The sequence below is a fragment of the Nocardioides luti genome (assembly GCF_014212315.1).
GTDB classification, from domain to species: domain Bacteria; phylum Actinomycetota; class Actinomycetes; order Propionibacteriales; family Nocardioidaceae; genus Nocardioides; species Nocardioides luti.
Window position 1 is genome coordinate 1,462,418 of record NZ_JACKXE010000001.1, and the last position, 55,703, is coordinate 1,518,120.

General features: G+C 73.3%; 53 protein-coding genes (2 of these 53 running past the window's edge). 19 read left to right on the forward strand and 34 right to left on the reverse strand.

The annotated features are described in order from the left end of the window. Together H5V45_RS07050 and H5V45_RS07055 are read left to right on the forward strand one after the other, a co-directional pair. Window positions 1-240, forward strand: the 3' portion of a protein-coding gene (locus tag H5V45_RS07050) for an ATP-dependent DNA ligase (protein WP_185252276.1). 894 nt of this gene lie to the left of the window's left edge; the window shows 240 of its 1,134 coding nt (coding positions 895-1,134); the start codon falls outside the window, past its left edge; the stop codon is at window positions 238-240. After that, window positions 233-778, forward strand: coding sequence for a hypothetical protein (locus tag H5V45_RS07055; protein ID WP_185252277.1), 546 nt, complete (start codon window positions 233-235; stop codon window positions 776-778). The genes H5V45_RS07050 and H5V45_RS07055 overlap by 8 nt, the downstream gene beginning before the upstream one ends. A 273-nt stretch (window positions 779-1,051) precedes the next feature. Here the strand turns inward: H5V45_RS07055 and H5V45_RS07060 are convergent, their stop codons facing one another. The 4 genes from H5V45_RS07060 to H5V45_RS07075 form a co-directional block, all read right to left on the reverse strand. Continuing rightward, entirely contained in the window at window positions 1,052-2,131 is a 1,080-nt protein-coding gene (locus H5V45_RS07060) for a DNA polymerase domain-containing protein (RefSeq protein ID WP_185252278.1), read from the reverse strand. Between the two features lie 35 nt (window positions 2,132-2,166). Further along, entirely contained in the window at window positions 2,167-2,517 is a 351-nt protein-coding gene (locus H5V45_RS07065; protein ID WP_185252279.1) for a hypothetical protein, read from the reverse strand. After that, window positions 2,514-3,728, reverse strand: a complete 1,215-nt coding sequence (locus tag H5V45_RS07070) for a fatty acid desaturase family protein (RefSeq protein WP_185252280.1) — start codon at window positions 3,726-3,728, stop codon at window positions 2,514-2,516. The genes H5V45_RS07065 and H5V45_RS07070 overlap by 4 nt, the downstream gene beginning before the upstream one ends. Before the next feature lie 70 nt (window positions 3,729-3,798). After that, a complete protein-coding gene (locus H5V45_RS07075) occupies window positions 3,799-4,878 on the reverse strand; it encodes a ferredoxin reductase (protein ID WP_185252281.1) in 1,080 nt (359 codons plus the stop codon). Between the two features lie 221 nt (window positions 4,879-5,099). Here H5V45_RS07075 and msrB point away from each other — a divergent pair, with 221 nt between their 5' ends. After that, a complete protein-coding gene (gene msrB, locus H5V45_RS07080) occupies window positions 5,100-5,522 on the forward strand; it encodes a peptide-methionine (R)-S-oxide reductase MsrB (protein WP_185252282.1) in 423 nt (140 codons plus the stop codon). An 11-nt stretch (window positions 5,523-5,533) separates the two neighbouring features. Here the strand turns inward: msrB and H5V45_RS07085 are convergent, their stop codons facing one another. From H5V45_RS07085 to H5V45_RS07130, 10 genes are all read right to left on the reverse strand, one after another. Further along, entirely contained in the window at window positions 5,534-6,214 is a 681-nt protein-coding gene (locus H5V45_RS07085; RefSeq protein WP_185252283.1) for a hypothetical protein, read from the reverse strand. A gap of 40 nt (window positions 6,215-6,254) precedes the next feature. Continuing rightward, window positions 6,255-7,172 carry a hypothetical protein gene (locus H5V45_RS07090; RefSeq protein WP_185252284.1) on the reverse strand — a complete coding sequence of 306 codons (918 nt, stop codon included), beginning with the start codon at window positions 7,170-7,172 and terminating at the stop codon, window positions 6,255-6,257. Window positions 7,173-7,220: 48 nt separating this feature from the next. Beyond that, the gene (gene hemQ / locus H5V45_RS07095; protein WP_185252285.1) at window positions 7,221-7,925 is read right to left on the reverse strand and encodes a hydrogen peroxide-dependent heme synthase; all 705 of its coding nucleotides are present in this window, start codon (window positions 7,923-7,925) and stop codon (window positions 7,221-7,223) included. Continuing rightward, complete coding sequence (locus tag H5V45_RS07100) at window positions 7,922-9,322, reverse strand: FAD-dependent oxidoreductase (RefSeq protein WP_185252286.1); 1,401 nt, start codon at window positions 9,320-9,322, stop codon at window positions 7,922-7,924. The genes hemQ and H5V45_RS07100 overlap by 4 nt, the downstream gene beginning before the upstream one ends. Before the next feature lie 100 nt (window positions 9,323-9,422). Continuing rightward, window positions 9,423-9,932 (reverse strand): flavin reductase family protein, encoded by a 510-nt coding sequence (locus tag H5V45_RS07105; RefSeq protein WP_185252287.1) that lies wholly within the window; start codon window positions 9,930-9,932, stop codon window positions 9,423-9,425. Next, window positions 9,929-10,456 carry an NAD(P)H-dependent oxidoreductase gene (locus H5V45_RS07110; RefSeq protein WP_185252288.1) on the reverse strand — a complete coding sequence of 176 codons (528 nt, stop codon included), beginning with the start codon at window positions 10,454-10,456 and terminating at the stop codon, window positions 9,929-9,931. The genes H5V45_RS07105 and H5V45_RS07110 overlap by 4 nt, the downstream gene beginning before the upstream one ends. After that, entirely contained in the window at window positions 10,453-11,610 is a 1,158-nt protein-coding gene (locus H5V45_RS07115; RefSeq protein WP_185252289.1) for an LLM class flavin-dependent oxidoreductase, read from the reverse strand. The genes H5V45_RS07110 and H5V45_RS07115 overlap by 4 nt, the downstream gene beginning before the upstream one ends. A 204-nt stretch (window positions 11,611-11,814) precedes the next feature. Further along, the gene (locus H5V45_RS07120; RefSeq protein WP_185252290.1) at window positions 11,815-13,047 is read right to left on the reverse strand and encodes an SfnB family sulfur acquisition oxidoreductase; all 1,233 of its coding nucleotides are present in this window, start codon (window positions 13,045-13,047) and stop codon (window positions 11,815-11,817) included. Then, window positions 13,047-14,168, reverse strand: coding sequence for a dimethylsulfone monooxygenase SfnG (gene sfnG / locus H5V45_RS07125; protein WP_185252291.1), 1,122 nt, complete (start codon window positions 14,166-14,168; stop codon window positions 13,047-13,049). The genes H5V45_RS07120 and sfnG overlap by 1 nt, the downstream gene beginning before the upstream one ends. 177 nt (window positions 14,169-14,345) lie before the next feature. After that, window positions 14,346-15,632 (reverse strand): acyl-CoA dehydrogenase family protein, encoded by a 1,287-nt coding sequence (locus H5V45_RS07130; protein ID WP_185252292.1) that lies wholly within the window; start codon window positions 15,630-15,632, stop codon window positions 14,346-14,348. Window positions 15,633-15,730: 98 nt separating this feature from the next. Between H5V45_RS07130 and H5V45_RS07135 the strand changes: the two genes are divergently transcribed. After that, entirely contained in the window at window positions 15,731-16,645 is a 915-nt protein-coding gene (locus tag H5V45_RS07135; protein ID WP_185252293.1) for a LysR substrate-binding domain-containing protein, read from the forward strand. 38 nt (window positions 16,646-16,683) lie between these two features. Next, window positions 16,684-17,673, forward strand: a complete 990-nt coding sequence (locus H5V45_RS07140; protein ID WP_185252294.1) for a DUF4349 domain-containing protein — start codon at window positions 16,684-16,686, stop codon at window positions 17,671-17,673. Window positions 17,674-17,743: 70 nt separating this feature from the next. On the opposite strand, the gene hemE is transcribed toward H5V45_RS07140, so the two are convergent. After that, window positions 17,744-18,793, reverse strand: a complete 1,050-nt coding sequence (gene hemE / locus H5V45_RS07145) for a uroporphyrinogen decarboxylase (RefSeq protein ID WP_425491426.1) — start codon at window positions 18,791-18,793, stop codon at window positions 17,744-17,746. Window positions 18,794-18,863: 70 nt separating this feature from the next. On the opposite strand from hemE, the gene H5V45_RS07150 reads away from it, so the two are divergent. Both H5V45_RS07150 and H5V45_RS07155 read left to right on the forward strand, forming a co-directional pair. Further along, window positions 18,864-19,502, forward strand: coding sequence for a DUF3000 domain-containing protein (locus tag H5V45_RS07150; RefSeq protein WP_185252295.1), 639 nt, complete (start codon window positions 18,864-18,866; stop codon window positions 19,500-19,502). Between the two features lie 2 nt (window positions 19,503-19,504). Continuing rightward, window positions 19,505-20,845: a ribonuclease D gene (locus H5V45_RS07155; RefSeq protein ID WP_185252296.1), complete on the forward strand. Its 1,341-nt coding sequence runs from the start codon at window positions 19,505-19,507 to the stop codon at window positions 20,843-20,845. A 3-nt stretch (window positions 20,846-20,848) separates the two neighbouring features. Here the strand turns inward: H5V45_RS07155 and H5V45_RS07160 are convergent, their stop codons facing one another. Continuing rightward, window positions 20,849-22,252, reverse strand: coding sequence for an extracellular solute-binding protein (locus H5V45_RS07160; protein WP_185252297.1), 1,404 nt, complete (start codon window positions 22,250-22,252; stop codon window positions 20,849-20,851). A 125-nt stretch (window positions 22,253-22,377) separates the two neighbouring features. Here H5V45_RS07160 and H5V45_RS07165 point away from each other — a divergent pair, with 125 nt between their 5' ends. After that, window positions 22,378-23,229: a hypothetical protein gene (locus H5V45_RS07165; protein ID WP_185252298.1), complete on the forward strand. Its 852-nt coding sequence runs from the start codon at window positions 22,378-22,380 to the stop codon at window positions 23,227-23,229. A gap of 9 nt (window positions 23,230-23,238) precedes the next feature. Here H5V45_RS07165 and H5V45_RS07170 read toward each other — a convergent pair whose 3' ends face one another. From H5V45_RS07170 to H5V45_RS07205, 7 genes are all read right to left on the reverse strand, one after another. Continuing rightward, the gene (locus H5V45_RS07170) at window positions 23,239-24,108 is read right to left on the reverse strand and encodes an aldo/keto reductase (RefSeq protein ID WP_185252299.1); all 870 of its coding nucleotides are present in this window, start codon (window positions 24,106-24,108) and stop codon (window positions 23,239-23,241) included. 16 nt (window positions 24,109-24,124) lie between these two features. Further along, complete coding sequence (locus tag H5V45_RS07175; protein WP_343061462.1) at window positions 24,125-24,613, reverse strand: type II toxin-antitoxin system PemK/MazF family toxin; 489 nt, start codon at window positions 24,611-24,613, stop codon at window positions 24,125-24,127. Window positions 24,614-24,782: 169 nt separating this feature from the next. Next, a complete protein-coding gene (locus H5V45_RS07180) occupies window positions 24,783-25,379 on the reverse strand; it encodes a hypothetical protein (RefSeq protein ID WP_343061463.1) in 597 nt (198 codons plus the stop codon). Between the two features lie 50 nt (window positions 25,380-25,429). Beyond that, a complete protein-coding gene (hrpA, locus tag H5V45_RS21515) occupies window positions 25,430-29,473 on the reverse strand; it encodes an ATP-dependent RNA helicase HrpA (RefSeq protein ID WP_221633942.1) in 4,044 nt (1,347 codons plus the stop codon). Window positions 29,474-29,516: 43 nt separating this feature from the next. Further along, window positions 29,517-30,818, reverse strand: a complete 1,302-nt coding sequence (locus tag H5V45_RS07195) for a hypothetical protein (protein ID WP_185252300.1) — start codon at window positions 30,816-30,818, stop codon at window positions 29,517-29,519. After that, the gene (locus H5V45_RS07200; RefSeq protein ID WP_185252301.1) at window positions 30,815-31,333 is read right to left on the reverse strand and encodes a SigE family RNA polymerase sigma factor; all 519 of its coding nucleotides are present in this window, start codon (window positions 31,331-31,333) and stop codon (window positions 30,815-30,817) included. Before H5V45_RS07200 ends, H5V45_RS07195 begins: the two co-directional genes overlap by 4 nt. Before the next feature lie 148 nt (window positions 31,334-31,481). Next, the gene (locus H5V45_RS07205; RefSeq protein ID WP_185252302.1) at window positions 31,482-31,994 is read right to left on the reverse strand and encodes a hypothetical protein; all 513 of its coding nucleotides are present in this window, start codon (window positions 31,992-31,994) and stop codon (window positions 31,482-31,484) included. 118 nt (window positions 31,995-32,112) lie between these two features. Between H5V45_RS07205 and H5V45_RS07210 the strand changes: the two genes are divergently transcribed. From H5V45_RS07210 to H5V45_RS07220, 3 genes are all read left to right on the forward strand, one after another. Next, complete coding sequence (locus H5V45_RS07210; protein ID WP_281385819.1) at window positions 32,113-32,823, forward strand: response regulator transcription factor; 711 nt, start codon at window positions 32,113-32,115, stop codon at window positions 32,821-32,823. Between the two features lie 3 nt (window positions 32,824-32,826). Further along, window positions 32,827-34,254 carry a sensor histidine kinase gene (locus H5V45_RS07215; RefSeq protein WP_185252303.1) on the forward strand — a complete coding sequence of 476 codons (1,428 nt, stop codon included), beginning with the start codon at window positions 32,827-32,829 and terminating at the stop codon, window positions 34,252-34,254. A gap of 79 nt (window positions 34,255-34,333) precedes the next feature. Then, window positions 34,334-36,472: a mannosyltransferase YkcB-related protein gene (locus H5V45_RS07220; protein ID WP_185252304.1), complete on the forward strand. Its 2,139-nt coding sequence runs from the start codon at window positions 34,334-34,336 to the stop codon at window positions 36,470-36,472. 111 nt (window positions 36,473-36,583) lie between these two features. Here the strand turns inward: H5V45_RS07220 and H5V45_RS07225 are convergent, their stop codons facing one another. Further along, window positions 36,584-37,198, reverse strand: coding sequence for a TetR/AcrR family transcriptional regulator (locus H5V45_RS07225; protein ID WP_185252305.1), 615 nt, complete (start codon window positions 37,196-37,198; stop codon window positions 36,584-36,586). A gap of 40 nt (window positions 37,199-37,238) precedes the next feature. On the opposite strand from H5V45_RS07225, the gene H5V45_RS07230 reads away from it, so the two are divergent. The 3 genes from H5V45_RS07230 to H5V45_RS07240 all read left to right on the forward strand — a co-directional run bounded on the left by H5V45_RS07230 (window position 37,239) and on the right by H5V45_RS07240 (window position 40,256). Continuing rightward, window positions 37,239-38,750, forward strand: coding sequence for a flavin-containing monooxygenase (locus H5V45_RS07230; RefSeq protein WP_185252306.1), 1,512 nt, complete (start codon window positions 37,239-37,241; stop codon window positions 38,748-38,750). Continuing rightward, on the forward strand, window positions 38,747-39,589 hold the full coding sequence (locus H5V45_RS07235; protein WP_185252307.1) for an SDR family NAD(P)-dependent oxidoreductase: 843 nt from the start codon (window positions 38,747-38,749) through the stop codon (window positions 39,587-39,589). Before H5V45_RS07230 ends, H5V45_RS07235 begins: the two co-directional genes overlap by 4 nt. Before the next feature lie 136 nt (window positions 39,590-39,725). After that, window positions 39,726-40,256: a ribonuclease FAU-1 family protein gene (locus tag H5V45_RS07240; RefSeq protein WP_185252308.1), complete on the forward strand. Its 531-nt coding sequence runs from the start codon at window positions 39,726-39,728 to the stop codon at window positions 40,254-40,256. A gap of 6 nt (window positions 40,257-40,262) precedes the next feature. On the opposite strand, the gene H5V45_RS07245 is transcribed toward H5V45_RS07240, so the two are convergent. The 4 genes from H5V45_RS07245 to H5V45_RS07260 form a co-directional block, all read right to left on the reverse strand. Continuing rightward, the gene (locus H5V45_RS07245; protein WP_185252309.1) at window positions 40,263-41,624 is read right to left on the reverse strand and encodes a threonine/serine exporter family protein; all 1,362 of its coding nucleotides are present in this window, start codon (window positions 41,622-41,624) and stop codon (window positions 40,263-40,265) included. Between the two features lie 97 nt (window positions 41,625-41,721). Further along, the gene (locus H5V45_RS07250) at window positions 41,722-42,813 is read right to left on the reverse strand and encodes a DNA polymerase IV (protein WP_185252310.1); all 1,092 of its coding nucleotides are present in this window, start codon (window positions 42,811-42,813) and stop codon (window positions 41,722-41,724) included. Between the two features lie 35 nt (window positions 42,814-42,848). Beyond that, on the reverse strand, window positions 42,849-43,949 hold the full coding sequence (locus H5V45_RS07255; protein ID WP_185252311.1) for an FUSC family protein: 1,101 nt from the start codon (window positions 43,947-43,949) through the stop codon (window positions 42,849-42,851). Between the two features lie 40 nt (window positions 43,950-43,989). Beyond that, window positions 43,990-44,352: a hypothetical protein gene (locus tag H5V45_RS07260; protein ID WP_185252312.1), complete on the reverse strand. Its 363-nt coding sequence runs from the start codon at window positions 44,350-44,352 to the stop codon at window positions 43,990-43,992. Between the two features lie 176 nt (window positions 44,353-44,528). On the opposite strand from H5V45_RS07260, the gene H5V45_RS07265 reads away from it, so the two are divergent. Further along, window positions 44,529-45,935, forward strand: coding sequence for a wax ester/triacylglycerol synthase family O-acyltransferase (locus H5V45_RS07265; protein ID WP_185252313.1), 1,407 nt, complete (start codon window positions 44,529-44,531; stop codon window positions 45,933-45,935). A gap of 24 nt (window positions 45,936-45,959) precedes the next feature. On the opposite strand, the gene H5V45_RS07270 is transcribed toward H5V45_RS07265, so the two are convergent. After that, entirely contained in the window at window positions 45,960-46,784 is an 825-nt protein-coding gene (locus H5V45_RS07270) for an oxidoreductase (RefSeq protein WP_185252314.1), read from the reverse strand. 11 nt (window positions 46,785-46,795) lie between these two features. After that, complete coding sequence (locus H5V45_RS07275; RefSeq protein WP_221633943.1) at window positions 46,796-47,707, reverse strand: EamA family transporter; 912 nt, start codon at window positions 47,705-47,707, stop codon at window positions 46,796-46,798. Window positions 47,708-47,789: 82 nt separating this feature from the next. Here H5V45_RS07275 and H5V45_RS07280 point away from each other — a divergent pair, with 82 nt between their 5' ends. Then, window positions 47,790-48,698, forward strand: coding sequence for a LysR family transcriptional regulator (locus tag H5V45_RS07280; protein ID WP_185252315.1), 909 nt, complete (start codon window positions 47,790-47,792; stop codon window positions 48,696-48,698). On the opposite strand, the gene H5V45_RS07285 is transcribed toward H5V45_RS07280, so the two are convergent. Next, entirely contained in the window at window positions 48,676-49,149 is a 474-nt protein-coding gene (locus H5V45_RS07285) for a GNAT family N-acetyltransferase (protein WP_185252316.1), read from the reverse strand. The two genes, H5V45_RS07280 and H5V45_RS07285, sit on opposite strands and share 23 nt — an antisense overlap. Continuing rightward, window positions 49,143-50,342 (reverse strand): DNA methyltransferase, encoded by a 1,200-nt coding sequence (locus H5V45_RS07290; protein ID WP_185252317.1) that lies wholly within the window; start codon window positions 50,340-50,342, stop codon window positions 49,143-49,145. Before H5V45_RS07290 ends, H5V45_RS07285 begins: the two co-directional genes overlap by 7 nt. 97 nt (window positions 50,343-50,439) lie before the next feature. Here H5V45_RS07290 and H5V45_RS07295 point away from each other — a divergent pair, with 97 nt between their 5' ends. Beyond that, the gene (locus H5V45_RS07295) at window positions 50,440-51,996 is read left to right on the forward strand and encodes an alpha/beta fold hydrolase (protein WP_221633944.1); all 1,557 of its coding nucleotides are present in this window, start codon (window positions 50,440-50,442) and stop codon (window positions 51,994-51,996) included. Window positions 51,997-52,015: 19 nt separating this feature from the next. Further along, a complete protein-coding gene (locus tag H5V45_RS21820) occupies window positions 52,016-53,245 on the forward strand; it encodes a phosphodiester glycosidase family protein (RefSeq protein ID WP_185252318.1) in 1,230 nt (409 codons plus the stop codon). A 27-nt stretch (window positions 53,246-53,272) separates the two neighbouring features. On the opposite strand, the gene H5V45_RS07305 is transcribed toward H5V45_RS21820, so the two are convergent. Further along, window positions 53,273-53,809, reverse strand: a complete 537-nt coding sequence (locus H5V45_RS07305; RefSeq protein ID WP_185252319.1) for a hypothetical protein — start codon at window positions 53,807-53,809, stop codon at window positions 53,273-53,275. Window positions 53,810-53,866: 57 nt separating this feature from the next. On the opposite strand from H5V45_RS07305, the gene H5V45_RS07310 reads away from it, so the two are divergent. Beyond that, window positions 53,867-54,433 carry a uracil-DNA glycosylase family protein gene (locus H5V45_RS07310; RefSeq protein ID WP_185252320.1) on the forward strand — a complete coding sequence of 189 codons (567 nt, stop codon included), beginning with the start codon at window positions 53,867-53,869 and terminating at the stop codon, window positions 54,431-54,433. A 100-nt stretch (window positions 54,434-54,533) separates the two neighbouring features. On the opposite strand, the gene glgC is transcribed toward H5V45_RS07310, so the two are convergent. Next, window positions 54,534-55,703: the 3' portion of a glucose-1-phosphate adenylyltransferase gene (gene glgC / locus H5V45_RS07315; RefSeq protein WP_185252321.1), read on the reverse strand. The gene runs 78 nt beyond the window's last position; 1,170 of the gene's 1,248 nt are visible here — the last part of the coding sequence; its start codon lies off the right edge, out of view — the gene reads right to left on this strand; the stop codon is at window positions 54,534-54,536.

Below are 55,703 nucleotides of genomic sequence, written 5' to 3' on the forward strand. Positions count from 1 at the left end.
TGGAGCGCCGGCAAGGACCTGTCCTTCACGCCGCTGCGCCCGGACCTGGTGATCGAGGTGAAGTACGACCACATGGAGGGCCGCCGCTTCCGCCACACCGCTCACTTCAAGCGCTGGCGCCCGGACCGCGACGCCACCTCGTGCGGCTACGAGCAGTTGGAGGAGCCGGTGAGCTACGACCTCGGTAGGATCCTGGGTGTCGAGGCTTTCTCGGCGAGGGAGGGCGATCACGATGAGTGAGACGACGTACGACGTGGTGCTGCTCGTGGAGCAGGCCCTGACCGCGGCCGACGCGGCCCAGGTCCGTTCACTGCACGACGGGATCGAGGAGCCCGTGGTCTACCACGTGCTCCTGCCCCTGGAGGACGCCGCGGCGCGGATCGAGTCCGCGATGGGGTCGCTCTCCTCGGGCGAGGTGCTCGCGACGCCGGCGATGGGGATGAGCGACGTCGACCTCGACGCGGTGCGCCAGGACTGCCAGGAGCGCTCGGACGCCGACCTCGCCGCCACGCTCGCGGCCCTGCGCGGCGCCGGCGCCACAGCCGAGGGCCGGGTCGTCGGCGAGCCGCCGATCGACGCGCTCGCCGCCGAGGTCACCCGGGTCGACGCCCGCGAGGCGATCATCCTGACCCGCTCGCACGTGGTCGCCGAGTTCTTCCACGTCGACTGGACCTCCCGCGCGCGCCGCAAGATCGGCGTCCCGGTCCTGCACCTGCTCGAGCACGAGACCTTCGACGAGCAGGCCGGCGGCACCGGCGAGGGCGTCACGGGGCTCTGAGACCCCGGATTCTGTTACCGAACGCTGGACGAATCGTGGCCCGCACGTGGATCGGCTGTGTGTCGCGCGCCCCTAGTGTCGGAGACGTCGGAAGCTCCTTCACCGGGGTGGACGACTGAAGGTCCGACGGGGGTCCATGGGGTCCCGAGTGCGACGTCCCGAGCGTCGAGCGACCTGTGACGAGGGACCCGTTCGGCGCTTCTGGGGGGGAGCGCCGGCGGGTCCTCTGTCATGTCCGGGCCCGTGTCGTGGGGGTCCGGGCCCGGCGCCGCGTCACTCGATCCGGTTGCCGTCGCCGTCCCAGTGCGACTCGACCTTCTTCGACGGCTGCACGCGCGGCGGCTCCCCCGGCATCTTCGGGTGGTCCGGCGGGAAGTTCAGCTCACCGCCCGGCAGCTCCTCCCACAGGTCGAGCAGCGGCGTGAGGTCGTGGTGCACGTCGTCGATCCCGGCCCACGGGTCGCCGGCCGCGACCCGCTCCGGCACCGTGAACAGGTTGAACTCGCGCGGGTCGGTGACGCCGGCCAGCTCCTCCCAGGTCATCGGGGTCGACACCGGTGCGCCCGGCAGCGGCCGGAGGGAGTACGCCGAGGCGATGGTGCGGTCGCGGCAGTTCTGGTTGTAGTCCACGAAGATCCGCTCGCCGCGCTCCTCCTTCCACCACGCCGTCGTGACGCCGGGGTCGCGCAGCTCGAGCGCCCGCCCGAACCCGATGGCGGCGTGCCGCACGTCCGCGAAGTCCCAGTCCGGGCGGATCCGCACGAAGACGTGGATCCCCCGGTTGCCGGACGTCTTGGGGTAGCCGGTGATGCCGAGCTCCTCGAGCAGCTCGTGCGCCACCCCGGCGACCCGGACCGCGTCGGCGAACGTCGTGCCGGGCTGCGGGTCCAGGTCGATGCGGAGCTCGTCGGGACGGTCGACGTCGGCGCGGCGCACCGGCCACGGGTGGAAGACCAGCGTGCCCATGTGGGCGCACCAGACCGGCACGGCGATCTCGGTCGGACAGATCTCGTCGGCGGTGCGTCCGGACGGGAAGGTGATGCCGACGGTCTCGACGTAGTCGGGGGCGCCCTTGGCGACCCGCTTCTGGTAGAACGCGTCGGCGTTGCGGTCAGCGGGGCCGGTGGCCAGCTTCATGCCCTCACGCACCCCGGACGGCCAGCGCTCGAGCGCCGTCGGCCGGTCGCGCAGGGCTCGCATCAACCCGTCGTCGACGCTGGCGAAGTACTCCGCCACCATCAGCTTGGTGACCTCGGGCGTGGTGTCCGTGGCCTCGTAGATCACCCGGTCCGGGCTGGAGACCCGGACCGCGCGACCTCCGGCGTCGACCTCGACTGCGGCTGGCTTCGGCATGGGCTCACGCTAGCCGGACGGGCCGCGTCGAGGTGTCAGAGCAGGGAGTTGGGCTCGAACGTCGGCCGTCGGTCGATGTCCTGCTTGGCGGGCCGCACGAATTCGAAGCCGGCCGTGGTCACCAGCTGCCAGGTGGCGACCTGCTGGACGACCTGCTCGGCGCAGGCGAGGTGCAGCGGCGGGAAGTGGAACGCGTTGCGCGCCACCTCCGCGCCGCTGCCCACGAACGCGATCGGTCGGCCCAGCGGGCGCCCGCAGGACCCGCAGATCCTGCTGAGCGCGCACTGGGTGACGCGCTTGCCGTTGAGCCCCTCGAGGCCCTCGGTGAGCGCGCCGGTGGTCCCGTCGTCGTACGTGCAGGCGAACGGTGCCGTCGTCACGCTCATGCCGACTGGGTCCGCGACCAGCCGCCCGTCTCGGTACGACGGGTGGGCCGCTCGGCGTCCGAGCGGCGGCCGCGCTCGATCGAGACGGTGGGCTCCGGCGGGGTGGGCTGGTCGCTGGAGGTGAACTTGTTCGGCAGCGACAGCTTCATGATCGTCCGGAGAGCCTGGCCGTACTGGTGGTGCAGCGGACCGGTGGTGTACGGGATGGAGTACTTGTCGCACAGCGCGCGCACCTTGACCGCGATCTCCGGGTAGCGGTTGCTCGGGAGGTCGGGGAACAGGTGGTGCTCGATCTGGTAGCCGAGGCTGCCCGCGAGGATGTGCAGCGTGCGGCTGCCCTCGAAGTTCGCCGAGCCGAGCATCTGGCGGAGGTACCACTCCGCGCGGGTCTCGTCCTCGAGCTCCTCCTCGGTGAAGTGCAGCGCCCCGTCGGGGAAGTGCCCGCAGAAGATGATCATGTAGGACCACAGGTTGCGGGTGAGGTTCGCCGCGACGTTCGCCTTGATCGTCGACTTCCACTGCGGACCGCTGAGGGCCGGGTAGACGACGTAGTCCTTGAGGATCTGGTTGCGGCCCTTCCACGCGATCTGGCGCAGCTGCCGCTTCATCTCCTTGGGGTCCTTCTTGCCCTTGCGGATCGCCTCGAGGTCGAGGTCGTGCAGCGCGACGCCCCACTGGAAGAGCCCGGCGAGCAGCGCGTTGTAGACGGGCTGGCCGAGGTAGACGGGGTGCCACTTCTGCTCACGGGCCATCCGCAGGATGCCGTAGCCGATGTCGTTGTCGTGGCCGAGGACGTTGGTGAACTGGTGGTGGATGTAGTTGTGCGAGTGCTTCCACTGCTCGGCGGGCTGGGCGGTGTCCCACTCCCAGTTGCTCGAGTGGATCTCGGGGTCGTTCATCCAGTCCCACTGGCCGTGCATGACGTTGTGGCCGATCTCCATGTTCTCGAGGATCTTGGCCACGCCGAGCAGGGCGGCGCCGGCCGCCATCGCGCCCTTGCGGGACTTCTTCGACTGGGTGCCCACCATCAGGGTGACCCGGCCGGCGGCGGCGAGGCCGCGCTGGATGCGGATCATCCGGTTGATGTACGCCGCGTCGGCGTCGCAGCGGGACTCCTCCACCTCGGCGCGGATGGCGTCGAGCTCGCGTCCGAGCTGCTCGACCTCCTCCTCGGTGAGGTGGGTGTACTCCTTCACGTCTGCGATGGCCATGCGGTTCCTCCGTGTGTCGGTTCGTCGTGCTTCGGTGATCGAGCCTGGTGCGGTGATCGAGCGGGTCGGGTCAGATGTTGAGCGTGCAGTTGCCGACCGGGACGGTGACGCAGGTCTGCACCTGCTCGTTCGGCTGGGAGAACTCGTTGCCGTTGCGCAGGTCGCGGACGGTGCCCTCGACGAGCGTCAGGGTGCAGGTGTGGCAGATGCCCATGCGGCAGCCGTACGGCATGCCGACCCCGGCCTCCTCCCCCGCCTCGAGCACGGTGGTGGCGCCGTCGGCCTCCGCGGTCTTGCCGGAGTTCTGGAAGGTGATCGTGCCGCCCTCGCCGCCGTCGCCGCCGAGCGCCAGGGAGAAGCGCTCGAGGTGCAGCTGGTCGGACAGGCCGGCCTCCTCGAAGTGCTCCTCGATGGCGTCGAGCATCGGCGCCGGGCCGCAGGCCCAGGTGTCGCGCTGGCGCCAGTCGGAGCAGAGGTCGTCGAGGTCCGCGAGCTCGAGCATGCCGTCGGTGTCGGTGTGCAGCTGGTGCAGCGTCAGCGACGGGTGCTTGGCGGCGAGCGCCTCGAGCTCCTCGCGGAAGATCATCCGCTCGGCCGTCGGCGAGGAGTAGTGGACGACCACGTCGGGCATGGTGCCGCGGCGGTCGAGGGTGCGCAGCATGGCCATCACCGGGGTGATGCCGCTGCCGCCGACGAGGAACAGCATCTCGGCGGGCGGCGGGTCGGGCAGCACGAAGTCGCCGTTCGGCAGCGCCAGCCGGACGATCGTGCCGGGGGCCAGGCCGCGGACCAGGTGGTCGGAGAGGAAGCCCTCCGGCATCGCGCGGACCGTGATCGCGATGGTGCGGCCCTTGCGCTTGGGCGGCGAGCTGACGGAGTAGGAGCGCCAGTGGAACTTGCCGTCCAGCTGCACGCCGATCCCGACGTACTGCCCGGGGCGGTGGTCGTAGCGCCAGCCCCAGCCGGGCCGGATCACGAGCGTGGCGGCGTCCTCGGTCTCCTGGACGACCTTCTCGACGCGGCCGCGCAGCTCGCGCGAGCTCCACAGCGGGTTGATCAGCGACAGGTAGTCATCGGGATGGAGCGGGGTCGTGAGCTTCGACCCGGCCTCGCGCACGCGCTCCCACGGGATGGTGCTTCCTGCCGCCATGCTGCCTCCGTCGTTCCGTGCCTGCGGTGATCCCGCGAGGGTACTCAGTGAACACATGTTCACTGCGTGCGTCAACGCCCCCAGGGGTGATGCCCGGGCGCGGCGAATGTGCCGTCGCTCACGTGGTGTACCCCGCCACCGCCGGTTCTCACCACTGGTCTAGAGATCGGCTCGGCGGTCGTCGCCCGCGCTGGCTTGTCGCCCCCATTACCGTGGAGGGCATGGCATACGGAGTGGAGAAGACCGACGAGGAGTGGCGCGCCGAGCTGAGCCGCGAGGAGTACGCCGTGCTGCGCCAGGCCGGCACGGAGCCCGCGTTCCGCGGGGAGTACACCGACACGGAGACGACCGGCGTCTACCGCTGCAAGGCGTGCCGGTCGAAGCTGTTCGAGTCGAACACGAAGTTCCACTCGGGCTGCGGCTGGCCGTCGTTCTACCAGCCGATCAGCGACACGATCGAGTACATCGAGGACACCAGCCACGGCATGAAGCGCGTCGAGGTCCGCTGCGCCACCTGCGGCTCGCACCTCGGCCACGTCTTCCCCGACGGCTACGGCACGCCGACGGGCGACCGCTACTGCATCAACTCGATCAGCCTGACGCTCGAGCCCGTCGATCCGGCCGGGTCCGCCGACCCCGCGTAGGCGACGGGACCTCAGCGGCCCACGGTCACGAGCGCGGAGATCACCTCGACCACGCCCTCGCCGTACGTCGCGTCCGCCCAGTCCTGGATCGTGCCGTCGTCGTGGACGACGTCGACCACGACCGAGACCTCGGTGGGGACCACGCTCAGCTGGCCCGGCAGCGGGCGCTGCTCGAGGTCGGTGGCGATCTCGGCGCGCCGCGGGTCCTGCTTGCCGCCGAGACCCTGCTGGGTGTCGGGGGGCTCGATCCCGCTGCCGTCGTCGACCGGCGCGGCGTCGTACAGCGCCGCCGGGATCGCGTGGGTGACGTCCATCGCGGTGCCGTCGAAGGTGCCGGTGACCACGAACATGCCCCAGCGGACGTCACCCTGGTGCTCGAAGACGCCCTGCTGGTCAGCCCAGCTCCAGCCGCGCAGCTCGGGGCCGCCGCACTGGGGCGGGTAGGACTCCGCGACGGCGCCCAGGCAGAGCTGCGGCAGCCCCTCGCCGGTGTCCATCACGGTGACGATCGTGCGCGTCGCGACGGGGCCGTCCGCGGCGGGGACCTCCGTGGGCCGCCCGTCGTCGGGGGCGGCCGCGCTGCCGGTCGGGGACCCGGACGGGTCGCCCGCGGGGTCGCTGGCGGTGGTCGCGCCACCGCACCCGGTCAGGGCCAGGAAGAGGGTGCCCGCGAGGGCGATCCGGATCATCACGCCGGTGGGACGTCGGGACGGCCGGTCCGGTTCCCCGGCGTCACCGGGCCGGGCGGAGCGCCGAGTGCAAGGTCACGACACCCGGGCCGTACTCCTGGTCCGCCCAGGCCTGCAGCGTCCCGTCGTCGTGGAGGACGTCGACGTCCACCACACCGGTGACTCCCCGGCCGGACGACAGGGCCCCCGGCAGCTCCTGCGCCTGCTCCTGCACCACCGCCAGGTCGGCGTCGGTGCGGGTGCCGCCCCGGACGACGCACAGCCCGCCGCCCCACACCCGGCGCACGGCGGCCTCGCCGCCGGCGACGTCGCGCAGGACCCGGACGTCGATGATCTGGCGGCTCACGTCCGCGGCGCCCCCCGCACTGCCCTGGTCGATCTCCTCCGGGGTGCGCGGGTCCAGCGACGTGTCGACCCAGGAGGACACGTAGTCGTCGAGGTGCCGCGCGACGGCGAAGGCACGGTTGCGGTCACGCTGCGTGACCCGGCCCGGATCCACCGTCCAGCCGCCCGCCGGCGCGCTGCACGGCGTCGCGAACTCGTCCACGTCGTCCTCGGACGCGGGTGGGGGCACGTCGTCCGCCGGCACCACCCGGGTCGCGGTGAACCGCCGGCCGTCGAACCGCCCGGTGACCTCGAACTCGCCCCACCGGACGCCGGCGGCGCTCTGGTAGTCGCCCTCGTGCTCGGACCAGTCCCACCCGACGAGCGACGGCCCCCCGCACTGCGGCGGCAGCGAGTCGAGCACGCCGCCGAGGCACAGCTCGGGGCCGCGGCCGGTGGCGTCGTCGAGCACCGTGACGGCGTACGCCGTCGTCACCTCGCCCTCGGCGGGCGGCACCGCGGTCGGGCGCACGAGCGGGGTCGGCGCGGCGGCCGGACCGGTGGAGGCGTCGACGTCCCCGCAGGCGCCGAGGAGCAGGGCGGCGAGCGCCAGGACCGGCGCGAGGAGAGGTCGCATGCGGGTGGGACGCGCAGGGTGCCGCACCGGCTCCGCCTCCCTCCGCGGCTAGGGCAGCCGACCCACGAGGTCGGCGACCTCCACGAGCGAGCCGGTGTAGAACGGTACCTCCTCGCGCACGTGGCGGCGGGCCTCCGAGCCACGCAGGTGCCGCATCAGGTCGACGATGCGGTGCAGCTCGTCGGCCTCGAAGGCGAGGATCCACTCGTAGTCGCCGAGCGAGAAGCTCGCGACCGTGTTGGCGCGGACGTCGGCGTAGTCGCGGGCCATCTTGCCGTGGTCGGCGAGCATCCGGCGCCGGTCGGCGTCGTCGAGGAGGTACCACTCGTAGGACCGCACGAAGGGGTAGACGCTGACGTGCTTCTTGGCGTCCTCGTCGCTGAGGAACGCCGGCACGTGGCTCTTGTTGAACTCCGCCGGCCGGTGCAGCGCCATCTGCGACCACACGGGGGCGAGGCGGCGGCCGAACGCGGTGCGGCGCAGGCGGTGGTAGGCCGCCTGCAGCTCCTCCGACGTCGTCGCGTGGATCCACACCATCACGTCGGCGTCCGCGCGCAGCCCGCTGACGTCGTACACGCCGCGGACGACGACGTCGGCCTCCGCGAGCTCGGCGAACAGCTGCTCGACCTCGGCGGCCTCGGCCGCGCGGTCGGCGTCCTCGCCGAGCACGGTGTCGAGCCGGAACACCGACCACATCGTGTAGCGGATGGAGTCGTTGATCTCGCGGGCGCGTGCGGCCTTGCTGTTGCTCATGGCTCCATTGTCGCGCGGTGGGCGGAGGCGATGACGGCCGGGATGCCCACGCCGTCGTACGCCGCCCCGCAGACCGACAGGCCGGGGACCCGGGCCACGTCGACCCGGATCCGGGCCACCCGCTCGAGGTGCCCGGGGGCGTACTGCGGCAGCCCGCCGCCCCACCGCTGGACGTGGGTGTCGACCGGACGGGCGGCGAGCCCGGTCGCGAGGGCCAGGTCGGCGAGCGAGGCGGCCACGAGCTCCTCGTCCGTGGCCTGGAGCGCCACCGCGTCGCCGTGCCGGCCCAGCGAGGTGCGCAGCAGCAGGAGGTCCTCGCCGTCGAGCGCGCCGCGACCCGCGTCGCGCACCCAGCCCCACTTGGCGAAGGAGAAGGTGGCGGCCTTGATCCGGCGGCCGTCGACCGGAGGCACGAGGAAGCCGGAGCCGCCGTCGAGCAGCGCGGTGCCGGTCAGGTCGCGGGCGCGGAGGGCGAGGGTCACCACGGCGGTCGAGGCGTGCTCGATCGCGGCCAGCTCAGCTGCCGCGACGGGGGCCAGGTCGCCCAGCAGCCGCCCGGTGGGGGCCGCCGGGGTCGCGAGCACAACGAGGTCGGCCGGCACCCGCTCGGGCGCGGTGGTCGGGCCGACGGTGAGCACGAAGCCCTCCGGCGTCCGCCCGAGCGCGCGGACGGTGGCGCCGGTGCGGAGCGTGACTCGCGGGTCGGCGGCCAGCAGGTCCGCCAGGGCGTCGACCAGGCCGGCCATGCCGCCGGGCAGGCCCGCGAAGACGGGGACGCCGGAGATCGGGAGCACTGCGGCGGCCTCCAGCAGCGACCCGCGCCCGGCCATCGCGACCAGCTGCGGGACGGTCGACCGGGCCGACAGGGCGCGTGAGTTGCCGGCGTACACCCCGCCGAGCAGGGGCTCGACCAGGCGGTCCACGACCTCGGCGCCGAGACGGGCCTCGACCAGCTCGCCGACGGACGGGTCGCCCTCGATCCGCGTCGGCGGCAGGCCCGGCTCCTCGCGGACCCGGGCCAGGCCGGCGTCCGACAGCACGCCGGAGCGGGCCAGGTCGTCGACGTCGAGGGGCACGCCCATCAGCGAGCGAGGCAGCGGGCGCAGCGCGTCGCGGGTCCAGATGCGCGACGACGCCGTGGTGGGGTGCTCGACGGTGAGCCCGACCGCCTCGGCCAGCTCGACCCCCTCGGGCCGGCGGTTGAGCATCGCCTCGGCGCCGACGTCGACGGCCACGCCCGCCACGCGCCGCCGCAGGAGCTTGCCGCCCAGCCGGTCGGAGCCCTCGAGCAGCAGCACCTCGTGCCCGGCCGCGGCCAGGTCGCGCGCGGCGGTGAGGCCGGCGATCCCTCCCCCGACGACGACGGCACGACGGCGGTCGCTCGGGGAGGGGGGCACGTCCCCAGTCTAGGAAGCGGGGCGCGAGGTGCCGGGAAAGGCCCGACCCCGACCGCGGGTGCACACGGTCGGGGTCGGGAGCTGGGGGCCCGGGACGGGCTCAGGCGCTGTCGGCCAGGCGTCCGAAGGCGCTGCGGTGGAAGACCAGCGGCAGGGAGGTGTCGGCGTGCTCGACGGCGTGCAGCTGGAGGATGACGATCAGGTGGTCGCCGGCCTCCACCTCGCGGTAGATCGAGCACTCGAACCGGGCGAGGCCCTCGTCGAGGGTCACCGCGCCGTCGTCGGTCGCGGTGACGGCCACGTCGTCGAAGCGGTGGGCGACGTCGCCGGCGAGCTGGCGGCAGACCTCGCCGTGGTGGTCGGCCAGGATCGTCACGCCGAGGTGGTCGGCGCGCCGCAGGGACGGCCAGGTCTTCGAGGTCCGGGCCACGGAGAACGACACCAGGGCCGGCTCGAGGCTGACCGAGGTGAACGAGCTCGCGGCGAGCCCGATCAGCTCCCCGTCGACCTCCGCGGCCACGGCGACGACGCCGCTCGGGAAGATGCCGAAGGCCTCGCGCAGGCGGTCCGGGTCGAGGTCCTGGTTGGTGGTGAGAGCGGTGACGGTCATGAGGTCACTCCTGCCGTGCTGTCGAGGATGGCGGTGATGGCGGGACGGGCGAGCCCCAGCCAGTGGGTGTAGGCGTCCGGGTCGTCGTACGCCGCGTCGAGGACGTAGAGCCCCTTGGCGGGCACGATGCCCCCGATCTCGGTGAGCACCGGGCGCAGCGTGAGCTCCGGCGCCAGGGCGTGCCCGGGGCCGGCGCCGAGCATGAGCGGCACGGCGACGCCGTGCAGCCCGTCGGTCGCGAAGCGGTCGAGGAAGAGCTTGAGCAACCCGGTGTAGGTGCCCTTGTACGTCGGGCAGGCGACCACGACGAGGTCGGCCGCGCCGACCTCCTCGACCAGCCCGGCCACGGTGGGGTCGGACCAGTCGAGCAGCGCCGGGCCGAGGTCCGCGAGGTCGACGACGAGGTCGGGCTCGGCCCCGTCGGTCAGCTCGCGCCCCACGTGCAGGGCCGCCTCGAGCGTCCGCGACCGCGGCTTGGGGTTGCCGACGACGACCGCGACCCGGGTGCCGGGACGGGAGGTCACGAGGCCGCCTTCGAGCCCTCGGCGGCGAAGGGGACCTGGGCGCTGACGGCCGTCGGGTGCGGGTGCTCCCACAGGCCCTTCTTCGCCAGCACCGGCAGCACGCCCTCGCCGAACCAGTAGGCGCCCTCGAGGTGGGGGTACGCCGAGAGCACGAACTCGTCGATGCCGACCGAGTGGTACTCCTCGATCCGCTCGGCGACCTGCTCGTGGCTGCCCACGAGCGCCGTGCCGGCGCCGCCCCGGACCAGGCCGACCCCGGCCCAGACGTTGGGGTAGATCTCGAGGTCGTCCTTGCTGCCGCCGTTCAGCTCGAGCATCCGGCGCTGGCCCTCGGACTCGCTCTTGCGCAGCCCGGCCTGGACCTTGGCCACGGTCTCCTCGTCGATCCCGGCGACCAGGCGGTCGGCCTCGGCCCACGCCTCCTCGGCGGTGTCGCGGGTGATCGTGTGCATCCGGATGCCGAACGTGATGTCACGGCCCTGCTGCTCGGCCAGGCCCCGGATCCACTTCACCTTCTCGGCCACGGCCTCGGGCGGCTCGCCCCAGGTGAGGTACACGTCGGCGTGCTTGGCAGCGACGTCGCCGGCGGCCGGGGAGGACCCGCCGAAGTAGATCTCCGGGACGGGGTCGGGGATCTGGGCGAGGGAGGCGTTCTCGACCTGGAGGTGCTTGCCCTCGAAGGTGACCGTCTCGCCGGCCCACAGCCGGCGCACGATCGTGAGGAACTCGTCGCAGCGCTCGTAGCGCTCGGTCTTGTCCAGGAAGTCGCCGAACATGCGCTGCTCGTGGCTCTCGCCGCCGGTGACGACGTTGAGCAGCAGCCGGCCGCCGGTCATGTTCTGGAAGGTGCCGGCCATCTGGGCGGCGAGGAACGGCGAGACGAGCCCGGGCCGGAAGGCCACGAGGAACTTCAGCCGCTCCGAGACCTGGCTGAGCATCGCCGTGGAGAGCCAGGCGTCCTCGCACCAGGCGCCGGCCGGCGTCAGCGCGGCGTCGAAGCCCATGTCCTCGGCCCCGCGGGCGACCTGGCCCAGGTAGGACACGGACGCCGGGCGGCCCGAGGGCAGGGCGTTGACGCCGTGCCCGCCGCCGACGACCTGCCGGCCGTCACCGCCGTTGGTCGGGAGGAACCAGTGGAACTTCAGCGTGCTCATCAGGGAGTGCCTTTCGTTGGTCGAGTGCCCGCGAGGGACGAGCGGGTGTCGCGGTTGCCCTTTCGTTGGTCGAGTGCCCGCGAGGAACGAGCGGGTGTCGCGGTTGCCCTTTCGTTGGTCGAGTGCCCGCGAGGAACGAGCGGGTGTCGCGGTTGCCCTTTCGTTGGTCGAGTGCCCGCGAGGAACGAGCGGGTGTATCGAGACCTACAGCTGCCCGTGGTTGGGCGGGAACGTGCCGTCGACGGCGTAGCGGCCCAGGTGCTGGACCTTCCACCCCGCCGGGTCGTGGAGCGTGTGCGTGCGGGCGTTGCGCCAGTGCCGGTCGAGGGCGAGGCTCGCGAGGGCCGAGCGGGTGCCCGCCACCTCGAAGAGCCGGCTGCCGACCTCGATCGAGGCCTGGGTGCTGGAGGCGCGGGCGGCGGCCACCGCCAGGCTGGCGTGGGCGGCGCTCTCCTCGGTGAGGTGGGCGTCGGCCCGGTCGACGGCGCGTCCGGCCTCGGCCAGCAGCGCCTCGGCCGCGCGGACCTGCAGCTCCATCTCGCCGAAGGCCTGTACGACGAGCGGGTCGTCGGCGGCCCGCTCGACCTGCGCGTCGGGGTAGGGCCGGCTCTTGGTGGTCACGAAGCCGGCCGCCTCGCTCAGCGCGGCCCGGGCGATCCCGGCGTCGAGGGCGGCGTGGAGCAGCTGAGCGAACGCGCCATACGTCTGCGGGCCCTCGAAGGTGAGGTGGTACGGCGTGATCAGGTCCGAGTCGACCCGCACGTCCTGGAGCCGCACGGTGCCGCTCGCGGTGGTCCGCTGACCCATGCCGTCCCAGTCGTCGACCACGCTGACGCCGGGGGCGGTGCGCTCGACCCAGGCCACGTGCATCGGCCCGTCCACGTCGAGGTGCGCGAGCACGGGGATCCAGTCCGCGAACAGCGCGCCGGTGCTGTAACCCTTCTCGCCGTTCAGCAGCCAGCCGCCGTCGCCGCGCGGCGTGAGCGTCGTGCGGTAGTCGCGCACGTGCTTGGTGCCGACCTCGGACTGCGCGTTGCCGAACCGCTTGCCGCGGAGCACCTCGCCGAACAGGTGGACCTGCTGGTCGTCGGTGCCTTGGTGGCGCAGCGCGTTGACGTAGACGAAGTGGCTGTGCGGGATCTGCGCGACGCTCGGGTCGCCCGAGGCGAGCAGGCGGAACACCTCGGCCAGCGTCTCGGCCGGCAGGTCGGCTCCGCCGTACCCCTCCGGCACGGTGATGGCGAGCAGGCCCGAGGCCGACAGCGCCTCGAGCTCGGCGGCCGGGAGGATCCGCTCGGTGTCGCGCTCGGCGGAGCCGGCGGCCAGCTCGGCCGCGAGCTCGCCGGCCACGCGGACGGCCTCGTCCGCGGTGAGCACGGGCACCAGCGCGCGGCTCACCTCCGGCGCGATGTCGTTGACGAGGGACAGGGCCACCATCAGGCCGCCTTCTCGGCCTCGTCGGCCTCCATCTCGCGCACGATCGGCAGCACGTCCTGCCCGAACTGCTGGACCTCCTCGTGGAAGTGGAGGTAGCCGAGGAGGAAGAGGTTCACGCCGAGGCGCTTGTAGTCCATGATCCGCTCGGCGATCTGCTCAGGCGTGCCGATCAGGCCGGTGCGGAAGCCGTCGTTGTACTGGACGAGGTCCTCGAACGACGAGTCCTGCCACATCCCCTTCTTGTCGCCGGTCGACTGGCCGGCCTGCGTCACCGCGGAGCCGAAGCCCTCGACGGCCTCGCGGTCGGCCTTGGCGACGATCTCGTGCAGGGTCTCCCTGGCCTCCTTCTCGGAGTCGCGGGCGATCATGAAGCCGTTGAGGCCGAACCGGACCGTGCGGTCGTGCTGGGCGGCCTCGCCGGAGACGTCGGCGATCTGCTCGGCGATGCCCTCGAGGGTGTTGCCGTTGGAGAAGTACCAGTCCGAGACGCGGCCGGCCATCCGGCGGGCGTCGGAGGAGTTGCCGCCCTGGAAGATCTCCGGGTGCGGGCGCCCCTCGGACGCGAGCGGCTTGGGCTTCAGGTCGAAGTCGTGCAGGCGGTAGAAGTCGCCGTTCAGCTCGGCGCTGTCCGAGGTCCAGATCTCGCGGAGGTAGCGGATGAACTCCTCGGCGCGCCGGTAGCGCTCGCCGTGCTCGAGCCACGGCTCGCCCATCTGTGTGAACTCGTTCTTGAACCAGCCGCTGACGACGTTCACCGCGGCGCGGCCGCCGGACAGGTGGTCGGCGGTGGCGAGGAACTTCGCGAGCACGCCGGGCTGCCACATGCCGGGGTGGACGGCGGCGATCACCTTGAGCCGCTCGGTCGCGAGCAGCAGCGCCAGGCTGAACGACGTCGACTCGTGCTGGTAGGCGGCGCCGTACGACGCCATGTAGCGCACCTGGGACAGGGCGTACTCGAAGCCGTTGTTCTCGGCGAGCTGCGCCAGCTTCTTGTTGTAGTCGTAGCCCCAGTCCGTGCGCTGCTCGATCTTGCTGACGACCAGGCCGCCGCTCACGTTGGGCACCCAGTAGGCGAACTTCAGGGGGGTGGTGCTGGGCTGTCGTGCCGGTGCTGCGCTCATCGCGGAACTCCTCGGGGTCTGCCGCGCCGTGCTGATTTGGCGCTTATGTTGACTAGATTGCTTGACTAAAGGGCTGAGTGCAAGGCGAGACCCGCCCACAGGCGGCCGATTCCGTCGATCGGGTGACAGGCATTGCCTGTCATCCGGGGTGGTTCGTTCGGACCGACCGGGTGCGGATCAGGCGCTGGAGGCGGCCTCGTCCGCGGAGGACGACCACGCCTGGCCTCGCTCGGTGGCGCCGATCGCCCAGGCGTACGGCGGCGGGGTGCCGTTGACCTCGTACCCGCCCACGACGCGCGCCTTGAGGATGCGCGGGTTGTGCGACGACACGGTGCGGGCGTTGCGCCAGTGGCGGTCCAGCGCGTGGGCCCGGGAGGTCGCCGACGCCCCGAGCGTGTCGAAGAGGTCGCTGGTCGCCCGGAGGACGAGGTCCGTCACGACGACCTGCGCGGCCGAGGACTCGATCTCGGCAGCCTCGTTGAGTGCCCGCAGCGTCGCGTCGGGACCGCGGCCGGCCCGGAAGGTGGCCTCGAGGGCGGCGGCCACGCGCAGGGTGGTCGCCTCGGCGGCGTACACCGCGGCGGCGATCTCGCCGATCCGGGCGAGCACCTGCGCGTCGTCGCGCACGCGCGGGGCGTTGGCGTGGGAGTAGTTGCGCTCGCGGCGCCGGACCGCGGCCACGGCGTCGCGCAGGGCGGCGCGGCCGATCCCGGTGAGGGTCGCGAGGAGGTTCAGCTGGTAGAACGCGGTCTGGTACGGGAAGCGCCGGCTGAAGACCAGGACGTTCTCGGCATTGACCCACACGTCGTCGAAGGCCGTGGTCCCGCTGCCGGTCCCCCGCTGGCCGAACCCGTCCCAGTCGTCGGTGACGGTGACGCCGCGCTCGCGGGTGTCGACGACGGCGATGACGTAGTCGTCCTCGCCCCGCCCGGTCGCTCCCCCGGGTCGACGCGTGTAGACGTCGGCCCACTCCGCGAAGATGCTGCCGGTCGTGTAGTACTTCTCGCCGTTGATCCGGTAGCCGTCACCGTCGCGGGTGAGCACCGTCTGCTGGGTGTCGATGCCGGTCGACCCGACCTCCGACCAGGCGTTGCCGGCGATCTCGCCGGCGGCGAACCGGGCGAACCAGGCGCGCTGGTCGTCGCCGAGGACGTGCTGGAACAAGCGGTCCTCCGCGAGGGCGAAGTGGCCGCGCAGCGCCTGCGGGAGGTTGGCGTCGGCCGTGGCGAGGTTGATCCACAGCTGGGTCAGCTCGACCAGGTCGGCGCCGCGGCCGCCGTGCTCGACAGGCACCCGGACGGCCCCGAAGCCGGCCTCCTTGAGCCGGCGGACCTGCTCGGTCGGCAGCTCGCCGTCGAGCTCGCGCTGCACGGTGCCGGCCGCGATCTCCTCGAGGAGCGGGGCGTACGTCGCCCGGAGGTCGGCCAGGAGGGTGCGGGGCCTGGTGGACTGGTCGAGGGTCATCGGGGACTCTTTTCGGGATGTGGGGAAGGCGGTTCGGATGGTCTAAAATAAGGTAACTCTACCGTTTTAGTAGACTAACACTTCCCCCAAGGAATCCCGTGCGCATCGAACAGCTCGAGTACATCGCCGCCGTGACCCAGCACGGCTCCCTGCGCCGCGCCAGCGAGCGGCTGCACATCTCGCAACCGGCCCTGAGCGAGGCGGTCAGCAAGCTCGAGCGCGAGCTGGGGGTCACGCTGCTCGACCGGCGCCGGTCCGGGGCGCGGATCAGCCGGCGCGGCCGCGAGCTGCAGCAGTTCATGGTCGAGGTGCTCGAGGCGGTCGAGCGGCTGCGCACCGCGGCCGGCGACCAGACCACCAGCACCCGTCAGGTGCGCGTCGGCACGGTCAGTGCCGCGACGTCGACGCTCCTCGCTCCGGCGCTCCGCGAGTTCCGCGCCGCCCACCCCGGGACCACCGTCGAGCTCATCAACACCCAGCAGGGCGAGATCCACCAGGGCCTGCTCGAGGGGGCGCTCGACCTCGGCCTCGTGAACGTGCTCGCCGGCGACGACCCGCCGACCGACCTGGTCGGCACCGGCCTGGTCCACGGCCGCCCGGTGGCGGTCCTGCCGGCCGGGCACCCGCTCACCGCGCAGGCATCGGTGACCGTCGAGGAGCTGCGGGCCGAGCCATTCGTGGCCATGCGGGCGGGCTATCTCATGCACCGCTTCGCGCACCGGCTCTTCGGCGCGGACATGCCGGCCATCAGCTACACCACCGACGGCGCCGAGCTCGGCAAGATCATGGTGGCCGAAGGCCTGGGTGCCACCGTGCTTCCCGACTACAGCGTCCTCGGCGACCCCATGGAACGCGCGGGCCTCATCGTCGCCCGCCCGATCGAGGACGACCGCACCGCCGTGACCCTGGTGCTCCGGCACCGTCAGGGCGAGCACGCCCCCCGACCGGTCCGCGACCTGCAGGAGCTGCTGGTCCGGCACGCGCGCACCTACCAGGACGCCCGCGTGTCCTGACGCGGGAACCGCCGGGCGGGGCCGGCCGTCCCAGCCCCATGACGCGCACTCCTCGCCGCACCGGGCTCACCGGCCTCCTGACCACCCTCACCGTGCTCGGGGTGGCCCTCGTCGGCTGCTCGTCCGGCGCCGACACCGCGTCCACGGATGCTGCCGGGACCAGCTCGTCCGGAGGCGCCGTCGACGGCCCGGAGCCGGCCGCCCCCGCACCGCTCGCGGAGGGTGCGGACGACCTGACCTCGCTGGACTCCCGCGCCCTGAGCTCCTCCGGCCTGGCCTTCCAGGCCAACGGGCTGCAGGGCGCCGCCCCGGAGAAGGTGTCCCCGAAGTCCGTCATCTCGACCGGCAACGTGGCCCTGCGCTCCCCCGACGTCGCCGAGGCGCGCTTCGACGTGCAGAAGGTCGTCGACCGGTACGCCGGCGAGGTGACCGAGGAGCAGACCGACACCGACAAGGAGGGCGAGGTGAAGCACGCCCGGCTCGTCGTCCGGATCCCCACCGCGGACTTCCGCGCCGCGATCGGCGACCTGGAGCAGGCCGCCGACCTGATCTCCTCGGACACCAACACCGACGACGTCACCATGCAGGTCATCGACATCGCGGTCCGCCTGCGGGTGCAGCGGCGCAGCATCCTGCGCGTCGAGACGCTGCTCGACCGGGCCCAGAACATCCGCGACATCATCGCCATCGAGGCCCAGCTGTCCCGGCGCCAGGCCGTCCTGAACTCCCTGGAGCGCCGCCAGTCCTACCTCGCCGACCAGACGAAGATGTCGACGGTCACGGTCTCCCTCGAGCGGACCCCCGAGAAGAAGCCGGTCGTCGAGGAGAAGAAGAAGGACGACGCCACCGGGTTCGTGGCCGGCCTGAAGTCCGGCTGGTCCGGCCTGAGCCACGTCGCCGTCGGTGCGGCCACGGTCGCCGGCGCCGCACTGCCGTTCCTCGTGCTGCTGCTGGTGCTGCTCGTCCCCGGCCTGCCGCTCGGCCGGCGGCTGCTGCGGCGGCGTACGACGTCCGCGCTCGAGGCGTGATCGGCGCTGCGCTCAGGACGTCATACGTCCCGAGCCAGCGGGTGCACCGACCGCATGACGTCCCGGGCGCTCAGACGGGGTAGGACTGCACGAACTCCGTCAGCCGCTTGAGCTGGTCGGGGTCGGTCGAGGGGATGACGCCGTGGCCCAGGTTGAAGATGTGGCCCTTGGCGGCCCGGCCGGCCTCGATGACCTGGCCCGCACGGGCGGTCATCACGTCGGTGGGGGCGAAGACGAGGGTGGGGTCGAGGTTGCCCTGGACCACGCGGTCCCCGACGAGCGGGATCGCGTCGGCGAGCGGGGTGCGCCAGTCGACGCCGACGACGTCCGCCCCGGCGTCGCCCATCAGGCCGAGCAGGTTGGCGGTGCCGACGCCGAAGTGGATGCGCGGCACGCCGAGCTCGCCGGCGTCGGCCAGCACGCGGGCCGAGTGCGGCATCACGTGCTCGCGGTAGTCGTCGGGGGTGAGCGCACCGGCCCACGAGTCGAAGAGCTGCACGGCGGAGGCCCCGGCCTCGACCTGGACGCGGAGGTACGCCGCGGAGATGCCGGCGATCTTGCGCATCAGCGCGTCCCAGACGTCGGGGGCGCCGAACATCATCGCCTTGGTCTTCGCGTGCTCCTTCGAGGGGCCGCCCTCGACGAGGTACGACGCCACGGTGAACGGCGCGCCCGCGAAGCCGATCAGCGGCGTCGACCCCAGCTCGCCCACCAGGCCGCGGACGGCCTCGGTGATGAAGGGGACGTGCTCGGGGGTCAGGTCCGGGATCGCCGCGACGTCCGCGAGCGTGCGCACCGGCGAGGCGACGACCGGGCCGACGCCCGGCTTGATGTCGAGGTCGACGCCGACCGCCTTGAGCGGCAGCACGATGTCGGAGAAGAAGATGGCCGCGTCGACGGCGTACCGCCGCACCGGCTGGAGGGTGATCTCGACGACCAGCGCGGGATCCATGCAGGACTCCAGCATGCCGACGCCCTCGCGGATCTTGAGGTACTCCGGCAGCGAGCGACCGGCCTGGCGCATGAACCAGACGGGCGTGTGGGGCACGGACTCGCCGCGCGCGGCCCGCAGGAACGCGCTGTCGCGCAGGTCGGGACGGTCGGTCGGTACAGCGGTCACGGGACGAAGCCTCGCAGGTCAGTCGGCGTGTTCGCACATCGGGACGAGGCCGCAGACCTACTGTGAACCCATGGTCGTCCGTCAGGAGACGCACCCGGGAACGGGTGCGGGCACGAGCCCCCCGGAGTTCCGGGAGGCCGTTGCCAGCATGCAGGCGGCCCGGTTGCGCCCCGAGATCTTCTGCGAGGAGATGCCGGCGCCGCAGCGGATCGCGCCGTACGCCTCTGCGCTCTCGGCCGACGTGACCGTCGACGACACCGACCTGGGCACCGGCCGGATCATCCTGCTGCACGACCCGGCCGGCAACGACGCGTGGGACGGCACCTTCCGCTGCGTGGCCTACGCCCGCGCCGAGATCGACCTCGAGCTGATCACCGACCCGATGCTGGCCGCGGTCGGCTGGTCCTGGCTGACCGAGGCGCTGGACGCCCACGGGGCGTCGTACGCCGCCGCGTCGGGCACCGTGACCCGGGTCGCCACCGAGAGCTTCGGCGGCATGGCCGACGAGGGCGGCACCGCGCAGATCGAGGTGCGCGCCTCCTGGACCCCGCTCGCGTCCGGCGACCCGAGCGCCACCATCGCCCTCGACCTCGGCCCCCACGTCGAGGCCTGGGGCGAGCTGCTCTGCACCGCGGTCGGACTCCCGCCGGTGCCCGAAGGTGTGAGCGTCATGCCGAGCCGCCGCGGCCAGCGGGGCTCGGGACGCTGACCATGCCCCCGGACTCCGACCCGACCTCACCCGAGCCGCCCGACGCCCCCGCGACCCCCGACGCCCCCGCGACCCCCGACGAGCCGGAGGCGCCCCCGCCGCCGATGCTCACGCTGCGCGACGGGCTGACCCCGGTCGTCGACACCGAGGCCGCGCTGCGCGAGGTCTGCGAGCGGATCGCCGCCGGGACCGGCCCGGTCGCGATCGACGCCGAGCGGGCCTCGGGCTACCGCTACTCCTCGCGCGCCTACCTGATCCAGCTGCGCCGCGAGGGCTCCGGCTCGCACCTGGTCGACCCGATCGCGTTCGACTCGCTGGATCCCCTCCAGGAGGTGCTCGAGGGCACCGAGTGGATCCTGCACGCGGCGACCCAGGACCTGCCCTGCCTCCGCGAGGTCGGGCTGAGCCCGACGGCGCTCTTCGACACCGAGCTCGCCGGCCGGCTGCTGGGCTACCCCCGCGTCGGCCTCGCCACGCTCGTCGAGACCCTGCTCGGCTTCCACCTCGCCAAGGAGCACTCGGCCGTCGACTGGTCGACGCGACCGCTGCCCGAGCCGTGGCTCGAGTACGCCGCCCTCGACGTCGAGGTGCTGGTCGAGCTGCGCGAGAAGCTCGGGGCCGAGCTGGTCGCGACCGGCAAGGCCGACTGGGCGCAGCAGGAGTTCGACCACCTCCGCGGCTTCGAGCCCGCGCCGCGCGTCGACGCGTGGCGGCGCACCTCCGGCCTGCACCGGGTCCGCGGCCGCCGGGCGCTGGGCGCCGTGCGGGCGCTCTGGGAGACCCGGGACGAGATCGCCGAGCAGCGCGACGTGACGCCCGGCCGGATCGTGCCGGACGCGGCGATCGTGGCCGCGGCACAGGCGATGCCGACCGACCGCGCGGCCCTGCTCTCCACGAAGGGCTTCCACGGCCGCGGCGCGGAGCGGTACTCCTCGCGCTGGGTCGCCGCGCTCGCCGCGGTGCAGGCCATGGAGGAGAACGACCTCCCCACCCGCTCCCCCCGGGGCGACGGCCCCCCGCTGCCGCGCGCCTGGGCCGAGAAGGACCCGGTCGCGGCCCGCCGCCTGCAGCTGGCCCGCGAGGCGATGGCTGCCCTGGCCGAGGAGCACCACCTGCCGGTCGAGAACGTCCTGACCCCCGACTACCTGCGGCGCACGCTCTGGTCGCCGCCGGCGACCCGGGAGCCCGGGGCGCTGCTCGACGCGGTGGCCGGCCAGCTGGCGTCGTACGGCGCCCGCAGCTGGCAGATCGGGCTCACCGGCCCGCTGCTCACCGCGGCGATCCTCGAGGCCGACACCCCGGTGCCGGACCCCGAGCCCGACGCGGCGACCGACGAGGCCTGAGGCCTACTCCCCGCTCGGGCTCGCGCTCGGGCTGGCGCTCTCCGGGTCCAGTACCGTGCGCGACTCCGCGTCGATCTCCTCCGTCAGCGCGGTCAGGTCGTCGATGACCGGGATCGTCAGCAGCTCCTCGAGGGTGGGCGCGACCGCCGCCTCGAGCTCACTCCAGTTGTCGAGCAGCGGCGGGATCACCATCGACCGGACCGAGGTCGTGAAGACCGTGGCCTGGTCGGGCAGGCGACCCGGCTGGCGGAAGTCGTCGGACAGCGCGACCTCGAGGTTCGCCGGGGCGAGGTAGCCGGTGCGGGTGACCTTCTGGACCGACGGCGTCGAGACGGCGTGGAAGAGGAAGTCGGCCGCCTCGGGCGTGCTCGCGGCGTCCGCGGAGAGGCACAGCCCGCTGATGTCGCCGACGGTGGCGGAGCTGTCGAGGATCGGCATCGGCATCACGTCGAACTCCAGCCCCTGGACCTGGCGCAGCTCGGGGACCAGCGAGCGGAAGCCCTCGATCATGCCGAGCTTGCCGCGCTCGAACCACTCGAGCGGAGAGGCCTTGGCCAGCTGCTTCTCGGTCAGCGTGAGGGTCGGGTCGCGCAGGAGTGGCAGCGCGGTCTCGAGCGCCGTCTGGGTGTCCTCGTCGCTGAAGGCCAGCGAGGTCGGCTGCTCCTCGTCGTCGAAGAGCTGCCCGCTGCCGGAGTAGATGAACGGCGCGAGCCCGCGCAGCGTCGGGTCGACGTACACCCCGCGCGTGCCCTTGCGGGGCCGGGTCGCGACCTTGGCCGCCACCTCGAACTGCTCGAAGGACCAGCGGAAGTCGCCGTCGGTGTTGTCCGGCGCGTCGAGGCCGCGGGCGCGCATCTTGTCGAAGTCGAGCAGACCCTTGTTGTAGTAGATGACCATCGGCGAGAGGCCGTACGGCATGCACTGGAGCCGGTTGTCGGCGCTGAACGCCTCGAGGGCGTCGCGGGCGTAGCCGTCGCCGAAGTCCACGCCGCGCTCGTCGAGGAGCTCGTCGACCGGCTGGATCAGCCCGGCCTCCTGGACCACCGCGAGGTCTCGGCGCGAGACCATGAAGACGTCGGGCACGTCCCCGGACTCCACGGCCTTGAGCAGCCCGTCGTGGTCGGGGAACGACTCGAGCGAGACCTTGCTCTCGTCGTGCAGCGAGTTGTAGTTGTCGGCCACGGACTGGAAGGCCGTGATCTCGTCGTCGGGGCCGTAGACCCCGAAGCTGAGCTTCGTGGGCTTCGCGACCGGCGAGCCGCTCGGGGTCGGCGTCGGGGCGTCGTCGGACGTGCAGCCGGCGAGCGTCAGCGACAGCGCGAGCAGCGCGGCCCACGGCAGCAGCCGCCGGCCCGGTCGGGTGTGCCTCGTCGCGGGTCGCTCCCCCTGAGTTCCACGCGCCCTCACCTGCACCCCTTGCACCGCCCCGCTCGTGACCCACCGCTGACCGACGCCACCCTACCGACCGACGGTGCGGCGCCGCGGCATGTCGTGCCACGATCCGGGACCTGGCGCTCCCTACGATGAGCGGCGTGCGCCGGCCCCCGCTCCTGCCCCTGCTGGCGATCGCCCTGACGACGGTGCTGGCGACGACCGCGTGCGGCGCCGACGAGCGGCGCCCCGTCGACCTGGCCGGACCGCCGCCGAGCCTCCAGCACCGTGGCTCCGGTGCCGGTGCCGGCTCCGGGGAGGCGGCCACGGACGGCGCCTCGCCGTCGGGGGGTACGCCGTCCGCCCCCTCCGCCTCGTCGACCGCCCACCGCTCCGGTGGCCACGGCGGTGGGCACCGTGCCGGCCACCGGCCCGGGCAGAGGACCGCGCCGCCGATCCCGTCCCGTGCCCCCAGCCCGAGCCGCCACCTGCTGACCGCCGACGCGCTGCCCGGGCTGGGTGACGACCTCATCTGGACCGTGACCACCGACGGCCCCGAGGGCGAGGACCCGGTCGGCGCCTGCCAGAAGACCCCGCTGACCACGATCGGCGCCGTCGGCGCCGCCCGCCGCGACTTCAGCGCCGCCGACGGGACCGTCACCGCCACCCAGGTGGTCGCGCGCTTCGCCGACCCCAAGTCGGCCTGGCGCGCCCACGAGGTGCTCCGGGCCTGGCGCGACGACTGCGCCGAGCGTCTCGAGCACGCGCGGGTCGAGGTGGGCCCGCTCGTCGACGTGGAGGTCACCGCGGGCAGCGCGACGGCCTACCGGGCGGCGTACGGACCGCGGCGATCGTCGAAGAGCGCGGACACCGGCCGCGACACCGGGCTGGGCATCGTGCGCCACGGGTCCTGGCTCTCGGTCGTGGAGGTCACGACGGTCGGCGGCGACTACCCGCCGCGGCGCGACCCCGCCCACGTGGCCCTCCGGCGGATCGCCCGCACCTTCGGCTGAGGCCTGCCCTCAGGCGTCGAGCCGGGCGAGCTCCTCGGGCGTGAGCACGAGGTCGACGGCCTGCAGCGAGTCCGTGACCGACTCCGGACGGCTGGCCCCCGGGATCGGGATGACGTGGTCGCCCTGGGCGAGGTGCCAGGCGAGGCAGACCTGCTGCGGGCTGACGCCGCGCTCGGCGGCCACCTCGGCGAACGCCGCGTGGTCGTCGCCGAGCCCGGCCGCGGAGCTCATCCCGCCGAGCGGGCTCCAGGGCAGGAAGGCCAGCCCCAGCTGGGCGCAGAGCTCGAGCTCACCGCGGCTGGAGAGGAACGCGGGGCTGAACTCGTTCTGCACGCTGACCAGCGCGTCGCCGAGGATGTCGTGGGCGGTGGCGATCTGGGTGACGTCGGCGTTCGAGAGGCCCACGCGGCGGACCAGCCCGGCGTCGTGCAGCTCGCGGAAGACGCCGATGGTCTCGACGTACGGCACGGCCGGGTCGGGCCGGTGGTGCTGGTAGAGGTCGATGGTCTCGACGCCCAGCCGGCGCAGTGAGCCCTCCACGGCCTCGCGGATCCACGCCGGTCGGCCGTCGACCGGCCAGTCCGCGCCGTCACGGCGGATCCCGCCCTTGGTCGCGACGAGGACCTCCTCGGAGCGGCTGCGCAGGGCCTCCGCGACGAGTTCCTCGTTGTGCCCGAGACCGCCGTCGACCGGGTGCCCGTCGGGGCCGTAGCAGTCGGCGGTGTCGATGAGCGTCACGCCGCGGTCGAGGGCGGCGTGGACCGTGGCGATCGCGCGGTCGCGGTCGGGCAGGCTGCCGTCGCGGCCGGGTCGCGAGAGCGGCATGCCGCCGAGGCCGAGGGCGCTGACGGCGGTGTCGCCGAGGGTGCGGGTGATCATGCCCCGACCGTAGCCGTCAGCCGAAGGTGTGCAGTCCCCGGGCGGCGGCCACGACGGCGTCGTACGTCGGGCGCGGGAGCGCGGCGCCCTCGCGCCGGATCGCGTCCGGTGCCAGCTCGATCAGCCGGTCGAGGCGCACCTCGCTGGGCCGGCGCTCGCGGTCCCAGGCGCCGGTGCCGACGTCCATCCACCGCCGGCCGTGCCGGGCCTCGTCGGCGGCGTCGCGGTCGTGGTCCTTGCTCGTGAGCATCAGTGCCAGCCAGCGGTCGCCGCGGCGCCCGACCAGCAGCACCGGGCGGTCCTTGCCGCGACGGGCGTCCTCCTCGTAGGGCACCCAGCCCCACACGACCTCGCCCGGGTCGGGCTGGCCGTCCGGGCGCGGGGCGTAGGCGCCGGCGTCGCCGGTGCGGGCGGTGCGGGCGGTGCCGGATGCGCGGTTGCTCCGGGGGCTCCGGGCGCCGGCGCGACGGAAGAGGCCGGTCAGGGCGCGGCGGGCGGTGCTCACGCGGCGACCCTAGCCCGCGCGGGCCGGGGAGGCCCGGGGACGAAGGTGAGGATGCCGGACCGGGAGCGCCTCACGGCGCGTGGCCGCTCGTAGCGGCTAATTGTGGGACCCGGGGCTGCCACGGTCCGGCACCCTCGTCCCCCATTTTAACGGGCCGGTGGGCGCGCTGTCAGCCGAGGCCGTGGCGGAGCTCGAGGTGGGCCGCGGACTCGAGCTGCTCGGCCAGCGTCAGCATCCGCTGGACCTCGGGCCCGGTGGGGTCGGGCAGTCCCGCCCGGCCGGTCGCCACCACCCGGGCGAAGGCCGCGGCCCGGAACAGCACGTCGGCGAAATCGCCCTCGGCGATGCCCCGCAGCACCTGGTCGACCATCGCCTTCAGCTCGTCGGGCCCGGGCGGGTCGGCCACGCCTGCCACGACCCGGGCGACCTGCGCCCGCGCCCGGCCGGCCTCGAACTCGCGGGCGACGGCCAGCGGGTCGGCGTACACCCACTGCCGCAGGAGGTAGAGGCGCCACAGGCAGCCCGCGAGGGAGTCGGCCGGGGAGCCCGCCCAGACCTCCGCGATCGCCTCGATGCCCTCGGTGTCGGCCAGGTGCAGCAGCCGCTCGGCGATCTCCGCGTCGCCGGTCCGGCTCGCGCCGCGGACCAGCAGCGTCGCGGCGCGCTCCGCGGCCTCGCTCACCTGCGCGGGATCGCTGCCGCCGACGAGCGACTCGAAGAGCCGCGAGCCGGGCGTCATCGGGCGGTGGTGGGGGCGACTCGTCACCCGGTCAGGCTACGTCGCCGTCGGTCGCGGGCGACTGACCGGGGAAACCCTCAGCCCAGCACCTTCCGGATCCGCTGGTCGGACACGGGGTACGGCGTGCCGAGGTGCTGGGCGAACAGCGAGACGCGGTACTCCTCGACCATCCAGCGCGCCTGCCGCAGCGACGCGTGCGGCGGCCGGCCGTCGGGGAGCGCCTCGAGCTGGTGCAGCACGGCGTCCTGCAGGTCGAGCAGCTGGTCCATCAGCGCGCGGTCGCGGTTGACGGCCCCGGCGCCGCCGGTGTCGAGCTTCTCGCGGCGCTGCTCGATCGCGGTGAGGTACGTCGGGTAGCGGCGCAGCTGGGCGACGCCGGCCTCCCCCACGAACCCCCGGTGCACCAGCCGCGCGAGCTGGCCCTTCATGTCGGTCAGCGCCGGGAGGGTCGCCATGTCGGCGCGGCCGCTCAGCGCCTTGTCGGCGCGCCGCCACCCGTCCAGCGCCCGCATCAGGTCGCCGACGACGGCGCGCAGGTGCGCCTCCTGGTCGCGTGCGGCCGCCGTGCGGAGCGCGGCGAACGCCGCCTCGTCCCGCACCACGGGGTGGGCGTCGACGACGGCCCCGACGACGGCCGCGCGGCAGTCCTCGAGCAGCTCGGCGACCGACGGGTACGGCGACCCGGCGAGCCCGAGCTTCTGCGCGTTGTCGAGCGAGTCGAGGACGGCCTTCACCGGCGACGGCGTCGTGAGCAGGAGCAGGCGACGGACACCGAGGCGGTGCTGCGCCTCCTGCTCGGCCTCCGAGCCGAAGACCCGGATGCCGACCGTCGTCCCCTCGTCGACGAGCCCCGGGAAGCCGCGGACCTCGTGCCCGGCGCGCTTCTGGGTGAAGGACGCCTCGACGGTCCCGAACACCCAGGAGGTCTCGCCGGTGCGCGCGATGCCGCTGTCCGCGGCGACCTCGGCGATCGCCTGCGCGAACTTCGGCCGCAACGGCTCCTTGAGCGCCTCCAGGTCCTTGCCGCGCGCCTGCTCACGGCCGGCGTCGTCGAGGACGCGGTACGTCGGGCGCAGGTGCTCGGGGACCTTGTCCCAGTCCCACGCCTCGCGTGGCACGACCACCCCGGTCGTGGACCGGAAGTGCCGCTCGAGCGCGGCGAGCAGCGGCTCCTCGCCGGCCGGGACCGCGGCGAGGAACTCGCGAGCCCGGTTGGGCGCGGGCACGAAGTTGACCCGGAGGTTCTTGGGCAGGCTGCGGATCAGGCTGGTGACCAGCTCCTCGCGCAGGCCGGGCACGTTCCACGAGAAGTCGTCGGCGGCGACCCGGTTGAGGGTCGCGACCGGCACGTCGATCGTGAGGCCGTCCTCGGCCGCGCCCGGCTCGAAGTGGTAGCTGATCGGGAAGGTCAGGCCCTCCCCCAGGCCCGACTCCCAGACCTCGGGGTAGTCCGCCTCGCGGATCTCGTCGGCACCGTCGTGGGTGAGCATCGCCGGGTCGAAGGTGAGCAGCTCGGGGTGCTCACGCCGGGTCCGCTTCCACCACTGGTCGAAGTGCGCCCCGCTCACCGCCTCGGCACCCACGCGGGCGTCGTAGAAGTCGAAGAGGGTGTGCTCGTCGACCACGATGCCGCGCCGACGGGCGCGGTGCTCGAGCTCCTCGGCCTCCTCGAGCAGGCGCAGGTTCTGCTCGTAGAACCGGTGCCGCGTCGACCACTCGCCGTAGACCAGGGCGTGCCGGATGAAGAGCTCGCGGGCCAGCGGCGGGTCGATCGAGCCGTAGTTGACCGCGCGGTCGGCGACCAGCGGTACGCCGTACAGCGTGACGCGCTCGAACGCCGTGACGGCCGCCCGCTTCTTCGACCAGTGCGGCTCGGAGTAGGTCCTCTTCACCAGGTCCTTGCCCAGCTGCTCGGCCCACTCGGGCTTGATGGCGGCGTTCTGCCGCGCCCACAGCCGACTGGTCTCGACGAGCTCGCCGGCCATCAGGAACTGCGGGTTCTTCCGGGCCAGCCCACTCCCCGGGAAGATGGCGAACTTGGCGCCGCGGGCACCGAGGTACTCCCGCATCGGCCGCCGCCCGCTCGGCGACTTCTCCTTCTCGCGCTCCTCGAGCAGCCCGATGTGGCTCAGCAGCCCCGACAGCAGCGCCTGATGGATGCCGTCCGCGTCCGGCAGGTCGGCCGGCACCCCGAGGTCGACCTCCATCTCCTTGCACACCTGCCGCAGCTGCGACTCGAAGTCCTGCCACTCCCGCACCCGCAGGTAGTTGAGGAACTCCTTCTTGCACATCCGCCGGAACGCGCTCGAGCTGAGCTCCTTCTGCTGCTCCTTGACGTAGCGCCACAGGTTCAGCCACGTCAGGAAGTCGGAGTCCTCCGCCTTGAACCGCGCATGCTGCTGGTCCGCCTGCGCCTGCAGCTCCGCCGGCCGCTCCCGCGGGTCCTGCAGCGACAGCGCCGCCGCGATCACCAGCACCTCCCGCACGCACCCCAGCCGCTCCGCCTCCAGGATCATCCGCCCCAGCCGCGGGTCGATCGGCAACCGCGCCAACCGTCGCCCCACCTTCGTCAACCGCGGCCCCTGCGGACGGCCGCGGCGCTCGCGACCGGAGGCGCCGTTGCCCGTCTCTTCGGGGCGAGGGGGCTCCGAAGGCCGTGGTTGGGCCTGGCCCCCTCGGAGCGACGAAGGAGCGGAGAGGGTGGTAGGCCGAGGCGCGCCTCCGCCGGGACGGGACGCCCGTTCCGGCTCCTGACGGCGCGACCCGCCCGACGAGTCGGCAGCGACCGGCCCAGCCGGAGAAGAATCCGCCCGCACCAACGCCCCCAGCTCCTCCAGGAGCTGAACCCCCGCAGCCACGTTGCGCTTGTCGGGCGGCTCCACGAACGGGAACCTCCCGACCTCCCCGAGCCCCAGCGAGGTCATCTGCAGGATCACCGACGCGAGGTTCGTCCGCAGGATCTCCGGGTCGGTGAACGCCGGTCGCCCCTCGAAGTCCTCCTCGGCGTACAACCGGATCGCGATGCCGGCCTCGACCCGCCCGCAACGGCCGGAGCGCTGGTTCGCGGACGCCTGGCTGATCGGCTCGATCGGCAGCCGCTGCACCTTGGTCCGGGCCGAGTAGCGCGAGATCCGCGCGACGCCCGAGTCCACGACGTACCGGATCCCCGGCACGGTCAGCGACGTCTCGGCGACGTTCGTGGCGAGCACGACGCGGCGGCCGGTGTGGGCGGCGAAGACCTTGTGCTGCTCGGCGGCCGAGAGCCGCGAGTAGAGCGGTACGACCTCGAGCGGCTGCTTGCGACGGTCGAGCTTCGCGAGGTCGTCGAGCGCGTCGGCGGTGTCGCGGATCTCCCGCTCGCCGGGCAGGAACACCAGGATGTCGCCGGGGCCCTCGGCGGAGAGCTCCTGGACGGCCTCGACGATCGCCTCGGTCTGGTCGCGGACGACGGCCTCGCCCTCCTCGTCCTCCTCCGGGAGCTCGACGAGCGGGCGGTAGCGGACCTCGACGGGGTAGGTGCGCCCGGAGACCTCGATGATCGGCGCGGGCCGGCCGTGCCGGTCGGCGAAGTGGGCGGCGAAGCGCTGCGGGTCGATCGTCGCCGAGGTGATGATCAGCTTGAGGTCGGGGCGCCTGGGCAGCAGCCGCCGCAGGTAGCCGAGCAGGAAGTCGATGTTGAGGCTGCGCTCGTGCGCCTCGTCGATGATGATCGTGTCGTACTTCTTCAGCTGCCGGTCGCGCTGCAGCTCGGCGAGCAGGATGCCGTCGGTCATCAGCTTCACCCGGCTGGACCTCGAGGTCCGGTCGGTGAAGCGGACCTGGTAGCCGACCAGGTCGCCCAGCTCGGTGCCGAGCTCGGAGGCGATCCGCTCGGCGACCGAGCGTGCGGCGATCCGGCGCGGCTGGGTGTGCCCGATCAGGCCCCCGCCCCGGCCGGGACGACCGCGGCCGAGCTCGAGGCAGATCTTGGGGATCTGGGTGGTCTTCCCGGACCCGGTCTCGCCGGCGATGATCACGACCTGGTGGTCGCGGATCGCGGCGGCGATGTCCTCGCGCCGCTGGGTGACCGGCAGCTCGGGAGGGTAGGTGATCGTCGGATCACCGGTGGCTGGGCCGGACATGATGGCCCCATTGTGCCCGGGGCGCCCAGCGCGGGCGAAACGGTTAGTTGAGCGGCTGCCACCGGTCGTCGGTGACCAGCGCGAGCGCGCGGTCGACGGGGAAGTCGGCGCCGTCGTACGCCGGCGCGAAGACGACCCGCACCTCGTAGGACGGCCCGTCGTAGATCGCCTGGAAGCCACCGCCCCACTTCGCACGCACGTGACCGACCAGCACCTCCTTGCCGTCCACGACCGGGTGCTCGCAGCGGTCGAACTGCGCGCGGAAGCAGCCGCCCGGGTCGGCGACCGGACCCATCAGCGGCGTCGCGTCCCAGGAGAGCTCGCCGCGGTCGCGGCCGTCGACCAGCCAGTGGCCGGCGACCCAGGCCTCGGACCGCCCGGACGTCTGGAGGTCGCCGAGGCTCTCGCCGGAGGCGAGCAGCGTCGCGCGCCCGACCTCCTCGAAAACGGCGGAGTCGAGCAGCGGCGGCACGTCGGGGGCGCCGCCGGGCAGGGACAGCCGCTCGTCGGCGGCGGCGCCGACGAGCGCCTGCTCGGTGACGTCGAGGCCCGAGACGCCCACGGTCGAGTTGTTCCCGAAGAGGCTGCTCGCGGTCAGGACCACGACCTGGCCGTCCTCGTGCTCGACCGCGACCTCGACGACGTCGTCGTGCACGGCGACCTCGGCGGAGCGGGCCGAGCCGGGCGCCTCGGCGTCGTGGCAGCGCCAGCCCTCGGCCTCCGCGCCGGACGAGCCGCACAGCCAGTACGTGCCGGACCAGCCGGCGTTCACGCTGACCTGGAGCATGCCGAGCCCGGACTCGCCGTCGTTGCGCCAGCCGTACTTCGAGCCGAGCGAGGTGACCTGGCCGCCCGCGCTGCCCCCCTGCTGGTTGCCGTTGGCCCGGGTGTACTTCACGAGGTGGTCCCAGCCGGGATCGAGGTGGGCGGCGAGGACCTGTTGGTACGCCGCCAGCGTCGCGTGGTCGGAGGGCGGAGGTGCCAGCGGCGTCTGGGCGCCCTGTGTCGTGCGCGCCTGGGTGCGGTCGGTCCCCGGGGTGGCGCTCGCGCCCGTGCCCGACGGCGCCGGGCTCGCGGAGCCGCCGGCGTAGTCGGGGCGCTCCGCGGCGGACCCCAGCCCCGGCGCCACGGTGGCGCCCAGGCCCAGGACGCCCACGGTGGCCAGGCAGGCGCCGCCGATCACGAAGCGCTGGCGGACCAGGCGTGCCCGGCCGCGGGCCAGGTCCTCCTCCACCGGGACGGCCGGCGCCTCGACGCCGGCGGCGAGGCGCCGCAGATGCTCGTCGAGGTCGCGGGGGTCGAGCGGCCGGTCGAGCGGCTCGGGGTGCTCGGGGGTGTGGGTCATCGGAGGTCTCCCGGGGCGTGCGTCGACTCGGCCGGCGTCAGCACGTGCCGCAGGCGGGCGAGGGCGTCGGACGTCTGGCTCTTCACCGTCCCGGGGCTGATCCCCAGGTCGGCGGCGGTCTCGTCGACGGACAGGCCCCAGTAGTGCCGCAGCACCACCACGCGCCGTTGTCCGGGAGCCAGCCCCCGCAGGGCGGTCCAGAGAGCGTCGGAGTCCTCGGCGCTGACGCCGTCCGGGGCGGCCCGGTCGAGCAGGCGGTCCTCGACCGGCCGCTCCCGGCGCCAGGGGCGGCGCACCTCGTCGAGGTGGCTGTTGACCACGATCCGGCGGGCGTAGGCGTCGACCGAGTCGAGGCGCGACGCGCGCGGCCACGCGGCGTACAGCTTCGCCAGCGCGGTCTGCACGATGTCCTCGGCGCGGTGCGGGTCACCGCAGAGGAGATAGGCCGTGCGGTACAGGTGGGCGCGACGCTGCGCGACGTACGCGCTGTAGCCGTCGTCCCGTGCTGCCCGCATCCACGACCCCTGTGCCCGTCGAGCCCGTCACCGGGTCCACGACCCGGTGCTCTCTTCTACCTCCCTGACGGAGCCGGCGCCAGAACGGTTGGGTCGTGCCGCCCTTTCGTCGGTCGGGACGGTCGAGACGGTCGGGACGGTCGGGGCCTCAGGTGTTGTCGCCGCTCGTGGTGTCGCCGCTCCCGTCGGGCTGGACGTCGTCCTGCTGCGTGGTGCCGGGCGGCACGCCCGGGGCCCCGGCCGGCGGCTGGCCCGGGACGCCCTGCTGGGTGCTGCCGCCCGGCTGGCCCTGCGGCAGCTGGCCCTGCTGGCCCGTCTGGCCGGGGAGCTGGCCGTTCTGGGTGATCCCGGGGCGGCCGAAGCCGCCCCCGGGACCGCCGGAGCGGCCGCTGCTGCCGCCGTCGCTCATCGCCCCGAGCGCGGCGCCGCCGGCGCCGCCGAGCACGAGGCTGGCCAGCGCGACCGCGGCGACGGCCCGCAGGCCCAGGACCCGGTGGCGCAGGCCGCCGGCCGGCGCGGCGGCCGCGGTGGGGGTCGACGGGGTCGTCGGCAGGGCGGTCGTGGCCGCCGGCGCCGGCGGGGCGGGCGGCGGGGTGGGGGCGACGTAGGCGTCGTGCGGGGTGGGGTCGCCGGCGGACTGGATCGGTTGCGTGTCGTTCATGGCGCCGACTGTGGCCAGCGAGGCTGTGCCCGCGCTGTGGCCCAGCGGTGAGAGAGTCGTGAGGTCACCACAGACAGTCCACAGGAAACCCACAGCGAGGATCGGCAGGGTACGACGCATGGAGCTGACCAGGACCGACGGATCCCCCCTGCGCGTGCTCGTCGTGGACGACGAGGTGAACATCGCCGAGCTGATCTCGATGGCGCTGCGCTACGAGGGCTGGGACGTCACGACGGCGCACACCGGCACCAGGGCCGTCGCCGCCGCCAAGGAGTTCCGCCCCGACGCGGTGGTGCTCGACATGATGCTGCCCGACTTCGACGGGCTCGAGGTGCTGCGCCGGATGCGCGCCAGCGACCCCGACGTACCCGTCGTCTTCCTCACCGCCCGCGACGCGGTCGAGGACCGGGTCGCGGGGTTGACCGCGGGTGGTGACGACTACGTGACCAAGCCGTTCTCCCTCGAGGAGGTCGTGGCCCGGCTGCGGGGGCTGATGCGGCGCTCCGGCGCGCAGCAGACCGCCTCGTCGTCGGTCCTCACGGTCGGCGACCTGCGCCTCGACGAGGACAGCCACGAGGTGTTCCGCGACGGCGAGGAGATCTCGCTGACCGCGACCGAGTTCGAGCTGCTCCGCTTCCTGATGCGCAACCCGCGCCGGGTGCTGTCCAAGGCGCAGATCCTGGACCGGGTGTGGAACTACGACTTCGGCGGCCAGGCCAACGTCGTCGAGCTCTACATCTCCTACCTGCGCAAGAAGATCGACGCCGGGCGCGACCCGATGATCCACACGATGCGGGGCGCCGGCTACGTCCTGAAGCCGGCGTCGTAGTCCATGCGCAACCGCTTCGCGTCGCTCACCTCGCGCCTCGTCGTCACGACGGTGGTGCTGGTCGCCGTGCTCTCGGTCCTCATCGGGACGGCCACGTCGCTCGCGATGCGCAACTACCTGATGGACCAGCTCGACAGCGACATCGTGAGCTCGGCCAAGGCCATCACCAGCGACCACGACGACGGACCTCCGGGCGCCGGCGGACGGTTCACCGGGCGCAACCAGGGCCCGGGGACGCTCAACGCCTTCCTCGGCACCGACCAGCACGGTGAGGTCCTGGGCAGCCGCCCGGGCGACCGGCGCGCCCTCTCCAGCGCGGCGCTCGAGGTGCTCGACGACGTCCCCGCCGACGGTCGGGTGCATGCCGTCACCCTCCCGGCGTTCGGGTCCTACCGGGTGACCGCGCTCGAGGCGACGATGCTGAGTCCTTCGGGCACCGCGGACGGCGTGCTCGTCATCGGGATGCCCTCCTCCGACGTCGACGACACGGTGGCCAGCCTGATCTGGTGGGAGGCCCTGCTCGGCCTGCTGGGCGTGCTCGTCGCGGCCGGCGCCGCCTCCTACGTCGTACGACGTCAGCTCCGCCCCCTGCACGAGGTGGCCGACACCGCCCACGCGGTCGCCGCCCTCCCGCTCGCGTCCGGCGAGATCGACCTCGCCGAGCGGGTCCCCGAGCACCTCACCGACGAGCGAACCGAGGTCGGTCAGGTCGGCGCGGCGCTCAACACCCTGCTCGCGCACGTCGAGTCGTCGCTGTCCGCGCGGCACCGCAGCGAGCAGCAGGTGCGGCAGTTCGTCGCGGACGCCTCCCACGAGCTGCGCTCCCCGCTGGCCACGATCGCGGGTTACACCGAGCTGGCCCGCCGACGCCCCGACGACGCCGGCACCGTGCGCACCGCGCTCGACAAGGTCGAGGAGGAGTCCGGCCGGATGACCTCGCTGGTCGAGGACCTCCTGCTGCTCGCCCGGCTGGACTCGGGCCGCCCACTCGAGCGCCGGCCCGTCGACCTCACGCTGCTGCTGCTCGAGGCGGTCTCCGACGCCCGCGTGGTCGCGCCAGACCACCGCTGGCAGCTGGAGCTCCCCGACGACGCGGTCGAGGTCGAGGGCGACGAGCAGCGGCTGCACCAGGTGGTGACGAACCTGCTGACGAACGCCCGGAAGTACACCCCGGCCGGCACCACCGTCACCGTGCGCGCCACCGCGTCCGGCTTCGCCGTGCACGACGACGGACCCGGCTTCCCGCCCGAGCTGGCGGACCACGCCTTCGAGCGGTTCGCCCGCGGCGACACCTCCCGCACGCGCGGCGCCGACGGCGGCGCCGGCCTCGGGCTGAGCCTCGTCGAGGCGATCGTCAGCGCGCACGGCGGCACCGTCACCCTGGCCTCCGAGCCCGGGGACACCACGCTGACCGTCACGCTGCCGTCCTGAGGATCGCCACGTCGGCCTTCACAGCCACCTGACAGGGCAGACCGACGGTGGACCCAGACGGGCCGCCGACAGTGGGGTCATGACGACGCAGACCTTCCGCGAGAGCGCCCCCGACGGCGCGGCGGACTCCCCCACCGACAGCCCCCGGTCCACGGCCCGACGTTCCCCGTACGACGACGTCGCGGACCGGGGGCGCCCCGCAGCGGACCGCCCCGAGCGAGGGCGGTCCGGCCGGTCGGGGCGACCGCAGCTCCCGGCCCGCTGGACCCGCGAGGGCGTGGCGCTCGTCGGGCTGCTCGTGGCCACGGGGGTGCTCTACCTCTGGGGCCTCGGGTCGTCGGGGTGGGCCAACTCGTTCTACTCCGCGGCCGTCCAGGCCGGGTCGGAGTCGTGGAAGGCCTTCTTCTTCGGCTCCTCCGACGCCGCGAACTCGATCACGGTCGACAAGACCCCGCTCTCGCTGTGGCCGATGGCGCTCTCGGTGAAGATCTTCGGCCTGTCGTCCTGGAGCATCCTGGTCCCGCAGGCACTCGAGGGCGTCGCCGCGGTCGCCCTGCTGCACGCCACGGTCCGTCGTACGACGGGGAGCGCGTGGACCGGCCTGCTGGCCGGCCTGGTGCTGGCCCTGACCCCGGTCGCGGTGCTGATGTTCCGCTTCAACAACCCCGACGCGATGTTGGTGCTGCTGCTGATCGGGTCCGTCTACGCCACCCAGCGGGCCCTCGAGGCGACTGACCCGGCCCGCGCGGACGGTCGTCCCGTCCGCTGGCTGGCCCTCGGCGGCGCGCTCGTCGGGCTCGCGTTCCTCACCAAGATGCTGCAGGCCTTCCTCGTGCTGCCGCCGCTCGCGCTCGTCTACGTCCTCTTCGCCGCCGTGCCGCTGCGCAGGCGGATCGGGCACCTGCTCGTCGCCTTCGGCGCGATGGTCCTCGCCGGCGGCTGGTGGGTCGCGATCGTGGAGCTGTGGCCGGCGGCCTCCCGCCCGTACATCGGCGGCTCGCAGAACAACTCGATCCTCGAGCTCACGCTCGGCTACAACGGCTTCGGCCGGCTGACCGGCGACGAGACCGGGTCGGTCGGCGGCGGCGCGACCGCGGGCGGCAACTGGGGCGAGACCGGCATCCTGCGGCTCTTCGACTCCGAGATCGGCGGCCAGATCGCCTGGCTCATCCCGGCCGCGCTCGTCCTCGGCCTTGCGGGCCTGTGGCTCTCCCGCGGCTCGCGCTTCCTCGGCCGCTTCGGCCGCCCGGAGACCACCGACTCCGCCCCCGACCGCACGGTCCGCGCCGGGCTCACCGTCTGGCTCGGCTGGCTGCTCGTCACCGGGCTGACCTTCAGCTTCATGGCCGGCATCTTCCACGCGTACTACACCGTCGCCCTGGCCCCCGCGGTCGCCGCGCTCGTCGCGATCGGCGCCCACGTGCTCTGGCGGCACCGTGACTCCCTGGTCGCCTCCGGCCTGCTCGGCTTCGCCACCGCCTTCACCACGGCCTTCGCGTTCTTCCTGCTGGACCGGGAGGCCGGCTGGCTGCCCTGGCTGAAGTACGCCGTCGCGACGCTCGGCCTGGCCAGCGCGCTGATGATCGCGGGCGTCCGGCACCTGCCGCGCCGCGTCGGCCAGGCGGTCGCCGCCGTCGCACTCGTCGCCTCGCTCGCCGGCCCCACGGCGTACTCCCTCGCCACCGCCGCCACCCCCCACACGGGCTCGATCCCCACGGCCGGCCCGAGCTCGAGCCAGGGTCCGGGCGGCGCGGGCGGCCCCGGCGGCGCGATGGGCACGCCGCCCGGCGGCACCGCGACCGGGACGGGCACGGGCACCGGGACGGGCACCGCCAGCGCCGGCGGCCTGCTGGAGGGCAGCACGTCGAGCGCGGCGCTCACGGAGATGTTGCAGACCGACGCCTCGTCGTTCACCTGGGTGGCCGCGGCGGTGGGCTCGAACTCCGCCTCCGGCTACCAGCTCGCGAGCGAGGAGCCGGTGATGGCGATCGGCGGGTTCAACGGCAGCGACCCGAGCCCGACGCTCGCGCAGTTCCAGCAGTACGTCGCCGACGGGGAGATCCACTACTTCATCGCCGGCGGCGGCGGGATGGGCGGCGGTCCCGGCGGCAGCGACACCGGCACCACATCCGAGATCAGCGCCTGGGTCGAGGCGAACTTCACCGCGACCACCGTCGACGGCGTGACGGTCTACGACCTCTCGACCGGGGTGCAGTAGCCCGCCCTGGCGCTCCCGACGGCCGACCTTCCGGGGGAACCTGTCACTTTCCGGGTGTTGCAACACCCGGAAAGTGCTGGTTTCCCCGGATATCCGGGGAAACCGACGCCCCTACGGCAGCACGTCGACCAACGCCGGCAACGACGCGACCAGGATCGCCAGCAGCTCCTCGCGGGTCACGCCGGCAGGCTCGACGACCCAGGTCAGCACGAGCTCCTCGGTCATCGCGGCCCACCCGCGGACGACCAGCCGCGAGGCGGGGGTCTCGGGGAAGATCTGGCCCTGGGCGTCCTCCCGGAAGACCCGGTCGGTGAGGGCGGAGCGGGCCTCCTCGTAGATCTCGCGCAGGGTGTCGTTGCCGCCGGAGGCGCCCTTGACGAGCGAGAGGTAGCCCTCGTAGTTGGCCACCACGTAGTCGACGTACGCCGTCACCGACGTCATCAGCCGCTCCAGCGGCTCCCCCACCGCGGGCGGCGCGGTCTGGGCGATGAGGTCGTCGGCCGCGCGGCGCACGACGGCCTCGTGGAAGGCGTGCTTGTTGCCGAAGTAGTGGTAGAGCAGGCCGCGCGAGATCCCGGCCTCCTCCGCGAGCACGTCGATCGACAGCTCGTCGAGGGACCGCGTCGCGAGCAGCCGCACCCCGAGGTCGAGCAGCTGCGAGCGGCGCTCGTCCGGGGTCAGCCGGGTCCGGGGGGTCGGGCCTGTGTCCGTCGTCACGGGATCCATCCTATTGACACTTGTTCAATAACGCTACTACCGTCGCACCATGACCACCTGGGCAGAGGCACGGCACGTCGAGCATCTCATCGTCGGTGCGGGATTCGCGGGTCTGTGCGCCGCGATCAAGCTCCAGGAGGACGGCGAGACCGACTTCCTGGTCGTCGAGAAGGGCTCCGACGTCGGCGGCACCTGGCGCGACAACACCTACCCCGGCGCCGCCTGCGACGTCCCCAGCCAGCTCTACTCGTTCTCCTTCGCACCGAACCCCGAGTGGACCTCGTCCTTCTCCCCCCAGCCCGAGATCCAGGCCTACATCCGCCGGACCGCCGAGCGCTCGGGCGTGCTGGACCGCTTCGTGTTCGACACCGCGCTCGAGGACGCCGCCTGGGACGAGAGCACCCAGCGCTGGACCTCCCGGACCTCCGCGGGCACGGTCGTCAGCCGCACCCTCGTCGTCGGCGCCGGCGGGCTCTCCGAGCCGCGACTGCCCGACATCGCGGGCATCGACGACTTCGGCGGCGAGCTCTTCCACTCCGCGCGCTGGGACCACGACGTCGACCTCGCCGGCAAGCGGATCGCCGTGATCGGCACCGGCGCCTCGGCCATCCAGATCATCCCCGAGCTGCAGAAGGTCGCGGGGCACGTCGACGTCTACCAGCGCACCGCGCCGTACGTCATCCCGCGCAACGACCGCACCTACACGCGCGTCGAGCGCGCGCTCTTCAAGAAGGCCCCGGCCCTGCAGAAGGCCTACCGGACCGGCATCTACTGGTCCAAGGAGCTGCTCGTCCCGGGCTTCACCTTCGAGCCGCGGATGGCGATGCCCGCCAAGCAGCTGGCGCTGGCCAACCTGCGCAAGGGCGTCTCCGACCCCGACCTGCGCGCGCGGCTCACCCCGACCTTCGAGATCGGCTGCAAGCGGATCCTGATCTCCAACGCCTACTACCCCGCGATCGCCTCCGACAACGTCGAGCTGGTCACCGACCGGATCGAGCGGATCACGCCGACGGGCGTCGTGACCGCCGACGGCGTCGAGCGCCCCGTGGACGTCGTCGTCGTGGCCACCGGCTTCTTCACCACCGAGCTGCCGATCGCCCAGCGGATCCACGGCCAGGGCGGCGCCACGCTCGCCGACACCTGGCGCGAGGACGGGATGGCGGCCCACAAGGGCACCACCGTGCACGGCTTCCCGAACCTCTTCATGATCGTCGGCCCGAACACCGGCCTGGGCCACTCGAGCATGGTCTTCGTGATCGAGTCCCAGGTGGAGTACATCCGCAGCGCCGTCCGCACCCTGCGCCACGGCAAGCACGCGGCCGTGTCGCCGAAGGCGTCGGCCCAGCGCCGCTGGAACGACCGGCTCCAGCGCCGGATGAAGCGCACCGTCTGGACACGAGGCGGCTGCGCCAGCTGGTACCTCGACGAGCACGGCAAGAACACCGTCCTCTGGCCTCGCACGACCGTCTCGTTCCGGCGCTCGCTCGCCGAGTTCGACGTCACGGAGTACGACGTCACCGCGCCTGTCACCGCAGGCACCACCGAAGGGATCTCCGCATGAAGACGCTCGACGACAAGGTGGTCGTGATCACCGGGGCCGGCTCCGGCATCGGCCGCGCCCTCGCCCTCAACCTGGCCGCCAAGGGCTCGCTGCTCGCCCTCTCGGACGTCGACGACGCCGGCCTCGCCGAGACCGTCGACCTGGTCAAGGGGGCCGGCGCGCGCGAGGTCCGCAGCGACCACCTCGACGTGGCCGACCGCGCCGCCTTCGCGGCGTACGCCGACGTCGTCGTCGGCCAGTTCGGCCGCGCCAACGTGATCATCAACAACGCGGGCGTGGCGCTGGCCGGTGACCTCACCGAGCTCGAGTACGACGACATGGACTGGATCGTCGGCATCAACTTCTGGGGCGTCGTGCACGGCACCAAGGCGTTCCTGCCGCACCTGATCGCCTCGGGCGACGGCCACGTCGTCAACCTGTCCTCGCTCTTCGGGCTGATCTCGATGCCCGGCCAGAGCATGTACAACGCCACGAAGTACGCCGTCCGCGGCATGACCGAGGCGCTGCGCGAGGAGATGCTGATCGCGAAGCACCAGGTCGGCGTCACCGCCGTGCACCCCGGCGGCATCAAGACCGCCGTCGCGCGGAACGCCCGGATGGCCAAGAACGAGGACAAGGAGGCCAGCGCGAAGTTCTTCGACGAGAAGCTGGCCAAGATGGAGCCCGAGCGCGCCGCCGAGATCATCGTCAAGGGGATCCTCGGCAACAAGGCCCGCGTCCTCGTCGGCCTCGACGCCCACGCGCTGCACCACTTCGCCAAGCTCACCGGGTCGCGCTACCAGGACGTCATCGCCCGCTCGGCCGGCAAGCTCGCGCCGAAGAAGGTCACCGTCCTCTGAGGCTGCCCCAGCCGGTGGTTGAGGAGGTTGCGCAGCAACCGTCTCGAAACCACGGCTCGGTTTCGGTGGGTGGTTTCGAGACAGGCGCCAGGGCGCCTTCCTCAACCACCGCGGGGACACCTGCTGGAATGACCCCATGAGCCCGCAGCCCGGTGACGCCGTCCGGATGGTGATGACCAAGTGGGGCGACGGGCCGCACTGGGAGTTCGACGGCGTCCTGCTGGGCAGCGACGAGCACGGGGACTGGGTGGGGATCGCCGGCGGGACGTTCATGTCCCGGCCGGGGGCGGAGTACGTCGCGCCCGCCGACCACGTCACGCTCGTCCCGGCCGCCGGGCCGGACCGGGACCGCGGGTTCCTCGCCACCTTCTACGCCCCCGGCGCGGCGGTGCAGGTCTACGTCGACATGACCACGCCACCGGTGTGGGACGGCGCGGTCCTGCGGGCCGTCGACCTCGACCTCGACGTCGTGCGCGGCACGACCGGCCGGGTCTGGGTCGACGACGAGGACGAGTTCGCCGACCACCGGGTGCAGCTCGGCTACCCCGACGAGATCAGCCGGCTGGCGATGAGCACCTGCGACCGCGTGCAGGCGGCCGTGCAGGCCTCCGCGGCGCCGTACGACGGCAGTGCGAGCGTCTGGCTCGAGCGGCTCGCGAGCCGCTGACCCGCATCAGGCGTCGACGGTCTCCCGCCGGTCGCGCCGCTCCCGGCGCGCGGCGCGACCGGTGCGGACGCGGAGCGGTCCGACGAGGCGCGGCCCGGCGAGCCGGCTCTCGAGCTTGTTGGCCTCACGCTTGAGCGGCTGGGCGACGTACTCCCCCAGGATCACGCCGGACGACAGCGCGATCGCGATCGAGGCGGCGGTGACCATCGCCAGCATGCCGTCGGAGGAGTTGGCCGAGCCGCCCTCCCCCAGCAGCGCGAGGCCGCGGTAGATCGAGAGACCGGGGAGCATCGGCACCACCGCGGACACCACCACGACGAGCGGCGGCACCCGCACCCGGCCGGCCACGGTGTAGCTCACGAGGCCGATGAAGAACGCTGCCAGCCCCGTCGACCAGGCCCGGCTGAAGCCCTGTAGGACGATCGTCTGCGAGATCACCACGGCCGCCGCGGCGATCAGCCCGATGGGGCCGATCGCGCGGGCCGGGGCGTAGCAGGCGAACGCGAACGCCGCAGCGCAGATCGCGCTGCCGACGGCCATCATCGTGACGCTCTCCCAGTCGGAGATGCCGGGGTCGAGCCGGCCGACGGGGAAGCCCAGCACGGCCCCGACCGAGAGGCCGCCGCTGACACCGCCGATGATGCCGGCGGTCGAGAGCAGTGCCTCGGTCAGCCGCGCGCCGGCGGTGACGTAGAAGCCGGACAGGGCGTCCTGCAGGGCGCCCATGAAGCCGATGCCGGCCAGCAGCATGACGATGTTGGCGGTGACGACCAGCGACGGGTCGACGTCGAGCCGGGAGGCCGAGGCGAGCACCGCGAACATCGCGGCCACCCCGCCACCGGCGACCTGGCGGTAGAAGAACGGCACCCGGCGACGCGCCATCGTCAGCTGCAGGCGCTCGATGCAGACGGCGGCCAGGAAGGCGATGGCGACGACGGTCGCGTTGCCGCCCAGCAGGATCGCGACGCCGGAGCACATGACGCCCCAGCCGAGCGTCACGGCCCAGCGCGGGGTGTTGTGGCCCGAGGAGACGATCCGGGCCAGCACGGCCCGCGCCTCCATCAGGTCGACGCGGTCACCGAGGACGTCGCGGACCAGGTGGTCGACCTGGGTGAGGTCCTCGTAGTCGATGTCGCGCTGCTTGACCTGGCGGACCTGGATGACCGCCGGCTCCTCGGGGCTGGCCTGGTGGCTCATCGAGAGGGACGTGAAGGTCACGTCGATGTCGGGGTAGCGCACCCCCAGCTGCCAGGCGAGCGACTGCATCGTGGCGGTGACGTCGGCGGCCCCGGCACCGGAGGAGAGCAGCAGCTCCCCCACCCGGAGACAGAAGTCCAACGTCAGGTTCAACGCGCGGGCCTCCAACATGCTCACCATGCTGGCAGGGCTCCGGAGGGCCCGGCCAATCGACAGCCGGGGTCCGCGCGGTGTCCTTCGTCACGGGTCCGGGGAGCCGCGCGGAGGCTCAGTAGCCGCCCTCCGGCTCGGTCATCTCGAGGCGTACGCCGAGCAGCCGGACCGGCCGGTCCCGCTCGACGCGATCGAGCAGCGAGACGGCCGCGGCGGCGAGCACCTCGGGGTCATTGCTGGGCTCGGGCAGGGTGAGGCTGCGGCTCACGGTGATGAACGGGCGGTACCTCACCTTGATCCCGACCCGGGCCGCCGGGCGACCCTCACGGTCGATGTCCTCGAGCACCCGACGGGTCAGCGCCCGGACCTCATCGGCGACGCGCCCCCAGTCGTCGAGGTCCTCCTGGTAGGTCTCCTCGCGGCCGTGGGCGCGCGGCACCCACGGGGTCGCGTCGACCGGGCTGGCGTCGGCGCCGCGGCCGAGGCGGTGGTACCACGGACCCATGGTCGGCCCGAGCTCCGCGGCCAGCACCCGCACGTCCGAGGTCGCCAGCTGGGCGACGGTGTCGATGCCGAGCGCGGCGAGCTTCTTCGACGTCTGGCGCCCCACGCCCCACAGCGCGTCGGTGGGCCGCTCCCCCATCACCTCGAACCAGGTCTCCTCGGTCAGCATCGAGACACCACGCGGCTTGTTGAAGTCGGTGCAGATCTTGGCCCGCGGCTTGGTGTCGCCGATGCCGACCGAGCAGTGCAGCCGGGTCGCGGCCAGCACCTCGTCGCGGACGGTCGCGGCGAACGCGCGCGGGTCGCCCAGCTCGTCCCGACCCGGCCCGGGTCCGGCCGCCAGGAACGCCTCGTCCCAGCCGAGCACCTCCAGCACGACCCGCACCCCGCCCCAGCTGAGCCCGCGCAGCGTGTCCATCACCTCGACCGACGCGGCGTCGTACGCCGGCTTGTCGACCGGCAGGAAGACCGCGTCGGGGCACTTGCGGGCGGCCACGCGCAGCGGCATGCCGGAGCCGACGCCGAAGGCGCGGGCTTCGTACGACGCGGTCGCGACCACCCCGCGCTCGGTCGGGTCCCCGCGGCCCCCGACCACCACCGGCAGGCCGGCCAGCTCGGGGCGGCGCAGCACCTCGACGGCCGCGATGAACTGGTCCAGGTCGACGTGCAGCACCCAGGGCTGGCCCGGCGGCCGGTCGCTCATCGCCCCGTCACCATCGCCCCGTCACCATCGCCCCGTCACCGCGGTGGGGGCGGCAGGGCGTCGGTGGACTCCATCTGGTCGAGGCCGGTGAGCAGCAGCAGGTCGACGACCACGGAGCGGAGCTGGGCGAGCACCACCTCGGCCGCGAGCTCGTCGGTCCGCTCGACAGTGCCGGTGGCCTGCCCGACCGCCAGCAGAGTGGTCCGCGCCCCGACGGCCATCTGGTCGGAGGCCAGCTCGTCGGCGACCTGGTCGGCCGCGTCGGCGAGGTCGAGCGCGAGCAGGGAGTAGGAGCCCGGGACCGCGCGGCGGTGGTAGGCCGCGACCGCGGTCTGGCGGACCAGCACCCGGGTGCTGCGCAGCGCCCGGTCGAGCGGGTCGACGAGCTCGACCATCCGCCGCAGGTTGCCCTTGTGGCGGACCCGGAACGGTGACGACGCCACCACGGACAGGCCCTCGTCGGCGGCGTCCTGCAGCTCGCGGATGAGGTAGTCGGTGGAGCGCGCGTCGGCCAGCAGCGCCATCGCGCGGTCGACCTCGCCGTCGACCATCACCTCGCCCGCGGCCCGGAGCAGCTGGGCGATCTTGCGCACCACGACGGCGGCCTGCTCGCGCGGGCGCCGCAGCGGGGCGGCCGGGACCGCGGTCGCGGCCAGCAGGGCCACGCCTCCCCCGACGAGCGCGTCGGTCCAGCGGGTCAGGCCCGCGCCCGGGTCGGGCAGCAGGGTGCTGACCACGATCGACTGCACGGCGGCCTGGGTGACGAGCAGCTGCCCGCCGTCGAGGAGGAAGGCCAGCGACATCGCCAGGCCGACGATGATCGTCAGCTGCCACCAGCCCGATCCGATCTGCTGGACCAGCAGGTCGGCCAGCAGCACGCCGACGGCGACGCCGATCGTCACCTCGAGCACCCGGCGCAGCCGCTGCCCGTAGGACGTGCCGAGGCTGACCACGGCCGCGACCGGGGCGAAGAACGGCGTCTGGTGCCCGAGCAGGTCAGAGGCGATCAGCCACGCGACGCCGGCGGCCAGCGCGCACTGGATGATCTGCCAGCGCTTGGACTTCAGCCGGGCGACACGGGACCTGGCGGAGCCCCGGCTGCGGCTCCACATGCGGTCGAGCGGTCCCGGCTCCATGCCGGTGATCCTGCCAGAGCGCGCGGTCCCCGGAGGCCGCTCACTTCTGGTGGGCGTACCCCAGGGCCACCTTCATCTGCCGCAGGTCGCGGAAGGTCACCCGGACCTGGGTGTGGCAGACGGCCCGGCGCACCCGGTTGTCGCGCTCGTTGCACGCCGCGTGCGCCTCGGCCCGCGTGGGCGGGTAGTCGACCGAGCCGTCGTAGTACTCGATCGTGAACCCGTTGACGGCGTCGCCGCTGACGTCGACGACGGTGTTCGCCGGCGGCGGGTCGTCGACGGTCGCGGCCAGCGCGACGCCACCGCTCCCGAGCAGGGCGAGCGTGGCGAGCAGGGCGATGAGCAGCTTCTTCATGAGGGTCTCCCGTGCGGTCAGGTCGCCGGGCACCTCCCGGCCGTCCACGACGCTAGGAGCGGGCGAGGACGTCCGGGCCGGCTCGGCGCCGGGCTGGGGAGAACCCCGACCGCGACGCCGCCTGTGGACGACTAAGGGGCCGCCGGCGGGGTACGGCGTGGACCTCCCCTTGTGGCGGTGGTCACCAGCGGCAAGGATCGCCGTACCGACGAAAGGCACCACCTGTGGTCTCACCGATCGATCCCACGTCCGCGGCGTTCCTCTTCGCCGAGAACCGCAGCATGCCGATGCACGTGGGTGGGCTCCAGCTGTTCAAGAAGCCCGAGGGTGCGGGCCGCACCTACATCCGCGACATGTACGAGGAGATGCGCGACGTCCAGGACATCGCGCCGCTGTTCCTCAAGCACCCGAAGCGGTCCATCGGCACCGCCGGTCAGTGGGTCTGGGAGCCGGACGAGCAGTTCGACATCGAGCACCACGTGCGGCACAGCGCGCTGCCGAAGCCGGGCCGGGTCCGCGAGCTGCTCGAGCTCTGCTCGCGGCTGCACAGCACCCGCCTCGCGCGCGAGCGGCCGCTGTGGGAGGCGCACGTCATCGAGGGCCTGCGCGACGGCCGCGTCGCGATGTACACCAAGACGCACCACGCGCTGGTCGACGGGATCTCCGCCATGCGGCTGCTGCAGAGCGTGCTCAGCACCGACCCGGACGAGCGCGACATGCCGGCCATGTGGGGCGCACGCCCCAAGCGGGCCAAGACGTCCAAGGAGCTCTCGCGCGTCGAGCAGAGCCTCGCCGACGTCCCGATCCAGGCCCTGCGCACCGCGCTCGGGATCACCGCCGAGGCCGCCGGCATGCCCGGGGCCCTGGTCAAGACGATCAGCAAGGGCCTCAAGAACGAGACCTCGGCGCTCTCGCTCTACGCCCCCCGGACGCTCTTCAACCAGAACATCACCGGCTCGCGCCGCTTCGCCGCGCAGGACTGGCCCATCGAGCGGCTGCGCGCGATCGGCAAGAAGACCGGCACCACCCTCAACGACGTCGTGCTCGCGATGTGCAGCGGCGCGATCCGGACCTACCTCCTCGAGCTCGACTCCCTGCCCGAGCAGCCGCTGGTCGCGATGGTCCCGGTCGGCCTGAACGCCAAGCAGTCGCAGGTGGCCTCGGCCGACGGCGGCAACGCCGTGGGCGCGGTCATGGTGCAGCTCGCGACCGACCTGCACGACCCGGCCAAGCGGCTCGCGACGATCCACAAGTCGATGCGCGACGGCAAGGAGGCGCTGTCGTCGATGACGCCGGTGCAGATCATGGCGATGAGCGCGCTCGGCCAGGCTCCCGCGATCCTCGGCCCGATGCTGCGCATGCAGGGCATCGTGCGGCCGCCGTACAACCTCATCATCAGCAACGTCCCCGGCCCGAAGACCACGCACTACTGGAACGGCGCGCAGCTGGTCGGCACCTACCCGCTCTCGATCCCGATCAACGGCATGGCCCTCAACATCACGTGCACGTCGTACGACGGCAACATGGCGTTCGGGCTGACCGGCTGCCGCCGCACGGTGCCGCACCTGCAGCGGCTGCTCAACCACCTCGACGAGGAAGTGGCCGCGCTGGAGAAGGCCGCCGGCGTCTGACCCGTCGGGCCAGCGGCCCGGGCCTCAGCGCAGGTAGGCCCGGGTGAGGATCGCGTCGAACGCGCGGTCCGGCAGCAGCCGGCGCGTCGCCATCACCATCCGGGCACCGCGGCCGGTGGCGTAGCGCGAGCGCGGGGTGCCGGCCGTGGCCGCCCGGACGATCGTCCGCGCCACCGCGCCGGGGCCGCTCGACATCACCCTGTTGTCGACGCTCGCCAGGCGCTTCGCCGCCGAGGCCGCGGTCAGCTCGTAGGCACCGCCGCGGCTGGTCGCGACGAGGCTGTCGCGCGAGATCTGGTTCCACTCCGTGAGGATCCCGGCGGGGCGGATGATGACGACGTCGATGCCGAACGGCGCCAGCTCGACGCGCAGGCTGTCGCTGAAGCCCTCCACGGCGTTCTTGGTGGCGTGGTACCACGCACCGAACGGCTCGTAGATCACCGCGCCGATCGAGGAGATGTTGACGATCCGGCCGCTGCCCTGCCGCCGCATGTGCGGCGTCACGAGCTGGGTCAGCCGGGCCAGGCCGAAGAGGTTGACCTCGAACTGGCGTCGCGCCTCGTCGATCGGCACGTCCTCGACGGCGCCGTAGGAGCCGTAGCCGGCGTTGTTCACCAGCACGTCGACGCGGCCCTGCTCGGCGACCACCCGCTCGATGCCGGCGACCATCGAGGCGTCGTCGGTGACGTCCATCCCGAAGACGTGGACGCCCTGCTCGGCCAGCGCGGCCATCCGCTCGACGCGCCGGGCCACGGCGTACACCTCGAAGCCGGCCTTCCTCAGGCGCAGCGCGGTGGCCTCGCCGATCCCGCTGGAGGCTCCGGTGACGATCGCGACGCGTGGGTCCATGGACCCATGATTCACCCCACGGCCGCGGGCACCACCGCCGGTCCGGTCCGCGACCCGCTGCGCTCGGCACCGATCCCCGCGACCACCACGAAGGCGACGCCGACCACCGCGAGGGCGTCGGGCACCTGGTGCAGGGCGACCACGCCGATCACCAGCGCGAACGCCGGCTCGAGGCTCATCAGGGTCCCGAACGCGCTCGTCGTGAGCCGTCGCAGCGCGAGCATCTCGAGCATGAACGGCACCACCGGCAGCAGGATCGCGAGCCCGGCGCCGACGACCAGCAGCTCGGGCGTGACCCGGCCGATCACCGACGGGCCGGCGACGACGGTCGCGACCAGCCCGGCGACCGGCATCGAGATCGCCAGGCCGCCGAGCCCCGCGACCTGGTCGCCGACGCGCTGCGTCAGGAGGATGTACGCCGCCCAGCCGACCGCGGCCGCGAGGGCGAAGGCGATCCCGACCGGGTCGGACCCGCCGTGCCACGGCTGGGTGAGCAGCAGCACCCCGACACCGGCCAGCGCCGGCCACACCCGGCGACCGCCGTGGCCGCGGGCCACCGCGACGCCCAGGGGCCCGAGGAACTCCAGCGCGCTGGCGGTGCCGAGCGGCAGCCGCTCGACGGCGGCCATGAACAGCATCGTGATGGCGGCGGTGACCACGCCGAGCGCGACGCAGGCCCGCAGCGCGGCGGCCGTGAGGTCGCGGACCCGCGGCCGGACCAGCAGCGGCACCAGCACCCCGGCCCACCCGAGCCGCAGCCAGGCGGCGCCCTCCGGTCCGACCCGGTCCATCAGGCCGACGGAGGCGGCCAGGCCGAGCTGGACCAGCAGCATCGAGACGACCGCCAGCGGCGCGCCGGAGCGCCCGGACGCGGCGCCGGGAGCCGGCAGGGTGACGGGACGGGTGGCGGTGGAGGTGCTCATGGCTCCAGTGAAGACGAGCCGATCGTTCACGTCCACGTGATACTGATGGACAAATCGTTCATCGATCCTGAACGATAGACGCATGGACGTCCGCCGCCTGGAGCTGCTCCTCGAGCTGTCGCGCCACGGCTCGATGCGTGCGGTCGCCGACGAGCTCGGCCTCACCACCTCGACGGTGTCGCAGCAGATCGCCGCCCTCGCCCGCGAGGTCGGCACGGCCCTGCTGGAGCCGGACGGGCGGCGGGTCCGGCTGACCCCGGCCGGCCACCGGCTCGCGGGCCACGCGGTCACCGTGCTGGCCGCGGTGGAGGCCGCCCGCCTCGACCTGGACCCGACGGCCGACCCGGCCGGCACCGTGCGGATCGGCGGCTTCTCGACCGCGATCCGGCGCTCGCTGGTGCCCGTCAGCGCCGGGCTCGCGCGCACCCACCCGCTGGTCCGGCTGCACCTGCTCGAGCACGAGCCGCTGGAGGCGTTCGACCTGCTGGCGCGCGACGACGTCGACCTCGCGCTGGTCTACGACTACAACCTCGCCCCCGCACCGGTCCGCGCGGACGTCGAGACCCGGGAGCTGTGGACCACCGCGTGGGGGCTGGGCGTGCCGGCCGACGCGCCGGCCCCGCCGGCGGGCGCCGCGGCGGCGGACGTCGTGGCGGCGTACGCCAACCGCCCCTGGATCGTGAACTCGCGCAACACCGCCGACGAGGACGCCGTGCGGACGCTCGCGTCGCTCGGCGGCTTCACGCCCGAGATCGCCCACCGGATCGACGACCTCGCCCTCGTCGAGGAGCTGGTCGCCGGCGGGTACGGCGTCGGCCTGCTGCCCCAGGAGCGCCCCGTCGCGGACGGCGTCCGGGTGCTGGGCCTCGACGGTCCCGACGTCCGGCTGCGCGCCTACGCCGCCTTCCGACGGGGCCGCGACGCGTGGCCGCCGCTGCGGCTGGTGCTCGAGCGGATCGCCGCCGACCTCAGCGGCGCGGCAGGCGCTTGAGCATGAACAGCTCGTCACGTCCGTCGCGCACGTGCTCCCGCGCGCCGGTGAAGGCGTAGCCCAGCCGGAGGTAGGCACCCCGCCCGCGCGGGTTGTCCTCCATCACGCCGAGCGTGACCGTGTCCGCGCCCGCGTCGAGCACCACCTGCTCGCAGGCCCGCACCAGCGCCTCCACGAGCCCCGCGCCGCGGGCGTCCGGCGCGAGCCACATCCCGTTGACCGCCCAGCCGTCGCCGAAGAGGTAGACCCCCGCCGTCCCGACGTCGGCGCCGTCCCGGGAGGCGAGGAAGGTCGCCGGGCGGGCGGCACGGCGGCGCCACTCGGCCTCGTCGAACACCTGCTCCCGGGCGAGCGTCGAGCCGAACATCTCCGGCGACTCCGCGAGCGCCGCCAGCCGCACGGTGCGCAGCCGGCGCCAGTCGTCGGGCCCGACGCGGTCCACGCTCAGCACGACGCCCCCTCCTCGGCGTACCCGCCTCCGACCGTCGCGGCGACCGCGCGCAGCCGCGCCCGGGTGATGTCGGCGACCGTGAGCAGCCCGGCGTTGCGGGCGTTCGACCCCTCCCGCGTCGGCTCGGCGGAGTTCACGCTCAGGCAGGTGCGGGTGCCGCCGTCCTCGGCGTTCTGCAGGGCCACGGCGTGCCCGGTGGTCCCGCTGCCCGCGAAGAAGTCGAGCACCCGGGCGTCGTCCGGCATGGTCGCGAGGATCCGGCGCACCAGCCCGGTCGGCTTCGGCGACTCGAAGACGTGACCGACGATCTCCTTGAGCTCGGCGACGGCGGTGTCGGTCGAGCCGACCTCCTCCGCGAGCCAGATCGTCCGCAGCTTCTTGCGGCGCCCGGCGCCGTCGCGGTGCAGCCAGTCGCGCTGGAAGACGTCGACCCGCTCCCCGGTGCGCCCCCGGACCCGCCGGCAGACCAGGTCGTCGGGGCGCTCGTCGATCAGCGGGCGGCTCCAGCGCCACACCGCGGGCGTGCCGTCCCCGAAGACCGGCCCGATCTCCTGGGCACCGTCGAAGGGCGTGGTCCGCACGGCCCCCGTCTCGGGGTCGCCCCAGAGCGTGAAGTGCAGCGTGCGCGCGGTGACCGGGTTGAACTTCTTGTTGGTGTTGCGCAACGGCAGGTGCCGGAAGCGCCGCCCGTCCGGCGTGGTGAGCGGGAAGTCGGCGGGGTCGACGCCGTCGGCGCTGCTCGCGTCCAGCACGGTCCGCTTCGCGTCGCGGGCGTGGACGAGGAGGTACTCGTGCACGCCGGCGAACCCGCGCCCGAGCTGGCGCCCCTTGGGGTTGAGGTTCACGACCACCTGGGCGAGGAAGTTGGCCTCGCCGAAGACCTCGTCCAGCAGCAGCCGGAGGTACGCCGCCTCGTTGTCGTCGATGCTGACGTAGATCGCCCCCGTGTCGGCCAGCACCGCGCGCGCCGCGACCAGCCGCGGCCGCATCATCGCCACCCAGGCCTCGTGCCGCGTGGTCGCCCCGGCGCCGCCCGACGCCCGGGTGCCGCGGATGTCGTCGCGGTAGGCGAAGTCGTTGCCGGTGTTGTACGGCGGGTCGATGTAGACCAGGTCGAAGCGCTCGCCCCGCTCCGCCAGCCGCTCCAGCACGTCGAGGTTGTCGCCCTCGACGAAGGTGTTCCACGGCTGCACGGGGCGACCCTAGTGCGCCGACGTACCGTGACCTCCGGCACACGCACCAGTTGAACCCGACGTCCCCCCACGCAGTCCCACCGCAGATCGAGGTCCCATGAAGTCGCGCATCGCCCTGAAGACCACGCTGGGCATCGCCGCCGTCGTGGCGACGGCCACGCTGAGCGCCGTCCCGGTCACGACCGCGCAGGCCGCCGCCCCCACGACGCGGGTGACCAACGCCTGCCTGACGAGCGTCCCGGACCCGGGCACGACCGAGAAGGTCCAGATCTGCTACTCGCTGTTCCGGCCGGCGGGCGCCACGAAGCGGCACCGCGTGCCGCTGATCATGCACAGCCACGGGTGGGGCGGCTCGCGCACGACCGACCCGGCCGGCTTCCAGAAGTTCCTCGACGCCGGGTACGCCGTGCTGTCGTTCGACCAGCGCGGCTTCGGCGAGAGCGGTGGCCAGGCCTACGTCGAGAACCCGACCGTCGAGGGCCACGACGTGCGCAGGCTGGTCCGCCTGGTCAGCCGGCTCCCGTGGGTGCAGCAGGACGGCAAGGGCGACCCGCACCTGGGCGCGATCGGCGGCAGCTACGGCGGCGGCTACCAGTTCCTCGGCGCCTTCGAGGAGCTCCGCGTGAAGGGCAAGCCCGTCTTCGACGCGCTGGCACCGGAGATCACGTGGTTCGACCTGCACGAGAGCCTCGCCCCCCGCGACGTCGTCCGCACCGCCTGGGCCTCGGTGCTGACCGCGGCGGCCCAGCCCAGCAACGCGCTGCCGCCGAAGATCCTCACGGCGTTCACCGAGGGCGCCGCCACCGGCACCTGGCCCGACGGGTCCAGCCCGACGGGGACGAACCTCAACCCGTTCTTCCGCAAGAACGGCCCGAAGTGGCACGTCGACCACGGCCGGAGACTCGACATCCCGGTGCTCTTCGGCCAGGGCACCACCGACTCGCTCTTCCCGCTCGAGCAGGGCCTGCAGAACTGGAAGAAGTCGATCACCAAGCATGCGCGGAAGCACAGCATCTTCGTCGCCTACAACGGCGGCCACGTGCTGCCGGCGGTCACCCCGCCTGGCGTCAACGTCTCCTCCGACCCGTGCAGCAAGACGCTGGCGGGCGGCTCCTTCGAGGACCTCTCGCTGCGCTTCTTCGACGAGCAGCTGAAGCACCGCCACACGGGCCTGAAGGGCTACGGCCGCTACCACCTGGCGACCCCCGACAGCACCTGCACGACGGTCGGCTCCGTGCGCCCCGACAAGGCCTTCGACATCGGCACCGTGGCCACGACCGAGACCGGCGGCGCGCCGCTGTCGTACGCCGTCGCGCAGGGCCCGATCCGGATCGCCGGCTCGTCGTACGTCACCGCGTCGATGACCGCGCTCGGCGCGACCAACCGGGCGTTCTACGGCCTGGCCGTCGGCACCACGCCGGCCGACGCGCACCTGGTGCAGAACAACGTGCTCCCGATCAACGAGGCCGCACCGGTGACGGGCGAGAAGCGCCGCTTCCCGCTGCCCTCGGTCGCGATCGACGTGCCGGAGGGGCAGACGCTCTACCTGCTCGCCAGCCCCGTCAGCGACACCTTCGTCGGGATGGGCAGCCGGACGCCCGGCGCCGTCGTCCTCGAGGACACGGTCGTGCACCTCCCCGTCGTGCGCCGCTGACCGACCTACCCTCGTGGGCGTGTCCGTCCGCCGGTTCCTGCCCGCCGCCGGGGTCGTCTGCGCCCTGGCGCTGACGGCTCCCGCGCTGGCCGGCCCGGGCGACCTGCGGGCCGGGCACGCGGCCGCGGCGGACCGGCACCACCCCGGGGCGAGCTCGGGTCGCGACCCCGGGACCGGGGCGCTGCCGATCCCGCAGGCGCTCCGCGGGCCGACGACGACCAGCGGCACGGTCAGCTGGCCGGTCGCGCCCGGCGTGACCTACACGCGCTGGGAGCGCAACGACGCGCGCGGGCCGGTCCGGGTGCACCTGCTGAGCGTGAACCCGGCCGAGCCGGGCGTGCAGCTCGACTACGCCGGGCCCGCCAGGGTGCGACGGACGGCGCGGGTCGTCGACCTCCTGGCCCGCGACGCGGCGGTGGCCGGGGTGAACGGCGACTTCTACGACATCGGGCACACCGGCGCCCCGCTCGGCCTGGGCCGGGACCGGCAGCGGGGGCTGCTGCACGGCCGGCAGAGCGGCTGGAACGCCGCGTTCTACCTCGACGCCGCGGGCGTGCCGCAGATCGGCGAGATCACGCTCACCACGCGGATGGCCCAGCACCCGCGGCTGCCGATCACCAACCTCAACTCGCCGTTCGTGCGGCCCGGTGGCATCGGCGTCTACACCAGGCGCTGGGGCCGGGCGGCCGGCTACGAGGTCACCGACGGCCGCCGTACGCACGTCCGCGCCGTGCAGGTCCGCGGCGGCGTGGTCCGTTCCACCTCGACCACGCTCACGCACGGCCGGCCGGTCCGCGGGACGCTGCTCGTCGGCCGCGGCGAGGGCGCCCGCCAGCTCCGGCGCCTCCAGCCGGGCGACCCGGTCACCCTGACGCACGCGCTCGACCCGGACCCCCAGGTGGCGATCACCGGCAGCACGATCCTGGTCGACGAGGGTGTCATCCAGGTCACCGCGGACCGCGTCCAGCACCCGCGCACGGCGGTCGGCATCGACCGCGACACCGGCGAGGTGCTGATCGTCGTCGTGGACGGCCGCAGCAAGGCCAGCCGCGGGGCGACCCTGGCCGAGCTCGCCGACCTGATGATCGACCTGGGCGCGGACGAGGCGCTCAACCTCGACGGGGGTGGGTCGTCGACGATGGTCGCCACGAAGCCTGGCGGGTCCCCCGCCGTGCGCAACCACCCGTCGGACGGCTTCCAGCGCTCGGTCGCGAACGCGCTCGAGGTGACCTGGACGGACCCGTCCTAGCGACCCTCCGCCGCCGCGCAGTGGCGGTCAGACCGCGGTCTCGTCGACCGCGACCAGGGCCACGGAGGTGACCGGCGCGAAGCACTCCTGACGCGGGGTGGCGACCTTGAGCGCCGTGACCGTCAGGCCCTCGTCGGTGCGCTGCACGGAGACGTCGGAGGGCACGTCGCACCCGACCGCGACGACCGAGGCCACGAGGACCTGGCCGGCGGGCACCTCGGCCCCGTCGGCGGCCGCGGCGACCTTGCGGGCCAGCTCCGGGCTCGTGAACTGTTGCGTGAAGGTGCTGACCGCGGCGTCGCCGTCGAGGACCGTGGCCGGGCCGCCGGGCTCGCCGCCCGCGCTGGTGGCCGAGACGATGTCGACGGTGGTGGCCTCGACGGTGCCGAGCCCGCCGGGCGACTGCCGGTCGTCCGGGGCCGGCGAGGCGGTCGTGCCCGTCGAGGCGGTCGGGGCGGTCGGGGCCGGGTCGCTGGCCTCCTCGGCGGAGTCCGCGCCGCAGCCGGCCAGCAGGCCGGTCGCGAGGACGGTCGTCAGCAGCAGGGGTCCGAGAGTTCGTCGCATGGGCATGGGACGCTACCGCCCCGCTCGAGGTTCCGTACGCCGTGGCAGGCTGCGCCCGTGCCCCGCTTCACCCGCGCCGAGCTCGAGTCCTTCCGGGACGCCGAGGTGCCCGACCTGCTCGGCCCCGACCTCCGGCTGCTGTTCGTCGGGATCAACCCGGGCCTGTGGACCGCCGCGACGCAGACCCACTTCGCGCACCCGGTGAACCGCTTCTACCCGGCCCTGCTGCGCGCCGGGATCATCGAGCACCCGGTCGACCCGTCGGCCGGCATGACCGACGCCGACCGCGGGCACCTCACGTCCCGGGGCATCGGGATCAGCAACCTGGTCCGCCGGGCGACCGCGAAGGCGTCCGAACTGACCGCGGCCGAGCTGCGCGAGGGCGGCGCGGCGCTGGAGGCGCTCGTCCGCCGGACGTCGCCCCGGGTGGTCGCGGTCGCCGGCATCACGGCGTACCGCTCCGCCTTCGGGCAGCCGAAGGCCGTCCCCGGACGCCAGCCGGACCCGCTCGCCGGCGCCGAGCTGTGGGTGGTGCCGAACCCGAGCGGCCTCAACGCGCACGAGACGGTCGCCTCGCTGGCCGAGGCCTACGCCGCCCCCGCCCGCGCCGCCGGCGTGATCTGAGCCGGCAGGGTCGGAGCTCCTGTCATGAATCTGGCGCTGGTGTCATGGAACTCCGTGACAGGAGCGCCAGTTTCACCGGGTACCCGGTGAAACTTCCCCCTCACCCCGGGAAGCGCTGGTCCTTGCCCAGGATCGTCAGCCCGTCCTCGACGACGAACCCGCGGGCCAGGTCGGCGGCGGCGTCGACACCGACGTGCGCCCCGTCGGGGACGACGACGTTCTTGTCGAGGATCGCGTTGCGGACGACGGCGCCGCGGCCGATCCGGACGCCGCTCATCAGCACGGAGTCGGAGATCTCGGCACCGGCACCGACGCGGACGGCCGGCGAGAGGACCGAGCGGGCCACCGAGCCGCCGGACACCACGACCCCGGGCGAGAGCACGGCCTCGAGGGTGGAGGCGGCCTGGCCGTCCTCGCCCTGGGTGATCTTGACCGGGGGCTGCGGGCCGTAGGAGGTGTAGATCGGCCAGTCGAAGTTGTAGAGGTTGAACACCGGCAGCGGCGAGACCAGGTCCATGTGCGCGGTGTAGTAGGAGCCGAGCGTCCCGACGTCGCGCCAGTAGCCGCGGTCGCGGTCGGTGGCGCCGGCGACGTGGTTGTCCTTGAAGTCGTAGACGCCGGCCTGGTTGCGGCGCACGAACGCCGGCACGATGTCGCCACCCATGTCGTGCTTGGAGCCGACCTCGGTCGAGTCGCGGGTGACCGCCTCGACCAGCGCGTCGGCGTCGAAGACGTAGTTGCCCATCGACGCGAGCACCTCACCGGGCGAGTCCGGCAGGCCGTCGACCTGCGTGGGCTTCTCGAGGAAGTCGCGGATCCGGGTCGTGTCGTTCGGCTGCACGTCGATCACGCCGAACTGGTCGGCCAGCTCGATCGGCTGCCGGATCGCCGCGACGGTGCAGGCGGCCCCGGTCTCGATGTGCTGCTCCACCATCTGGGAGAAGTCCATCCGGTAGATGTTGTCCGCGCCCACGACCACGACGATGTCGGGCTTCTCGTCGCGGATCAGGTTGAGCGACTGGAAGATCGCGTCCGCGCTGCCGAGGTACCAGTGCTTGCCGACGCGCTGCTGGGCCGGCACCGGGGTGACGTAGTTGCCGAGCATCGTCGACATCCGCCAGGTCTGCGTGACGTGGCGGTCGAGGCTGTGCGACTTGTACTGCGTGAGCACCACGATCTGCAGGTAGCCCGAGTTCACGACGTTCGACAGCGCGAAGTCGATGAGGCGGTAGATGCCGGCGAACGGCACCGCCGGTTTGGCACGGTCGGC

Excerpts from the sequence above, each read along its gene's own strand:
- H5V45_RS07150 (WP_185252295.1), top strand. The coding sequence starts at position 18,864 with ATGGTCGTCCGTCAGGAGACGCACCCGGGAACGGGTGCGGGCACGAGC.
- H5V45_RS07255 (WP_185252311.1), bottom strand. The coding sequence starts at position 43,949 with ATGGAGCCGGGACCGCTCGACCGCATGTGGAGCCGCAGCCGGGGCTCC.
- hrpA (WP_221633942.1), bottom strand. The coding sequence starts at position 29,473 with ATGTCCGGCCCAGCCACCGGTGATCCGACGATCACCTACCCTCCCGAG.
- H5V45_RS07220 (WP_185252304.1), top strand. The coding sequence starts at position 34,334 with ATGACGACGCAGACCTTCCGCGAGAGCGCCCCCGACGGCGCGGCGGAC.
- H5V45_RS07130 (WP_185252292.1), bottom strand. The coding sequence starts at position 15,632 with ATGACCCTCGACCAGTCCACCAGGCCCCGCACCCTCCTGGCCGACCTC.
- H5V45_RS07240 (WP_185252308.1), top strand. The coding sequence starts at position 39,726 with ATGAGCCCGCAGCCCGGTGACGCCGTCCGGATGGTGATGACCAAGTGG.
- sfnG (WP_185252291.1), bottom strand. The coding sequence starts at position 14,168 with ATGAGCGCAGCACCGGCACGACAGCCCAGCACCACCCCCCTGAAGTTC.
- H5V45_RS07230 (WP_185252306.1), top strand. The coding sequence starts at position 37,239 with ATGACCACCTGGGCAGAGGCACGGCACGTCGAGCATCTCATCGTCGGT.
- H5V45_RS07065 (WP_185252279.1), bottom strand. The coding sequence starts at position 2,517 with ATGAGCGTGACGACGGCACCGTTCGCCTGCACGTACGACGACGGGACC.
- H5V45_RS07210 (WP_281385819.1), top strand. The coding sequence starts at position 32,113 with ATGGAGCTGACCAGGACCGACGGATCCCCCCTGCGCGTGCTCGTCGTG.
- H5V45_RS07155 (WP_185252296.1), top strand. The coding sequence starts at position 19,505 with ATGCCCCCGGACTCCGACCCGACCTCACCCGAGCCGCCCGACGCCCCC.
- hemQ (WP_185252285.1), bottom strand. The coding sequence starts at position 7,925 with ATGAGCAACAGCAAGGCCGCACGCGCCCGCGAGATCAACGACTCCATC.
- H5V45_RS07225 (WP_185252305.1), bottom strand. The coding sequence starts at position 37,198 with ATGGATCCCGTGACGACGGACACAGGCCCGACCCCCCGGACCCGGCTG.
- H5V45_RS07305 (WP_185252319.1), bottom strand. The coding sequence starts at position 53,809 with ATGCGACGAACTCTCGGACCCCTGCTGCTGACGACCGTCCTCGCGACC.
- H5V45_RS07120 (WP_185252290.1), bottom strand. The coding sequence starts at position 13,047 with ATGGTGGCCCTGTCCCTCGTCAACGACATCGCGCCGGAGGTGAGCCGC.
- H5V45_RS07140 (WP_185252294.1), top strand. The coding sequence starts at position 16,684 with ATGACGCGCACTCCTCGCCGCACCGGGCTCACCGGCCTCCTGACCACC.
- H5V45_RS07205 (WP_185252302.1), bottom strand. The coding sequence starts at position 31,994 with ATGAACGACACGCAACCGATCCAGTCCGCCGGCGACCCCACCCCGCAC.
- H5V45_RS07235 (WP_185252307.1), top strand. The coding sequence starts at position 38,747 with ATGAAGACGCTCGACGACAAGGTGGTCGTGATCACCGGGGCCGGCTCC.
- H5V45_RS07170 (WP_185252299.1), bottom strand. The coding sequence starts at position 24,108 with ATGATCACCCGCACCCTCGGCGACACCGCCGTCAGCGCCCTCGGCCTC.
- H5V45_RS07200 (WP_185252301.1), bottom strand. The coding sequence starts at position 31,333 with ATGCGGGCAGCACGGGACGACGGCTACAGCGCGTACGTCGCGCAGCGT.
- H5V45_RS07090 (WP_185252284.1), bottom strand. The coding sequence starts at position 7,172 with ATGCGACCTCTCCTCGCGCCGGTCCTGGCGCTCGCCGCCCTGCTCCTC.
- H5V45_RS07280 (WP_185252315.1), top strand. The coding sequence starts at position 47,790 with ATGGACGTCCGCCGCCTGGAGCTGCTCCTCGAGCTGTCGCGCCACGGC.
- H5V45_RS07215 (WP_185252303.1), top strand. The coding sequence starts at position 32,827 with ATGCGCAACCGCTTCGCGTCGCTCACCTCGCGCCTCGTCGTCACGACG.
- H5V45_RS07105 (WP_185252287.1), bottom strand. The coding sequence starts at position 9,932 with ATGACCGTCACCGCTCTCACCACCAACCAGGACCTCGACCCGGACCGC.
- H5V45_RS07250 (WP_185252310.1), bottom strand. The coding sequence starts at position 42,813 with ATGAGCGACCGGCCGCCGGGCCAGCCCTGGGTGCTGCACGTCGACCTG.
- H5V45_RS07270 (WP_185252314.1), bottom strand. The coding sequence starts at position 46,784 with ATGGACCCACGCGTCGCGATCGTCACCGGAGCCTCCAGCGGGATCGGC.
- H5V45_RS07075 (WP_185252281.1), bottom strand. The coding sequence starts at position 4,878 with ATGGCGGCAGGAAGCACCATCCCGTGGGAGCGCGTGCGCGAGGCCGGG.
- msrB (WP_185252282.1), top strand. The coding sequence starts at position 5,100 with ATGGCATACGGAGTGGAGAAGACCGACGAGGAGTGGCGCGCCGAGCTG.
- H5V45_RS07060 (WP_185252278.1), bottom strand. The coding sequence starts at position 2,131 with ATGCCGAAGCCAGCCGCAGTCGAGGTCGACGCCGGAGGTCGCGCGGTC.
- H5V45_RS07115 (WP_185252289.1), bottom strand. The coding sequence starts at position 11,610 with ATGAGCACGCTGAAGTTCCACTGGTTCCTCCCGACCAACGGCGGTGAC.
- H5V45_RS07245 (WP_185252309.1), bottom strand. The coding sequence starts at position 41,624 with ATGTTGGAGGCCCGCGCGTTGAACCTGACGTTGGACTTCTGTCTCCGG.
- H5V45_RS07275 (WP_221633943.1), bottom strand. The coding sequence starts at position 47,707 with ATGAGCACCTCCACCGCCACCCGTCCCGTCACCCTGCCGGCTCCCGGC.
- H5V45_RS07055 (WP_185252277.1), top strand. The coding sequence starts at position 233 with ATGAGTGAGACGACGTACGACGTGGTGCTGCTCGTGGAGCAGGCCCTG.
- H5V45_RS07295 (WP_221633944.1), top strand. The coding sequence starts at position 50,440 with ATGAAGTCGCGCATCGCCCTGAAGACCACGCTGGGCATCGCCGCCGTC.
- H5V45_RS07195 (WP_185252300.1), bottom strand. The coding sequence starts at position 30,818 with ATGACCCACACCCCCGAGCACCCCGAGCCGCTCGACCGGCCGCTCGAC.
- H5V45_RS07070 (WP_185252280.1), bottom strand. The coding sequence starts at position 3,728 with ATGGCCATCGCAGACGTGAAGGAGTACACCCACCTCACCGAGGAGGAG.